This window comes from Thalassobacter sp. (assembly GCF_982993085.1).
In genome coordinates this window covers 1-41,961 of record NZ_CEZFMW010000014.1, presented here as the reverse complement: position 1 = coordinate 41,961, position 41,961 = coordinate 1, and the positions used below count along the sequence as shown (strand labels likewise).

Below are 41,961 nucleotides of genomic sequence, written 5' to 3'. Positions count from 1 at the left end.
ATAATGAACTCATCCAATGAGATCGTGAAAGAGATCAGAAGTGCCGCAATGATACCCGGCATGATTAGCGGCAACGTAATGAGGCGAAAGGTCGAGGACCGGCTCTCCCCCAGATCAACGGCGGCTTCCTCTAGGCTTGGGTCAAGGTTCTGGAAACTTGCGTTAAGGATTGCAGTGGCAAAGGGCGTGCAAATTAACACATGCGCCGCGATGACAGTGCTCATCGACAAATCCCAGCCCATTATCTGTACCACAACCACCAAAAGTGAAACGGCCACAATAATCTCAGGCAGAACGAGCGGCACCATGATCAATCCAAGGGCCGCGGCCTTGCCCGGGAACCGGTAGCGTACCGCCGCACGCGCCGCCGCAACGCCCAAAGCCGTGGAAATCACTGCCGTTACCGCCGCGATAATCAGTGAATTCACTACCGCCTCATGCAACGCCTTTGTCACGGCCAATTCCGCAAACCAGTGGAACGTGAACCCATCCAAGGGAAACGCAATCACCGTGCCGGAATTAAATGCAAAGACCGGCAGCAGCAGAATCGGCGCATACAAAAACAACAAAAATACAATGACATAGGCCCGCAACATCATAGGGCTCTCCGATGCGGTACGCGCATCATCCGGACCCGACCAGTCATCGCCCGCCCCCACGCATCCACTTGCGCGTTACGGCCAACAACAGCAACGCCATCACCGTGACCGTCGTCATGGCAATCACGGCCAAGGCCGCCCCCATGGGCGCGTTATTCAAACGTAGAAACTGTGTCTGGATCATGTTCGCAATCATCAATCCGTTCGGCCCGCCCACAAGGCGTGGCGTCACATAATCGCCCACGGTCGGGATGAACACGATCAACGTCGCGGCAACCACGCCCGGCATCGCAAGCGGAAGGGTCACGCGGACAAATGTCATAACCGCGTTCTCACCCAAATCACGCGCGGCTTCGAGCAACGAGCGGTCAATTTTCTCAAGCGCGACAAAGATCGGCAAGATCGCAAATGGCGCAAAGGCATGCGCCAACGTGATGACCACAGCGTTTGCATTATACAGAATGAACGTCAAAGGCTCATCAATGAAACCAATGCTTTGTAGGGAGGTGTTAAGAACACCGTTGAACCCAAGGATCACTTTCCACAGAAAAATACGCAGCAGATAGCTGGTCCAGAACGGGATGGTGATCAAAAACAACCAAAGCGATTTCCGCTCAGGCGCCACGTGAAAGCTGACGAAATAAGCAACTGGAAATGCCAGCACCACCGTCACCAAAGTCACCGCACCTGCAATCCTGATCGAACGGCTCAAAAGCTCGGCATACAGCGGCTCATTCCACGCTTCGCGATAATTCTTGAGCGTCATAGTGGTGTCGAGCGTCAAAAAGTCTTGGCTCCAGAAACTGAAGACAAAGATCGCGGTCAAAGGCGCCGCCATAAGCAATATCGTGTAAAGGAGCGGCACTGACACCAGCACCCAACCCCGTTTTGCCTCTTGGTTCACCCGCGCCCCCGTTTCGACTTGATCGATCAAAGCCTATTCCCGCACCCTGCGCAACGATCATATCGACGAAAAAAGGCCACGCGCGAAGCGTGGCCTTTTCCATCTGTATTTCCAAAAGCTTAACGCTTGGAGAACTGGAAGCTCCGGCGCGCCTTGCGCTTACCGTATTTCTTCCGCTCAACAACACGGCTATCGCGTGTCAGGAAGCCAGCCGCTTTGAGCGCGCCCCGAAGGGAGGGTTCATACAGCTGCAATGCCTTGGAAATGCCGTGCTTAACCGCACCAGCTTGACCGGACAAACCGCCGCCTTTGACAGTCGCCATTACGTCGAACTGGTCTTCGCGATCAGTGATCTGGAACGGCTGGCGCAGAATCATCTGCAGCACAGGGCGTGCGAAGTACGTGTTCAGTTCACGACCGTTAACAGTCACTTTACCGGAACCGGGTTTGATCCAGACGCGGGCAACCGCATCTTTACGTTTACCAGTAGCGTAGGAGCGACCCAGCTCGTCACGGACGGGCTCACGGGGGACCGAAGTGTCCAGCAGCGTTGTTTCGTCGCCCGCGGGGACGCCGGTGGCCGCAGCCAGATCTTCGAGAGTGTTGATTTGATCAGCCATCGGTATCAGCTCCGGGTGTTTTTCTTGTTCATGGCGGCCACGTCCAGAACGTCTGGTGCTTGGGCCTCATGGGGGTGCTCACCGCCTGCGTATACACGCAGGTTGGTCATCAGCTGGCGCGACAGTTTGTTGCCGGGCAGCATCCGCTTGACGGCTTGGGTCACAACCCGCTCGGGGTGCTTGCCATCCAGGATCTCTTGCGTCGTGCGCGATTTGATCCCACCGGGGTAGCCGGTGTGCCAGTAGTGTGGCTTTTCGCGTTTCTTACCGGTGATCTGGATTTTGTCAGCGTTAACAACGATAACGTTGTCACCCATATCCATGTGCGGTGTGAACGCTGCTTTGTGTTTACCACGCAGGCGCATGGCGATGATGGAGGCCAGGCGGCCCAGCACGATACCCTCGGCGTCGATCAAGATCCACTTCTTGTCGATATCACCCGGGGTCATGGAATAGGTTTTCATATCTCTAACCCTACAAACGTTAAGGCGCACCAAGGTGGCACGCCTGAAGATGCGCCGGGTATATAGCCTTTTCGGCCATCGTCAAGCACCGACCCCAGCCCCAAACCACACAAAAACAATCACTTACAAGTGGGGTTTTATTTTACCCCATCATTTTTCGGTGGAATTGCATAGGTCAGCGACGCCCGCGCCACGATCGGCCCGTTTTCACCCGATCGCAACAACACATCCCCCACCGCAAGCGTACGGCCCAGTTTTAGCACACGCCCCTCTGCCACCACCGGCACACCAGCTGCGGGCTTGCGCATAAAATCGATGCTGCAATTTGTTGTCACGGCCAATGCCACCGGCCCGATCTGCGCGAGTACCGCAAGATACATCGTGACATCTGCCAGCCCAAACATCGAAGGCCCCGAAACGGTCCCCCCAGGGCGCAAATGCCGAGCGCTTGTGTTCAATTGTACCGTGATTATCTCAGGCTCAACCTTCAGGATCGTAAATTCACCCGAAACTTCCGGAAACTCGCGTTCCAAAAAGTCCGTCAGCGCGGCCCCATCCATCGCCATTGCCATTGCACCCTCCCTTTTGCCTGTTACTCTTGGCGCGACCAATAGCGAAGGGCAAGCAAATGTCAGACATTCTTCAGCGCGAGGATACAGGCGCAATCACAACTCTTACGTTGAACGATCCAGCCACGCTTAACTCGCTCTCTGACGAAATGCTCGCAGCCCTCGGCGCGCAATTGTCAGACATCGCGCAAGGCCCGCAAAAGGCCGTCATCCTGCGCGGTGCGGGCAAAGCATTTTGCGCGGGCCATAATTTGCGCCAAATGCAGGCAATGCGCCAAGCCCCCGACGGCGGCGCCGCCGCGTTCGCAGACCTGTTTGATCGCTGCACCGCCGTTATGGCGCAAATGCGTGATCTTCCCCAACCGGTCATCGCCCAAGTCCATGGCATTGCCGCCGCTGCCGGGTGCCAGATGGTTGCCAACTGCGACATGGCCATTGCCGACACGCATACACGGTTCGCGGTGAACGGTGTAAATATCGGCCTGTTCTGCTCCACTCCCATGGTCGCCCTGTCACGCAACCTACCCCGCAAACGCGCGTTTGAGATGCTCACAACCGGTGATGCCATCTCCGCCCAAGATGCCATCGATCTGGGCCTGATCAACCGCGCGGTCGACCCCGACGCCCTCGCCCAAGAAACCACGGCCCTCGCGGAAAAAGTCGCCAGCAAGCTTTCCAGCGCGGTCCGCATCGGCAAATCCGCCTTCTATACCCAAGTCGAGCTGCCTGTTGCCGACGCCTACGCGCTCACCCGCGATGCGATGGTCCAAAACCTCGCCCAGCCGGACACCGACGAAGGCATGCAAGCCTTTATCGAAAAACGCCCCCCAAACTGGGACTAACCCCACCTCCTTTGTTCCCAAAATACTCATACGCGAGGGGCGCAGCCCTGAGCCACCGCGCTGTGCACCGCACCCCACTTCGTCTCTGGCTTTCCGCCCCCTGCTCGCCTAAGCACTACGGCAACAAAGAGGACCCCCATGCGCATTCTCATCACCAATGACGACGGCATCAACGCCCCCGGCCTGCACACGCTTGAGAAAATCGCAGCCACGCTCGCAGGCCCGGACGGAGAAGTCTGGACCGTCGCGCCCGCGTTTGAACAATCGGGTGTAGGTCACTGCATTTCTTACACTCACCCTACGATGATATCGCACTTTGGTCCGCGCCGCTTTGCGATTGAGGGGTCACCCGCGGATTGCGTTCTGGCGGGCATTCACCACGTTTTGCCGCAAAAGCCGGACCTCATTCTGTCCGGCGTTAATCGTGGCAACAACTCGGCGGAAAATGCGCTCTATTCTGGCACCCTTGGTGCCGCGATGGAGGGGGCCCTTCAAGGCGTGCGTTCCTTAGCGCTCTCGCAATATTTTGGCCCAAAGAATGTAGAGATCGCCGACCCATTTGAGGCCTCGGCGATCCATCTCGCGCCCCTCATCACGCGGCTCCTTGATACGGCACCTTGGGGCGGCGATGAATACCAGATCTTTTACAACATCAACGTGCCCCCCGTGCCCGCAGACGACGTCAAAGGTGCGGCGGCCACAGCCCAAGGCTACCGGGGCCACGGCCGGTTTAAGGTTGAACCGCACAAAGCCCCCTCGGGCCGTCAGTTCATTTGGGTCAAAGGCGGCGCGCAGCACGATCCAACCGCCCCCGGCACCGATGCCGCTGCAAACCTTGATGGGTACATCTCTGTCACGCCCATGCGCGCCGATCTGACCGATGCAGACGCCCTGACAGCCCTGAAAAACAAGCTCTGATCAATGCCAACCGCCGAGCAAGCCATGCAATTTGTGTTTCAACTCCGCTCTCGCGGGGTGATGGACAAACGCGTGCTTGCCGCAATGGAAAAAATTGACCGCGCGGCGTTTTTGACCGGCCACTTTGCGGAGCGCGCCTACGAAGATGTGCCCCTGCCAATTGCCAGCGGTCAGACCATCAGCCAACCCTCAGTGGTCGGCCTGATGACCCAAGCCCTAGAGGTCTCGGCCCGCGACAAAGTCCTAGAGGTCGGCACGGGCTCTGGCTATCAGGCTGCGATCCTGTCGCAACTGGGACGTCGGATCTACACGATTGATCGTCACCGTTCGCTGACGCGTGCGGCCAGTGCTTTGCTGACCAAACTGGACCTGCACAATATAACGGTCATCTCGGGCGACGGTTCTTTTGGGCTGCCCGAACAAGCGCCCTTTGATCGCATTCTTGTGACCGCCGCCGCCGAAGATCCGCCCGGCCCGCTCTTGGCGCAATTGCGCATGGGTGGCATTATGATCGTGCCGGTGGGCCAGTCCGACGCGGTTCAGACCCTGATCAAAGTGCGTCGCACCGAAGATGGCTTTGATTACCAAGAGCTTCAGCCGGTGCGTTTTGTCCCGCTTGTCGAAGGGCTCGCGGAGACGTAGACTACATATACCAAAGGGCGCACAACGCGTCCCGTCAGAGGCGCGCCAAGCGTCCGACCCTTGAGGCCATATATTCAAAGGATCGAGTTCGTGATCGTCATTGCCCCTTCGCCCGCCCGTACAGCGCGCCTGCGCCTTCCCCTTTTGCTCGCCTCGGTGGCGGCCCTTGCCGCCTGTGAGCCACTGAACCTCAGCGCGATTGACTTCGATTTGCGCGGAAATGCGCCGGGCACACTCGATACCTCAAGTGCCGCGCGTGAGGCCGCAACCTCGTCGCGCCCACAGCCCGACCGCAATGGGCTGATCACCTATCCAACCTATCAGGTCGCCGTTGCAAGGCGCGGCGATACCCTTAGCGATTTGGCCGACCGAGTGGGCGCCAACCCCGCCGAAGTCGCGCGCTTTAACGGCCGTAGCATCACGGATGAGTTGCGCCCCAATGAACTGATCGCGATGCCACGCCGTGTGGCGCCCCCCTCGGCCGCCGTTGACGGTGAACGCCCCGACATCGGGGCCATCGCGGGGGCCGCAATCGAACGCTCAACCCTGCCCGGCCCGGGCGAGGCGCGCCGCGTCGATGTCCAAACCGGACGCGAGCCGATCCGCCACCGCGCCGCACGTGGCGAAACCGCATTTTCCATCGCGCGTCTGTACGGCGTTTCGGTCAAATCCTTGGCGGAATGGAATGGCCTCAGCAGTGATCTTGAGGTCCGCGAAGGCCAATACCTGATCATCCCATTGATCGTCGAAGAGCCCGGAGCCGCCATTGCCGCCGCACCCGGCCAAGGTTCGGTCACCCCCCTGCCACCCTCGGCAAGTGCAGGCCTGCCCGCGCCCGTGTCCGAGGCCACCTTGCCGCAAAGCCCCGCGCTCAATGACAGCCGCGTGGCCAGCGTTGAAGCCCCAACTGAGGCTGCGCCAACCCAGCCCGGCCCGCCCCCCGGCCGCTTTGCACAGCCCGTACGGGGCCAACTCAGCAACTATTCCAGTTCTAAGCAGGGCGTCGACATCGCCGCAAACCCCGGTACGGATGTCGCCGCCGCAGCCGACGGCGAGGTCATCCTGATCACCCGCGACACCGACCAAAACCCGGTCATCGTTGTGTCCCACCCTGGTGATCTGAAGTCGGTCTACGCCAATATCTCCGACCTGACGGTCAAAAAAGGCGACCGTGTGCGCGCGGGCCAACGCATTGCAACCGTCGGACAGTCTCCCTCGGGGCTGCGGTTCTCGATCCTCAAGGGGTTTGAACCGATCGACCCAACCCCCCTGATGCAATAGGCTTTCGCCTTTTGCACCGGGCGGACGGCCTCGAATAAATGTGACGAAATCGCTTTTGATACAGCAACAAAAGCGTATTCGTCCTTTTAACTCCCGCGGAGCCGCAATACATTATGGGCGACTGACCAACACAGCCGGTGTCCCACATGTTCCATGCAAGGGCCCGCGACCTATCCAAGGGAGACCCCCATGCTCAATAATATCGGCCTGCCCGGCATTCTTCTCATTGCGATCGTCGTGCTTGTCCTGTTCGGACGCGGCAAGATCTCGTCCCTGATGGGCGAAGTCGGCAAAGGCATCACGTCCTTCAAAAAAGGCATCAAAGAAGGCACCGAAGAGCTGGAAGCCGCCAAAGACGACGAAGCGACGCCCGCTGACGTGGCCCGCGACGTGACCCCCGCCGAGACCGAAAAAGACAAAGTCTAAGCGACGCGCATGTTCGATCTTGGCTGGACAGAGCTTCTTGTCATCGGCGTTGTCGCGCTGATCGTAGTAGGCCCCAAGGACCTGCCCGTGTTGTTTCGTAACGTGGGTCGGTTCATGGGGAAAATGCGCGGAATGGCGCGTGAGTTTTCCTCTGCGATGAGCGATGCCGCCGATGAGAGCGGCGTCAAAGGCATGGCCAGCGACCTGCGCAAGATGTCCAACCCGTTGGACACCGTGGCCCAAGCCGCCAAATCCGCGACCAACTTTGACGTTGATCCCGAAACCGGCGGTAGCACAAAGGGCCCCGAGACATCCAAGCTGAGCGCGGAACGCCAGGCTGCCAAACAAAAGATCGAAGCGAAATCCGCACGAATGGCCGCAGAGCGCAAAGCGCGCGAAGCCGCCGATGCCGCGCAAAAGGCCTCTGAGCTGGAAGCCGCCCTAGAGGCCCCATCCGAGCCCACGCCCGCCGACGCCCCCGCTGCATCCGCAGATGAGACACCCAAGACATGAGCGCCACTGACGATCCCAACGACGACGAAATGCAGGGCAGCGCTGCCCCACTGATCGAACACCTGACAGAGCTGCGGACCTGTTTGATCCGCGCCGTTATGGCCTTTGTGGTCGGCATCGTCCTTGCATTCATGGTGGCAGAGCCCATCCTGCAATTTCTGATGGGGCCAATTGAGGCAACGCTACGCGCGCTCGGTGACCCCTCGCCCACACTGCAATACACGTCACCGCAGGAATACCTGTTCACGCTGTTCCGCATCTCAATGGTGTTTGGCTTCATGCTGGCGTTCCCGTTTATCGGCTACCAGCTGTGGCGGTTCGTAGCACCCGGTCTCTACAAGGCCGAAAAGAACGCCTTTGCGCCGTTCATGTTTGCCTCTCCCTTGATGTTCCTGCTGGGCGCGAGCTTTGCACATTTCGTGGTCACGCCGCTGGCCATGCAGTTCTTTCTGGGCTTCGCCGATGTGTCCTCGATCTTTGCCAACCTGATGGGCCAGTTCGTTGGCACAACCGACAGCGCACTCCCCGCTGATGGCGGCCTCGCGGTCCCCACAACGGACACAGGCGTACGCATCACCTTCTTTGGGAAGGTGAACGAAAGCCTCGATATCACGCTGAAATTCATCATGGCCTTTGGCCTTTGCTTCCAGCTGCCTGTCCTGCTGACCCTGATGGGCAAAGCGGGCCTCGTATCGGCTGAGGGCCTTGCCCATGTGCGCAAATACGCGGTGGTCGGCATCCTTGTCTTGGCCGCACTTGTGACCCCACCGGATGTTATCACCCAAGGCATCTTGTTCGTGGTGGTTTACGGCCTCTATGAGATTTCGATCCAACTGGTCCGCCGCGTTGAAAAAAGCCGCAAAGCCAAACTGCGCGCCGAAGGCCTGCTAGACGAAGACGAGGACGACGACCTGTGAACCAAGACACGTTGGAGCGTATTGCCGCCGCTTTAGAGCGTATGGCGCCCAGCCCCGCGCCTACCCCTGACCTCAGCACCGCTGAGGCGTTCTTGTGGCACACGTCGCCCGACAGGCTTGTACCGGTTCCAAACATTAGCCGCGTCGATCTGGACCTGTTGATCGGGATCGACCGCGCCCGCGACACGCTGCTCGAAAACACCCGACGCTTCGCCAACGGCCTATCCGCCAACAACGCGCTTTTGTGGGGCGCGCGCGGCATGGGCAAAAGCAGCTTGGTCAAGGCCGTCCACGGCGCGCTCACGGCCCAAGGTCTGCCGCTCAAACTGGTGGAACTCCAGCGCGAGGACCTGCCATCGGTCGGCCGCCTGCTCGATGCTCTGCGCAATAGCCCGGACCTGCGCTTTGTGCTCTATTGTGATGACCTCAGCTTCAGCCATGATGACGAACACTACAAATCCCTAAAAGCAGTCCTAGACGGCGGCATCGAAGGCCGCCCCGAAAACGTCCTGTTTTACGCCACGTCGAACCGGCGCCACTTGATGCCTCGCGACATGATCGAAAACGAACGCTCGTCGTCCATCAACCCCTCTGAGGCGGTTGAGGAAAAGGTCTCCCTCTCGGATCGCTTCGGCCTCTGGCTTGGCTTCCACACCTGTGACCAAGACAGCTACCTCAGCATGATCGAAGGCTACTGCGCCGCATATGGCGTCAACGTGCCCGCTGATGACCTCAAGGCGCAAGCCATCGAATGGCAGGCCACACGCGGCTCGCGCTCCGGACGGGTTGCGTGGCAGTTCTTCACGGACCTTGCTGGCCGTGAAGGCGTCAAGATCTAGCGGTCCTCCTAAACACCCTATCGCCAAACAAAAAGGCGGGGCACCACGCCCCGCCTCCTTTGTTCTATAAATACTCATCGGGGAGCGCGAGGGGCAGCGCCCCTCGCCTACCGCGACGCCCAAAGGGCGGCGCAATCCACAGGTCGCGCCCACCGGGGGCGCGACGCCGTTGACCTCATCTCTCCGGGATCAAGCCGCGTGGGCTAAACCGCAGAACCACCAACAGGATAATCCCCATCGTCAAAAGCCGCATATGGGCCGCAGATTCCAACAAATGCGCCTTGAGCCAGCTGCCATCTGCCATGCCCGAAGTGATCATCTCCATGGTCCAAATCCCAATCGGCTCGACCTGAATATAAAGCCAATAAATCAGGAAGCCCCCCAGAACCGAGCCCCAGTTGTTGCCAGAGCCACCAACGATAACCATCACCCAAATCAGGAACGTAAACCGCAGCGGCTGGTAGGTACCCGGCGTCAACTGACCGTCCAGCGTCACCAGCATAGCCCCCGCCATGCCGCACACAGCAGAGCCAAGGATAAAGATCTGCAAGTGCCGCTTTGTGACGTCTTTGCCCATCGCAGAGGCCGCAACCTCATTGTCGCGGATCGCGCGCATCATACGGCCCCAAGGCGAATTGAGCGCCATCTGTGTCAGCCAGATCAAGGCCACCAGAACGGCCAAGAACAAAGCCATGTAGCCTAGTTTCACCGCAATCGTCGAAGCCGTGACTGGGTCAAAGCCCCACGATGTCACGCGCTCCACAAAGCTTGGGTCGGTTTGCAGGTCGATTGCAGCAGGCATGGGCGATGGCACACCAGTTGCGTTTTTGACGCCCCGGCTCAACCAATCCTCATTCTTAAGGATCGCGATAATGATCTCCGAAATACCGAGCGTAGCGATCGCTAGATAGTCAGAGCGCAAACGCAGCGCGCTTTTGCCAATAATCCACGCAGCACCCGCCGCGAACAGACCGCCCACAGGCCAGCTGAGAACAACAGGCAAATGCAGCCCGCCCAAGTACCCGGTAGAGGCCGGGTTTACCGCCTCAACCCGCGCTACAGCCGGGTCGAACACCGCACGAAAGATGAAAAAGCCAACCAGCAGGATGCCAGCCACGGCAAAGCCCCGCGCCCGGCTCGGGGGCATCTTGCCCCACGCTACAACGGCGGCCGCTACGGTCGCAGCCCCCAGCAACAATGCGATGACAATCTGCAAGCCGCCAGCCGAGACAGCCTCGTCGGTGGGGGGCACCGACACCAGCACCGCCGCCAAGCCGCCTAGCGCCACAAAGCCCATGACACCCACGTTCAGCAGGCCCGCATAGCCCCATTGCATGTTCACACCCAACGCCATGATCGCCGAGATCAACGCAAGGTTCACCATGCCGAGAACCGTATTCCAGGACTGCACATATGCCGTGCCAATATACAGGACCGCCACAAAGGCAAACAGCAACAAATCACGCCGCGTCATGCCGCGAAACAGGGAGCCGATCATAGTGATTTCCCCTTAAATAGGCCGGTGGGTCGGAACAGAAGGACGATCAAAAGGATCGAGAAACTGACCGCGAATTTATAGTCGGTGGACAACAACTGCACGAGCCCGTCTGGCTCTAGGCTTTCGGGCATCCAATAGCCCAAAACGCGTTTCATCGGATAGGTGATCAACACCTCTGAGTACGCAATCACAAATCCCCCCGCGATGGCGCCCAATGGGTTCCCAAGGCCCCCCACAATGGCAGCCGCAAAGATCGGCAAAAGCAGTTGGAAATACACGAAGGGTTTGAACGACTTATCCAAGCCATACAGAACGCCCGCAGTCGTGGCCAAGGCCGCAACGATCAACCATGTGTACAAAACAACCCGTTCTGGGTTGATCCCCGACAGCAGCGCAAGGTCTTCGTTGTCGGAATAGGCGCGCATGGATTTCCCGGTCCGCGTACGGTTCAGGAACCAAAAGAGCGCGGCGACGACAAGGATCGCGACAACCACCGTGATGGCTTGGGTCGTCCGGATCGCCAGCCCCTCGGCCAAGCCGGTCATCGCTTTGAAGTCACGTACCGAGATCAAGAACCGCTCCCCATCGGTGAAGCGTTGGTCATCGGTGCCGATGATGAACCGCACAAGGCCGTTCAACACAAACATCACCCCCAGCGACGCAATCAAATAGATCACAGGGGCGGCCCGTTGTTTACGGTAAAACCGGTAAACCGCGCGGTCCGTGCCAACCACCAGCAATGAGGTTGCCGCGATCCCAATGGGCAGCGCGAGCAAAGCAGTTGGTAGCGGGCCAAAGCTGATCCCGAGCGATTGGAACGCCCATGTCACAAGCACGGTGATCGCCGTGCCAAACGCCATCGTGTCCCCATGCGCAAAGTTAGAGAACCGCAAAATGCCGTAAATCAGCGTCACGCCAAGCGCCCCAAGCGCCAGCTGCGCGCCGTAGGCCGTGGCGGGGATAAGGACGAAGTTCGCCAGAACAATCAGTCCGTTAAGTGCATCAACCATTCGATGATATCCTTCCTGAGGGGGCTAGAGCCCGCCCTCACATTGACCGATGTAGGTGACCGCAACCGGCCCATCGAGGTGCACGGACAACCGCGCGCCCTCAGATCCGGTCGTGAGAAAATAGTTTGCACCCGCCCCAGTCGCGAGGCCCGCAAACGTGCCGATGTCGTCGGATGACCACACCACATCAAGATCGCCAAATTCCGTCACAAACTGCAGCGTACCCGCGTCAGTCGTGATAACTTCAAAGCCAAATCCGCTTTCCATACAGCCGTCTTGCTCAAAGCACTCGGCCTCAAACGTGCAGATCATCGCCTGCGCGCTGCCCGCCATAAGTGCCATGTAGGCCGCTAGTCCTAGTCGTCTTAGCATGTCAGCCTCCCAAAAAGGATTTGCGCACTTCGGGGTCCGCAAGAAGCGCCTTGCCCGTGTCGGTATAGGCATTGCGCCCCTGAACCAGAACATACCCTTTGTCCGCGATTTCAAGCGCTTGGCGAGCGTTCTGTTCCACCATCAGGATAGAAATGCCCGTGCGCGCGACCTCAATGATGCGATCAAACAGCTCATCCATCACGATGGGGCTGACGCCCGCGGTCGGCTCATCAAGCATCAGGACCGTCGGTTGGGTCATCAACGCACGCCCCACCGCAACCTGCTGACGCTGCCCGCCAGAAAGTTCGCCCGCCGCCTGATTGCGTTTTTCGTGCAGGATCGGGAACAGTTCATAGACCTGAGCGATCGTCTGCGCGATGTCATCGCGGCGCAAAAACGCCCCCATCTCAAGGTTTTCCTCAACCGTCATCGAGGTAAAGATGTTGTTGGTTTGCGGCACGAACCCCATGCCTTTGGCCACCCGGGCCTGAGGGGTCAGTTTGGTGATATCCTCACCACCCAAACGCACGGCCCCCTTACGCACATCCAGCATGCCGAACACGGCCTTCATCGCGGTGGATTTGCCGGCGCCATTGGGGCCGACAATGACCGCAATCTCACCTTTGTCTACGGACACGGTGCAGTCGTGCAGAATATCCGGGCCAGAGCCGTAGCCCCCGGACATGGTGTCGCCAATCAAAAACGGCTCGGTCATGGATGCCTCAAGTCTTGTGCAGTGTGTGTTCGGTGCGGGGCGAGCTTTGGGCGCCCGGTCATCCCGCTGCGACCTTGTTCTTAAGCCCCGTGCCCAGATAGGCCTCGATCACCTGTTCGTTGGCTTTGATCTCGGCCAAGGTTCCCTCGGCGAGGACTTTGCCCTCAGCCATACAGATGACGGGATCACAGATTTTTCCAATGAAATCCATGTCATGTTCGATGACCACAAAGGTATAGCCGCGCTCTTTGTTCAACCGCAGGATCGCATCACCGATGGTGTTCAGCAGGGTTCGGTTCACGCCTGCCCCGACCTCATCCAAGAAGACAATCTTGGCGTCGACCATCATGGTGCGGCCCAGTTCCAGCAGCTTTTTCTGTCCGCCAGACAGGTTTCCGGCCTTCTCATCACGCAGGTGCGAGATCGTCAGAAACTCAAGCACCTCATCGGCTTTGGCCAGCAACGCGCGTTCGTCTGCCTCAATCTGGCGACGGTTGAACCATGTCTCCCAGAGGGTTTCGCCGCGCTGTGCGCCGGGCACCATCATCAGGTTTTCACGCACCGTCATGGACGAAAATTCATGCGCAATCTGGAATGTCCGCAGCAGTCCCTTGTGGAACAATTCGTGGGGCGGCAGGCCGGTGATATCTTCACCCGCCATCGTGACCTTGCCCGAAGTTGGTTTAAGAACACCCGCAATCACATTGAAAAGTGTGGTTTTTCCGGCCCCGTTGGGCCCAATCAGGCCCGTAATGGACCCGGTCTCAATCCGGAGCGAAGCGCCATCAACGGCCCGGAACCCACCAAAATGGCGATGTAGGTTTTCTACGACGATCATACGTAACTCCCGCAGGCACGCTTTACTCTCAAAAGATACGGCCCTCAGCGGATGCTAAGGGCCGTACGTTGTTGCTAGGGATCAGCTTAGCGGTAGCCGACAACCACCAGTTCGCCGTTCTCAAACGTGATCTGACGATAGTTACCGCCTGCTTCACCGGGGCCGATCAGCTCAACTGCGGACGCGCCGCTGTAGTCAACGTCGCCGCCGTCCTTGAGGATTTGGATCGCTTTGGCCAGCTCACCGGGCAGGATGACTTCGCCGGGGGCGTTTGCAACATCCATCAGCGTGTCTTTGTACTCTGCTGGGTCCGCAGAACCCGCAGCCTGCATCGCAAGCATGATCAGAGCCGCCGCATCGTAGCTTTCGGCAGAGAATGGCGAGGTGCCATCAAAGCCGCCTGCTGTTGCCATGTCTTGGTACAGCTGCGCGCCGTTGCTGTCGGTGCCGGGGTTGGCGCCGAACGAGCCATCGATTTCACCGGGGAAGTTCAGGCCCAGTTGCTCCGATACCATCCCATCGGGGAAGTAGAAGGTGTCAAACGCGCCTGTGTCCAAGGCTGCGCGCACGATGCCCGACCCGCCGGAGTCCACGTAACCAGCCACAACCAGCACTTCACCGCCAGCAGCCGCAAGCGCACCAACTTCGGCCGAGTAGTCGGCTTTGTTGTCTTCGTGTGCTGCGTTGATTGTGACAGTCCCACCGGAGGCTTCGAATGCGCTTTCGAACGCATCTGCCAAACCCTTGCCGTAGTCGTTGTTGGTGTAGGACACCGCAACGCTGGTGATGCCGTTTTCTGCAAGGATTTCCGAGATGATCACACCTTGGCGTGCATCAGAGGGAGCCGTGCGGAAAAACAAGCCGTTGTCTTCTGCGGTCGACAGACCGGGTGATGTCGCCGAGGGGGAGACCATAACGATGCCGTTAGGCACAGCCACATTGGCCAAGATCGCGCCAGTCGCACCAGAGCACATGGCCCCAACGATGCCCGCCACGCCATCAGATGTCACCAGACGCTCGGCCACGGAGGTCGCAGCAGAGGCGTCGATACATGTCGAGTCGCCCTGAACCGCTTCGAGCATGGACCCATCAAGGATCCCGCCGGCCGCATTGACTTCGCTCATCGCGAGTTCTGCGCCCGCAGCCATCGAAGGTGCGAGGCTTTCGAGCGGGCCCGTAAAGCCAAGCGAAACGCCCAGTTTGATGGCACCGTGGCCGTCAGCAAACGCGCCACCGGTCATCAGTGCAGCTGCCACGGAGGCAAGCAGTACTTTTTTCATTCCATTCACTCCCTGAATATAACGTATCAGCGATCGAGATTAGGGACCTCATTGCAAAATGCCAAGAGGGATTCAGCTATATGACGTTGGGTCTATTTGGTGATTTCACAAGCCCGTGGGTCCCGCTGGACCGACGCATCTGCGCCTCTATTTATAAATGATAGCTTCCGCCGTCGAAGGACCCTTCAAATGCGTGCCACCACCCTATTGATTGCCGGCCTCACGGCCCTTGCCATACTCAAGCCTGTTGAAGCTCGTGAAGTAACGCTTGGCACCGGAACATTCACTGTAACCGAGGTGGTATCGGACCTAGTTGAGCCTTGGGCCGTCGGCTTCCTGCCCCAAGGTGCCCTTTTGATCACTGAACGGGAAGGCCGATTGCTGCACATTGCAAGTGATGGCAACCGGGTGGCGGTCGCGGGCGTGCCGCGCGTGGCCGCTGACGGCCAAGGTGGGTTATTGGACGTCATGATCCCCCGCGATTTTACCCAAACGAGAGAGGTATTCTTGACCTTCGCCAAGCCACAGGGGCGCGGAGCGGGCACCGCACTTGCCCGAGGAGAGTTGAGCGCCGACGGAAGCCGCCTGCGCGACGTGCGCGTCCTGTTTGAAATGGTACGGGGCACCTCCGGCGGGCGGCATTTCGGCTCTCGGGTGGTCGAAGGCGCGGATGGCTATCTGTACCTCACCATCGGGGACCGGGGTGCGCGCGACACGGCCCAAGACCTAAGCATCGAGACCGGCACGGTCCTGCGCATTGCGCGCGATGGAAGCATCCCACCCGACAACCCGTTTGTGGACACCCCCGGTGCGCGCCCCGCGATTTGGTCCTACGGCCACCGTAACCCTCAAGGTGCCGCAATCAGCCCCGATGGCGCGCTATATGTAATAGAGCACGGCGCGCGCGGCGGTGATGAGGTCAACCGCATCACCGCCGGCACCAATTACGGCTGGCCCGTGATCTCTTATGGGCGACATTACTCTGGCTTCAAGATTGGTGAGGGCATGCAAAAAGAGGGCCTCGCCCAACCCGAAATGTACTGGGATCCCTCCATCGCGCCCTCTGGCGCAGTGATCCATTCGGGCACGGCGCATGCGCCTTGGGCCGGGGATCTTTTTGTCGGGTCCCTGAAATTCGACTATATTTCCCGCATCTCACTGGGTGAAAGCACCCAAGAGGTAGACCAAATCACCCTGCCCGAAACCAACCGCGTGCGGGACGTGCGCGAAGGCCCCGAGGGCGGGCTATGGTTTTTATCCGTGGGGAAAGGCGCGCTTTACAGGCTGGCGCCGGAGTAAGTCTTGGCCGGTAGAATATCGTGCAAAACGTGGTGCACCACAAAGGCCCGGTCCAGCCCCATCACGTGCAAAGCATCCGGTGACAAAAGCATCAGCCGCTCAATCTCAGCACCCCTTTTGGCCACCGTTGGATAGGGATTGCGGCGAAAATCATAGCCACACAGCACACGACACACCAGCCGTCCCGTGGTGGGCGAAAAGTTTGAATTAGAGACCTGTGCCACGGCACGAGGCCACCGCAGTCGCGGGTCGTGTCCTTGGATTTTCATCATCGCGCCTTTGGTCAAATGACCGCAAAGAGGAAGCGTCAGAGTGTTAACACCATACCATGTTTGCACCGCGAAAGAACCGTGATCAGCGGACCGCGCTCAATTGCAGCTTGCAAGCGAGTGCAGCGCCCCAGATGCCGCGGGCGGGAGCGGCCCCGGCCCACTCTCAGGCCAAGCGCACACACGCCCGTCGCTGCCAACCGCATTGAAAACGCCCGATATTCCCAGTGTCGAGGACTAGGAAACACCCGCGCACCTCGGCCCAGCCATGCTCATTTCCTATCCTACGGTTGAGCCAACCTTGAAACAAACCTCACAAAATCCCGCAATTCCCGCACAAGACCAGACGACACAGGGGCTGGCGGCCTCGCAAAAGGCGGTATAGAGCGGGGCCCATGACACGCACATTCACGATCCGCCGCCCCGACGATTGGCACTTGCACCTGCGCGATGGCGCGATGCTTCGGGCCGTTCTTCCCGAAACCAGCCGCGACTTTGCCCGCGCGATCATCATGCCCAATCTGGTGCCCCCTGTGGTCACCAGTGCAGATGCCATCGCCTACCGCGACCGCATCAATGCCGCTCTGCCCAAAGGCGCAGACTTCAAGCCGCTGATGACGCTGTACCTGACCGAAGACACGGACCCCGCCGATGTGCGCGCCGCCGCGCAAAGCCGCCTGATCACCGCGATCAAGCTTTACCCCGCGGGCGCCACCACCAATTCCGCCTCCGGCGTGAGTAACTTCGACAAAGTGCGCCCCGTGCTCGAAACCATGGCCGAAATCGGCCTGCCCCTGTGCTTTCATGGTGAGGTCACGGACCCAACCGTCGACATCTTCGACCGTGAGGCCGTCTTCCTCGAAACCAAACTGGACCCCATCCGCCGCGCGACCCCCGGCCTTAAGGTCACGCTGGAACACATCACCACCAAAGACGGCATCGACTACGTCGCAGGCGCGAGCGGCGAAATCGCAGGCACGATCACAACCCATCACCTGATGATCAACCGCAACCATCTGCTCGCAGGGGGCATCCGGCCCCATTACTACTGCCTGCCGGTCGTCAAACGCGCCACCCACCAAGAGGCGCTGCGCAAAGCCGCCACCTCCGGAAACCCGCGCTTTTTCCTCGGCACCGACAGCGCACCTCACCTTGATGGTGCCAAAGAAAGCGCATGTGGCTGCGCGGGCTGCTTTACCGCCACCAACACAATGGCCTGTCTTGCCCATGTGTTTGAGGAAGAAAACGCCCTCGACCAGCTGGAGGCGTTCACCTCGCTCAACGGCCCGGCCCACTACGGGTTGCCTGTCAATGACGCCACACTCACCTTGACCAAGGGCGACACGCCCACACCCTACCCGTCCCATATCGACACGCCCGACGGCCGCGTTACGGTGTTCGATCCCGGTCACCCGCTGCTGTGGCGCGTGACCTAACCCTCCTTTGTTCCCCCAATACTCCCGCCGGAGGCTTCCATGATCCCAACTTCCTTTCCCGACGCCCGCGAAATCGCACGCCTCACTGCACGTATGTTGCTCGAAATCGAGGCCGTTCACTTCAACGCGCGTGAACCGTTCATTCTGGCCTCTGGCCTGCCATCGCCCACCTATATCGACTGCCGCAAGCTGATCTCCTATCCGCGCATCCGCTCGACACTGATGGATTTTCTCACGGTAACGGTCATGCGCGACGCAGGGTTTGAAGCGTTCGATAACATCGCAGGTGGCGAAACCGCGGGCATCCCTTTCTCGGCATTTGTTGCCGAACGCATGGCTTTGCCGATGACCTATGTCCGCAAGAAGCCCAAAGGCTACGGCCGCAACGCCCGCATTGAGGGCGCGATGTCCGAAGGCCAGCGCGTCTTGCTGGTTGAGGATCTAACCACCGACGGTGGCTCCAAGCTGTCCTTTGTGGACGCGATCCGCGAAACCGGGGCCACCTGCGCGCACACCGCCGTGATTTTCTCCTACGGTATTTTCCCCGAGACGGAAAAAACCTTGGGCGATCACGGCGTCACGCTGCACGCGTTGTGCACATGGTGGGATGTCCTCGCAGAGGCCAAGGCGCAAGGCTCCTTCGATTCGGAGACCCTGTCAGAGGTTGAGGCTTTCCTCACCGCGCCGCGCGCGTGGCAGGATGCCAATAAGCCCGCCAGCTAAGCAGCCCGGAACACGGCGCTTTTCGCCCAAATAAATCGATCTCGCATCGGATGCCGCCCCCTTCGGGCGGCATTCACCATGTTAAGAATTATTACGGTTAAATTCGCAATATCTTGACCAAATACCCCATGATTTGTCATCATGTTGTGCATGCACATTGCCAAACATGTTATCCACAGCTTTTCCACGTTGCCCTGCGCAGGTCCGCTCCGCTATGACAGACCTCACGAGAGGCGAGGTCCACAATGAATGAAATAACGCAAATGAACGCGACGGGAATGCCCGCCGCGACACCAGAAGAACTGCCCGCCAATATTGAGGCCGAACAACAGCTTCTGGGTGCGATCCTGACCAATAACGACCTGTTTGATCAGGCCGCCTCGATCATCCGTGCCGAGCATTTCTATGACCCTGTGCACCGACGCATCTGGGAAACGGCCGCGGAGCGGATTCACAAAAATGCGCTCGCCTCTCCGGTTACGCTCAAAGCCTTTATGGAGGACGACGAAGGCCTTCAGGCGCTTGGGGGGCCGGCCTATCTGGTCAACCTCGCGGGGGCTGCGATTTCGTCTTATGCGGTGCGCGACTACGCCCAGATGATCTATGACCTCGCGATCCGGCGCGAGCTGATCGGCCTGGGCCGCAACATCGCCGCCGAAGCCTCGGACGTGCGGGTCAGCAACGATCCCCGCGATCAGATCGTCGCGGCGGAACAACACCTTTATGCCCTTGCCGAACAGGGCAAAACCGAAAGCGGATTTCAAACTTTTCTGTCCGCCGTCACAGACGCCGTCCAGATCGCTAACGCCGCCTACATGCGCGAAGGCGGCATGGCCGGGATCTCGACCGGGCTGGTCGATATGGACAAAAAGCTTGGCGGGTTGCACCGCTCTGACCTTCTGATCCTCGCGGGTCGTCCGTCGATGGGCAAAACCTCGCTTGCGACCAACATCGCGTTCAACATCGCCAAAGCCTACCAAAAGGGCATCCTGCCTGATGGCCGCGAAGGCGCGGTTGAGGGCGGCGTTGTCGGCTTTTACAGCCTTGAGATGAGCGCCGAGCAGCTGGCCGCCCGTATCCTGTCCGAAGCCTCTGAGGTGCCGTCCGAGCAAATTCGTAAAGGCGACATGACGGAATCCGAGTTCCGTCGCTTTGTGGAGGCTGCCAAGTCGCTCGAAAAATGTCCGCTCTATATTGATGACACGCCCGCACTGCCAATTTCACAGCTTGCCGCCCGTGCGCGGCGCCTGAAACGGACAAGCGGGTTGGACGTTTTGATCATCGACTATCTGCAGCTGGTGCGCCCCGCCTCGGCCAAAGACAGCCGCGTGAACGAGGTGTCTGAGATTACGCAGGGTCTAAAAGCTATCGCCAAGGAACTCGACATCCCCGTGATCGCCCTGTCGCAGCTGTCACGTCAGGTCGAAAGCCGCGAAGACAAGCGCCCCCAGCTAAGCGACCTTCGCGAATCCGGCTCGATTGAGCAGGATGCGGACGTTGTGATGTTCGTGTTCCGCGAGGAGTACTACAAAGAGCGTGAAAAACCTGGCGACCATGAGTTGGAGAAAATGGCCGCGTGGCAAGAGGCAATGGAACGGCTTCATGGCCGGGCCGAGGTCGTCATCGGCAAACAGCGTCACGGCCCCATCGGCACAGTAGAGCTGAGCTTTGAGGGACGTTTCACACGCTTTGGCAACCTCATCCAACCTTGGCAGCAAGGCCAAGAGGGTTAGGCACACAGCTTTTCGGCACGCCCTTGCCCATATGACAAAGAACGCCGCGTCGCGCCGCAAGGGCCCAAAGGGTCCTGCGCGGACGGCAGAGTGGCAGGCTTGCGCCTGCTCGAAGTCGTCCGCCCGCCTTTTCCACCTGCCCCCTTGACGTTACAGCACATTTTCCGCACCACGAGCGGTATGTCCAACGCAGAACTCTCAATCGACCTTGATGCCATCGTCGCCAATTGGCGCGCCCTCGACACCGCTTCGGGCGCAAGCACGGAAACATCTGCCGTCGTAAAGGCCAATGCCTACGGTCTCGATATCGCTCAGATCGCCCCAAAACTTGCGGCCAGCGGTGTGCGCACGTTCTTTGTCGCCACTGTGGATGAGGGCGTCGCCCTACGCCACGTCCTCGGCACTGGCCCTCGCATCTATGTTCTGGGTGGCCACAGCCCCGGCAGCTCCAAAAAACTGGTCGGTGCGGCTTTGTCCCCTGTGATCAACAGCATAGAGCAGTTGACCCATCACCTAGAGGCCGCGCCGGGCCGTGATTTCGCGATCCAACTGGACACCGGCATGAACCGCCTCGGGATGGAAATTGACGATTGGGCCGCCTGCGCCGAGCTTGCCTTGCGCGCCGGGCCTAGCCTTGTGATGTCCCATCTCGCCTGCGCCGACGAACCCAGCCACCCGATGAACGCGCAGCAACTTGCGGCCTTCCATCATATGACCGACGGCATCGCGGTGCCGCGCGCGCTAAGTGCGACGGGTGGCATTCTGCTCGGCCCTGAGTATCACTTTGACATGACCCGGCCGGGCATTGGCCTTTATGGTGGTGCCCCTTTCACTGAGGCCACGCCGGTTGTCACGCTGTCCCTGCCCGTGATCCAATGCCGCGATGTTAAAAAGGGCGAAACCGTCGGCTACGCCAACAGTTGGACCGCCCCCGGCCCCGGGCGCATCGCCACTGTTCAGGGCGGATACGCCGACGGCATCTTGCGCGCACTGTCGGGCAAGGCCATGCTGTTTGACGGTGCAATTCCCTGCCAATTGGCAGGCCGCGTGTCGATGGATTTGTTGACCGTTGACATCACGCACCTTGAACGCGACCCGTCCGAGCTGACCTTGATCGGGCCGCACCAAGGGGTTGATGCCCTCGCGGACGTCGCGGGCACCATTGGCTACGAAGTCCTGACCAGCCTTGGGGCGCGCTACACCCGCGCCTACGCCGGTGGCGTCGTATGACCGCGCTTTTGCCCCCCATCGCGGCGTTAGGCCGGGGTACATTGTCCCTGCTGGCGTTGATCGGACGGATCACGCTATTTGCGATGGACACGATCAGCCATCTTGTGCGCCCACCATTCTACATTAAGGAGTTCGGACACGCGCTTCTTTATATTGGATATTTGTCCCTTCCGGTCGTGGGTCTCACCGCACTTTTCACTGGCGGCGCGCTGGCGCTTCAGATCTATGCAGGCGGCGCACGGTTCAATGCGGAGGCGGTCGTGCCCTCCATCGTCGCGATTGGAATGGTCCGCGAATTGGGCCCGGTTTTGGGTGGCTTGATGGTCGCGGGCCGGGTTGCGGCCTCGGTCGCGGCAGAAGTCGGCACAATGAAAGTGACCGAACAGATCGACGCCCTCGTGACCCTTTCTACGCACCCTATGAAGTACCTGACCGTGCCGCGGGTTCTAGCCGCGACGCTGTCACTGCCGGTTTTGGTCGCGGTGGGTGATGTGATCGGCATCATGGGCGGATATGTCGTCGGCGTCACACGGCTCGACTTTAACGGTGCCGTTTACCTATCTAATACTGTTGACTTTCTTGAATTTTGGGATGTGGCCTCTGGCCTCGTAAAAGGCGCAGTCTTTGGCTTTATCGTCGCCCTCATGGGCTGCTATCACGGCATGAATTCAGGCCGGGGTGCACAGGGCGTGGGCCGGGCCACCACCAACGCCGTGGTATCGGCTTCGGTGATGATCCTTGCGTCGAACTACGTCCTCACAGAAGTGTTTTTCTCCGCATGAGCACGCCCATGATCACCCTCGACAACGTCCACAAAACCTTTGGCACAAACGCGGTTCTGCGCGGGGTAAACCTGTCGGTCGCCAAGGGTGAAAGCCTTGTGATCATTGGCGGATCGGGCACCGGGAAATCGATCACGATCAAATCCGTGCTCTGCCTCGTAACACCCGAACACGGCACAATCACCGTTGACGGCAAAAACATCAGCAACGGTGATCGCGATGCGTTTTTGGCCCGGTTTGGGATGCTATTCCAAGGGGGGGCGCTGTTTGACAGCCTTCCTATTTGGCAAAACGTGGCCTTTCGCCTGCTGCGTGGGTCATTGAAACGCCCCAAGGATGAGGCCCGCGACATCGCCATCGAAAAACTGCGGCGCGTGGGGCTGAAGCCGGATGTGGCAGACAGGTTTCCTGCGGAACTGTCGGGTGGCATGCAAAAGCGTGTCGGCCTCGCTCGCGCCATCGCGGCTGAGCCTGAGATCATCTTTTTTGATGAGCCCACGACCGGGCTAGACCCGATCATGTCCGGCGTGATCAATGAGCTGATCCGTGAAATCGTGGTCGAAATGGGCGCCACCGCCATGACCATCACCCACGACATGACGTCGGTTCGGGCCATCGCCGATAGCGTCGCGATGCTGCATGATGGCGTGATCCAATGGCACGGTCCCGTGTCGGAAATGGACACCGCAGACGATCCGTATTTGCAGCAGTTCATCCATGGTCGCGCTGAGGGCCCCATCGACGCGGTACGTTAATGGGTATTCTCAAGGCGTTAAATTTCACCCTCCTGATACTCTTTCCCATCGCATGGTTCGCGCCGTTGCTGCGCGCAGGCATTTTGCCATTGTTCAGCCTAAGCGAAATCTCGATCATATCCGGCCTACAGGCTTTGTGGCAAAGCGACCCGGTCCTTGCCCTGCTTGTCACCACACTTGCGATTTTTGCGCCCTACGCCAAAACAATCGCACTTGCGCTGGTACATTTCGGGCTGCTCGCAACCCGCGCGCTGCCCGCTTTGACGTGGCTCGGCAAGCTCGCCATGGCCGATATCTTCCTGATTTCGCTCTATATCGTGATTGTCAAAGGCATCGGCATTGGCAGGGTCGAAACCGCGTGGGGCCTGTGGCTTTTCACATTCTGCGTTCTTCTCAGCCTTGCGGTGTCGATTTTCACATCACGGCTTCTCAATGCCGCAAAATTGGACTAAAGCGAGAACATGGCAAAACCAATTACCTCCTATTCTTGCTCCGAATGCGGCGCGACACATAAAAAATGGTCCGGGCGCTGCGATGGATGCGGCGCATGGAACACCATCAAAGAAGACGTGCCACTCAGCCAAGGGCCGGGCAAAAAGGCTTTAGGTGGGCTTAAGGGCAGTAAAATGGCCTTAACCGATCTCGCGACCGAGGAAACCCCACCGCCCCGGCAATACTCTGGCATGGCTGAACTGGACCGTGTGTTTGGTGGGGGCCTTGTAAACGCATCGGCTACCTTGGTGGGGGGGGATCCGGGCATTGGGAAATCCACCCTTTTGCTGCAAGCCGCCGCAAGTTTCGCCCGCAAAGGGCTAAAGGTGATCTATGTCTCGGGCGAAGAAGCCACCGCACAGGTCCGCATGCGCGCGCAGCGTCTTGGGCTGGCGGATGCCTCGGTCCAACTGGCCGCTGAGACCAATTTGCGCAACATCCTTACCACGCTAGAGGCAGAAAAGCCCGACCTTGCGATCATCGACTCGGTCCAAACCGTTTGGCTCGACACCGTCGACAGCGCGCCGGGCTCTGTCAGCCAAGTGCGCGCCTCAGCCCATGAATTGACCAGTTTCGCCAAACGGTTCGGCACAGCAGTCGTGCTGGTCGGCCACGTCACCAAAGAGGGTCAAATCGCGGGTCCGCGCGTCGTTGAACACATGGTCGACACCGTCCTTTATTTTGAGGGCGAGCGCGGTCACCAATTCCGCATCCTGCGTGCTGTCAAAAACCGTTTTGGCCCCGCGGATGAGATCGGCGTATTTGAGATGACCGGCGCAGGCCTGTCCGAAGTGTCAAACCCCTCGGCCCTGTTCCTGACGGACCGCGATGCACCTGCCCCCGGATCGGTGGTCTTTGCAGGCATCGAAGGCACCCGGCCCGTCTTGGTTGAGGTCCAAGCCCTTGTGGCGCCAAGCCAATTGAGCCAACCGCGCCGCGCGGTCGTTGGGTGGGATGGGTCTCGGCTTAGCATGATCCTCGCCGTGCTAGAAGCCCGCGCCGGCATTTCCTTCGCAGGGCTTGATGTTTACCTCAACATCGCAGGCGGCATCAAAATCTCGGAACCCGCCGCGGACCTTGCCGTCGCATGTGCGCTGCTTTCTGCCCGCGAAGATGCCGCATTACCGCCCACAACTGTGGTTTTTGGGGAACTCAGCCTGTCTGGTGCGCTGCGCCCCGTCTCGCAGGCCGAAAATCGGTTGAAAGAAGCTGCAAAACTTGGTTTCACAGCCGCAATCGCACCAACGGGGTGCAAGACCGGAAATTCAGACGACCTGCAGATCAATTTGCAGCCTGATCTGATCACTCTGGTGGGCGAAGTGTTTGGCGCGGGCTAAACGCGACAGACGGAGCGGGATGCATGGACGGCTTTACCATTATTGACGCGGGCGTAGCGGCCGTAATTGTCATCTCGGCGATTTTGGCCTTTTCGCGTGGCTTGGTCCGTGAAGGCATGGCGATCGTCGGCTGGATCGCGGCGGCTTTCCTTGCGTTTACGTTTGCCGGCGCAGCCGAGCCTCTGATCCGCGAAATCCCCTATGTGGGTGATTTCATCGGCGAAAGCTGTGAATTGGCGATCATCGCGGCCTTTGCCGTGGTGTTTGCTGTGTCGCTTGTGGCCACGTCGATATTTACGCCGCTGTTTTCCTCCGCGATCCGCAATTCGGTCCTTGGGGCGACCGACAAGGGCCTCGGCTTTTTGTTCGGCGTCCTGCGCGGCGCCCTTTTGGTGACCGTGGCCTTTATCGTGGTGGACCGTGTCACAACGGATGGCGCAATCCCCATGGTGGATGACAGCCGCTCTGCTGCGATTTTTGAGCGGGTCCAACAGCAGGTTGAGGCACAGATTCCATCTGACGCTCCGGGTTGGATTTTGGAACGCTACCAACAGCTCGTCGGTGCCTGTAGTCCGACCGAAGATCCGCTGCAACCGGCCCCCACGGGTAACTAATGTCGCACAAAGCCTCTTGAAGGCGTGACAACCCCGAGGCAAAGCCCTAAACCCCCACGCAGATGACCACGCCGGATCAAGGACACCCCATGACCGACTCTCCCCTGCCCCAAACCGCCTGGCGCGAGACGCCGTTTGATGACGACAAGCTAAAAGAGGAATGCGGGATATTCGGGGTGAACGGCGTGTCCACCGCCGCGAATTTCGTGGCCCTCGGGCTACACGCGCTGCAACACCGTGGCCAAGAGGCCGGCGGCATCGTCGTGCACGATCCAGAACATGGCTTCAACTCCGCCCGTCGCTTTGGCTACGTCCGCGATAATTTCACCAGCCAAGCCGTCATGGACACGCTGCCTGGGCCTATCGCCATCGGCCACGTGCGCTACTCGACCGCCGGCTCCAAAGGGGCGACAGCAATCCGCGATGTGCAGCCCTTTTTTGGCGAATTCGCCATGGGTGGCGCCGCGATTGCTCATAATGGCAATATCACGAACGCCGAAGAGCTACGCCGCGAACTGATTGAGCGTGGCTCGATCTTCCAAAGCTCAAGCGACAGCGAGTGCATCATCCACCTGATGGCGCGCTCTCTTCAGAAAAACATCCCCGAGCGGATGAAAGACGCCCTGCGCCGGGTTGAAGGCGCGTTTTCCGTCGTGGCCATGACTCGCACCAAACTGATCGGCGTGCGCGACGCGCTTGGTGTCCGCCCGCTGGTTCTGGGCCGCATCGGTGATGGTTACGCTCTGGCATCTGAAACCTGTGCCCTCGATATCATCGGCGCTGAGTTTGTACGCGAAATCGACCCCGGTGAAATGGTCGTGATCTCCTCCACGGGTGAGGTCACATCACACCGTCCGTTCGAACAAAAGCCCTCCCGCTTTTGCATCTTTGAACATGTCTATTTCTCGCGCCCCGACAGCATTCTGGGCGGCCGGTCCGTCTATGAAACCCGCGAAAACATTGGCCGGGAATTGGCCAAAGAAGCCCCGGTTGAGGCCGATCTGGTCTGCCCCGTACCTGACAGCGGCACACCGGCGGCAATCGGCTTTAGCTTGCAAAGCGGCATTCCCTACGCGATGGGGATTATCCGCAACCAGTACATGGGTCGCACGTTTATTGAGCCCAGCGAACAGGTCCGCAACCTCGGCGTTCGTCTCAAGCTAAACGTGAACCGTGCCCTGATCCGGGGCAAACGCGTCATCCTCGTAGACGACAGCGTGGTGCGCGGCACAACCTCCCGCAAGATCAAGGAAATGATCCTCGATGCCGGCGCAGCTGAAGTTCACTTCCGCATCGCCAGCCCGCCGACGGCATGGCCATGCTTCTACGGCGTTGATACGCCCCAGCGCGAAAAACTCCTCGCCGCGACAATGTCCGAAGAAGAAATGCGCACGCACCTCGGCGTCGACAGCCTCAAATTCATCTCTCTCGACGGTCTCTACCGCGCAGTGGGTGAAGCAAAAGGCCGGGACGCCAACGCCCCCCAATACTGCGACGCCTGTTTCTCCGGCGAATACCCGGTCGCCCCGCGCGACAAACTCGCCCAAGGCTTCCAACTCAAAACAGCGGCTGAATAAACGCCCTCTTTGGTTTTCAAATATCCTGGGGGCGTCCGAAGGACGGGGGCAAAGCCCCAGTGACCTCAGAAATCACAAACCATACATATCCAATCCAATAAAAAAGCCGCCTCAAAGGGCGGCTTTTTCTAAATCAAGTTATGCCTAGCGCATTAGGCAGATTTCTTGCCCAACGCTGTCCACGCACCAGACACGATCAGTGCTGCGATAACAGCTTTCAGCGCGTCACCAGCAAGAAACGGCAGCATGAACCAACCCAGCAGGTTTTCCATCGTGGGGGCGACCCAACCGGCCTCAATACCCAAACCGCCAGCAACCAGCGCAGGCCACGCTAGACCGGGCACATACAGCAGAGCCGATGCAACTAGTGTCGCGGCCGACAGACCCAGCACCGATTTGACACCGCGCTCAGCAACAAAACCCGCGAACCATGCCATGGCCACGAACCCCAAGAGGAAGCCCGCCGACGGGCCGACAAACGCTGCAAGGCCCGGTGCCGTTGTCAGTGTGAACATTGGCAGGCCAGCAGCGCCCTGCGCCAGATAGGCCACAAGTGTGATCGCACCAAGGCGTGAGCCGAAGGTCAATCCAACGACCAAAATGGCCAGTGTTTGCAGCGTCATGGAGGTCGCGCCCAAAGGCACCGACACTTTGGCGGCGATCGCAATGATAGCGGAGCCCGCCAGCACCAAAAGCGCCTGTTTCAGAAGTGTGTTTTGGCCCAGTGTGGCTTGGGTAAGGGTCATGCGTGGCTCTCCGTTCACATATTTCTCAAACGTAATGCCAAGCTCGCACCACAGAAGTCAAGCGACGCTGACCGCGCATGCCCTTGCACGACGTCGCAGGGCGTGCCACATGCTCCGCCATGAAACAAAACACTCCTCCTTCCCTCGCGCTGATCACCGGCGCATCCCGCGGTCTTGGGGCGGGCATTGCTATCGCTCTTGCGGCTCGCGGCACGCACATCATGGCTGTCGCCCGGACAACTGGCGCGCTCGAAGAACTGGATGACAAGATCAAGGCAGTAGGTGGCGACGCCACGCTCGCGCCGATGGACATTACGAATGACGGCGCGATGCAGCACCTGTGCCGCTCGGTGCATGATCGGTGGGGGGCCCTGCCTTTGTGGGTGCATACCGCAATCCACACACCTCCCCTCGCCCCGGTCACCCAGATCGACGCAAAGGCCATGGACAAAAGCATCGCCAACAACATCAAGGCTGTCTCGACCCTGATGACATACGTGAACCCGCTGTTGCAGGCAGCCGCCCCCAACGCCCATGCGGTGTTCCTGGATGATACGTCAGATGCCGCGTTTTCGGGGGCCTATGCCGCGACCAAAGCCGCCACACGCACCCTCGTGCGCCATTGGCAGCGTGAGGCCACGACCCCATCGGCCCCATCGGTGCATTTGTTGGAGCCCGCGCCAACCGCCACGGCTTCGCGCGCACGGTTCTATCCCGGTGAAGATCGCAGCGTGCTCGCAAGTCCCGCTGACGAAGGCGAACGGCTTGTAGCCGCCTTGTTTGGGCCGCGCCCCTAACCTATCGGCGCGCCCGTGGATTACCGCGGGCCGCACCAACCTAAGCCAGACGCTCTAGACGACGCCTTCGGCTTTCTCGGCCAAGGCCTCAGCCCGACCTGCAAAATCCTCAAGCCGCTGTTGCAGCCCCGTGTCGATCGCGGGGGCTGGTACAGCCACATTTTGCGGCGTCTGAAGCTCTTCGATCACGCCTTGCTGCGTGGCCAACTGCGCCTCTAACTTTTTGACGTCTTCTTGCAGCGAGATCGACTTATCCGCCAACATCAGACCCGCCATCAACAACATACGATCTTGGGTGAGCCGCGCCCCAGCCGCCGACAGCTTTTGGGCTTCGGTGTCCAACAGGCCCGAGGCCGATTGCAAATAGGGTTCTTCGCCGGGCTGACAGGCCACGATGAACGACCGCCCGCCAATGTTAATTGTGACGTCAGGCATTGGCGCTCTCCTCAAGCATGGGTTCCAGCTCGGCCAACAGGGTCCGCATCTCGGCCAGATCCGCATGACGCGCGACGCGCAGCGCTTCAACCTCTGCCTCAAGGGCGCGGTTGATCAAACCCGCATCCGTAGCCCCTTGCGCCGCACTTGCGCGCAAGGCGGCGACCACTTCGGTCAACTCTGCGAGGGCAGCCAAATCACCGGGGTCAGCAGCCATCGGTGCCGCAGCGGCCCCCATCGCATCAGCTTGAACGTGAATACGGTCGATTTCCGCATCTTTGGCGGCCAATTCAGCCGCGTGACTGACACGCAGGGCCTCCATATCGGCGCTCACACCGTTTTGCGCTTCGGCCAATGTTGCCCGCAGGTTAGACAATTCGATGTCACGCTCTGCCACAACATGGCTCAGGTCCTGGGTTGGGGCCGCGATCTCCGTTGCGGCGGCCTGCACCTCAGACAATTCATCCTTGAGCGCGGTGATCCGCTCACTCAACTGAGAGGTAACAGTCTGCTCTTCGGCCAGCCTAGCGGCCAAAGCTGCGGCCGACTGTGGCCCGCTCAAGGCGGCCTCCAGACGGTCCAGCGCGCCGGTCAACCGCCGCTCTGCGTCCGTGGTCATATCATTTTCACTCATGGTCCATCCATTCAAACGTGAGAAAAACCTGAGCCCTATGGAATCGCACGCGAGCCCAATTGTCAAAGCGATAGACCGCGAACAGGCCGATTTTGGCCCTATATCTTGTGGCTAACTCACAAAACGGGCCTTTGGGGGCCGTTTCACCCGGCCCGCACCCAAGAGTGGCTTGCAACGGGGGCCATCCCTGCTATCACGCGCGCAAACATCCCATACCCTTCAAAAAGGACGCCTCATGGACCTCAACGCCCTGCGCACCGCAAACCCCGGCCACTGGCGCCGCGCAACCGCCATTCGCGCGCTGACCCTTGATGCGGTAGCTGCCGCCAACTCGGGGCACTCCGGGATGCCTATGGGCATGGCCGACGTGGCCACGGTTTTGTTTGAGCGTCACATGAAGTTTGATGCCGCCAACCCAGCATGGCCCGACCGGGACCGGTTCGTGCTGTCCGCAGGCCACGGCTCGATGCTGCTGTATTCGCTGCTGCACCTCACGGGTTACCCCGAGATGACGCTGGAGCAGATCAAGAATTTCCGCCAGTTGGGCGCGATCACCGCAGGTCACCCCGAATACGGCCACGCCCCCGGTATCGAAACCACAACCGGCCCCTTGGGTCAGGGCATCGCAACAGCCGTCGGCATGGCCATCGCCGAGGAAATCCAGCGCGCGCGCTACACCAAAAAGATCGTTGATCACTATACATACGTGATCGCCGGCGACGGGTGCCTGATGGAAGGCGTCAGCCAAGAGGCCATCGGCCTTGCAGGTAAGCTGGAGCTGTCGCACCTGATCGTGCTTTGGGATGACAATGGCATCACCATCGACGGCAAGGTCGAGCTTTCGGACGTAACGGACCAAAAACAGCGTTTCTTGGCCTCTGGCTGGGATGTTCTGGAAGTGGATGGCCACGACCCCGAAGCGATTGATGCGGCTATTGCTAAGGCGAAGGGTGGCAAAAAGCCCACCATGATCGCCTGCAAAACCCATATCGCACTGGGTCACGCAGCGCAGGACACCTCTAAAGGTCACGGCGCGCTGACGAATGCCGAACAACTGCTGGCTGCCAAGGCCGCCTATGGTTGGGATCACGGCGCCTTTGAAATCCCTGCTGACGTCAAATCCGAGTGGGAAGCCATTGGCGCCCGCGGTGCCGCCGAGCGTGCCGAATGGGAAGCCCGTCTGGCCGCCCTTGGTGCCAGCAAGCGCGCTGAATTTGAACGCGCTCTAGCTGGTGATGCGCCCAAGCGCCTGTCCGCGACAATCAAACGCCTCAAGCGTGAGATCTCCGAAGGTCAGCCGTCGATGGCGACGCGCAAATCCTCAGAGACGGTGCTCAAGGCGATCAACCCGATCATGGCAGAAACCATCGGCGGATCCGCGGACCTGACCGGGTCGAACAACACGCTGACCGGTGACATGGGCGTGTTTGAGCCGGGCAACCGCAAGGGCCGCTATATCTATTACGGCATCCGTGAGCACGGCATGGCCGCGGCGATGAACGGTATGGCGTTGCACGGTGGTGCAAGGGCTTATGGCGGAACGTTCATGTGCTTTACCGATTATGCGCGCCCCGCGATGCGCCTGTCCGCCCTGATGGGTGTGCCCACGACATACGTTATGACACACGACAGCATCGGTTTGGGCGAAGACGGCCCTACGCACCAACCTGTTGAGCATCTGGCCATGATGCGCGCGACGCCAAACTTCAACGTGTTCCGCCCCGCGGACACCGTTGAAACCGCAGAAGCATGGGAATTGGCGCTGACGTCCAAATCCACGCCTGCGATGCTGTCGCTGACACGTCAAAACGTGCCGACCTTGCGCACGACGCACACTAACAAGAACCAGGTTGCCCAAGGTGGCTACGTTCTGGCCGACGCCGAAGGCAAGCGCATGGCGATCCTGATGGCGACCGGCTCGGAAGTCGCTATCGCAATGGAAGCTCGTGAGTTGCTGCAACAAGACGGCATCGGCACACGTGTGGTTTCCATGCCCTGCTGGGAACTGTTTGAGGAAACCGACGAAGCCTACCGTCGTCGTGTTCTGCCCGGTGGCCCTGTGCGGGTCGCGGTTGAGGCCGGTATTCGGTTCGGCTGGGATCGCTGGTTGTTCGGGGAGCGCGGCAAGCGTGAAAAGTCCGGCTTTGTGGGCATGCACGATTTCGGCGCCTCCGCCCCTGCCGAAGTCCTTTATGAGCACTTCGGGATCACGCCACAGGCGATCGCCGACAAGGTCAAATCCCTGCTGTAATTCTCAAAAGGCGCTCCCAACGGAGCGCCTTTTTTCCAATGAAGTATCCTGCACTCAGGCCAGCATTCCTGCGCCCTGATGCCTCAGGGTCCAGTAAACCCCTTGCTCGATTTAAGTTTTTACCGCCCCATAAGGCTTTAACCAAAACTTTGCGAGTAACGATGAAACACCTTATTTTAACGACCGCCCTTGCCCTCTCTTTTTTCGCAGAGGACGCACAGGCGGGGACGGTTACCTATAATAGCAGGGGATTTGAAACCGTATCTGTCCCCATGTTTGACCCCGCCATGGGGTTCCTTACGGCCGTTGACTACCGCATGACCGGTGCCATTGGCGGGACAGATACCGATAATTCATACACATTGCTGACGGCAAGCGCCTACGCAGACATCAGGATTTCTTTTCGAGGACAATCCATGACGGCTACGGATCGCAACACGACAGTTTGCGGCGACGTCATAATCGACCCCAAGTGGGGAACAGAGTGCCGCAGTGCACTATCGGCAAGTGCCTATGCGATGGCCGAAATCGTCAGATCGCTGTCTCTTGAAAACGGGGACAACTTGCCGCTCCAATTTAACGGAACACGTAGTCTGGTGGGCAAAGCCACAGGTTGGTCAGGTCCGCGCAGCTACATCGGCGATGCACTCTCTACGACCCTGTCCATCACATACACGTTCGCCGACGCACCGCCTGATCCACTACCTGCGGCCTATGCGGCCCTGCCTCTCCCGGCGTCAGCCCCATTGTTACTAGCCGGACTTGGCGGCATTGCCGTCCTGCGCAGGCGCAGGGCGCACCAGCAAAAGACCACTCATTAACCAGTTAGCCGACCAAAAACGGGGCGTGCTCTAGTGCGCGCGCCCCATCGATGTCATCGTTTTTTCCACCACAGGGATCAGCGCGAACCCAAGGACGATGCCGAGCACGCCGTCCATAATCGCCTTCGCCGTCCATTCCAGCCCGCCGCTGCCTGCGGCAATTGCGTGGGCGGCATCTTCGATCAGCTGCTCAGGCCCGTGCCATCCCATCTCGGCCCAAGCGTGCACAATAATTGACCCACCAACCCAGAGCATTGCGGCAGTGCCAACCACCAACAACAGCTTCATAAAGGTGGGCATTCCCTTGACGATCCCACGCCCGATGGCCGCCGAAACACCGCCACGCGCGGACATGTGTAGCCCTACGTCATCCGCCTTTACGATGATCGCAACTGCGCCGTAGACCAACGCCGTGATCCCGATGGCAACCACCACCAATGCGGCCCCCTTGAACACCAGGCCCGATTCCGCAGGCAACGCCGACAGCGCGATGGTCATGATCTCAGCCGAAAGGATAAAGTCCGTCTTGATCGCGCCCTTCACCTTTTGCTCTTCTAAATGCGCGGGGTCACCTTTGACCCCTTTGGCGTCCAGATCAACGTGCCCCGGTCGGAGCCACTTGAGGATTTTCTCAGCCCCCTCAAAGCAAAGATAGGCGCCGCCAAGCATCAACAAAGGGGCGATCAGCCACGGCGCAAAAACTGACAAAATCAGGGCCGCCGGCGTCAGGATCAAAAGCTTGTTCAGGATTGAGCCGCGCGCGATTTTCCACACGATAGGCAATTCCCGCTCTGCGGAGAAACCAGTCACGTATTTCGGCGTCACGGCCGCATCATCAATCACAGCACCCGCAGCCTTGGCGCCAGCCTTGCTCGCTTGCGCAATGACGTCATCCACCGAAGCCGCTGCGATCTTTGCAATTCCGGCCACATCATCCAATAGCGCCAACAGGCCCGACATTTGCGAATCTCCCTTTAAGGTTACCGCAGGGTAACGCACGAAATTCCTTACGCAATCCGCACCGGTTAACCACGACTTCCGCACAGTTCCGCGATGATAGCGATATCAGTTTCCGCTAACGGCAACATTTACCGCTAACACCCGAAAACTGCGACCGTTTCCCCCTTTGTCAAAGGCGCTTGCTCCCGTATATCGGACCCACGGGCACGGGGCTTGCACGGCTAAGAATTGGAGCGAAAGATGACCATCACTGTCGGGATCAACGGATTTGGACGCATCGGACGGTGCACGCTGTCGCACATCATTGAATCGGGGCGTAATGACATTGCCGTGGTCAAGATGAACGCCACAGGGCCGATCGAAACCAATGCACACCTGCTGAAGTACGACAGTGTCCATGGCCGTTTCGCCGGTGATATCCGGGTTGAAGGGAACACAATGGATTTGGGCCGTGGTCCGATCGAAGTGATGTCGACCTATGACCCGACCGAGCTGGACTGGTCCGGCGTTGATGTTGTTTTGGAATGCTCCGGCCAGTTCAACGCCCGTGACAAAGCCGCCGTCCACATGGATCACGGCGCCAAGCGTGTTTTGGTATCCGCCCCCGCCACGAACGCCGACAAAACCATCGTTTACGGTGTGAACCACCGCGAATTGGACAGCGCGCATCACGTGGTGTCGAACGCATCGTGCACAACGAACTGCCTCGCGCCCCTTGCCAAGGTGTTGAATGACGCCATCGGCATCGAAAGCGGCATCATGACAACCGTCCACTCCTACACCGGGGACCAGCCAACGCTGGACCGCCGCCACAAGGACCTGTATCGCGCCCGCGCCGCTGCTATGGCGATGATCCCAACATCCACCGGTGCGGCCAAGGCCATCGGCGAAGTCATCCCTGCCCTGAATGGCAAGCTCGACGGCACCGCATTGCGCGTGCCAACGCCAAACGTCTCGGCCGTCGATCTGACCTTTGTCGCGTCCAAGGACGTGACTGTTGCGGATGTAAATGCCGTCGTCGCGGAGGCGGCCGCCGGTCACATGGGCCACGTGCTGTCCTACGACCCTGAGCCCAAGGTCTCGATCGACTTTAACCACACAACGCATTCGTCGATCTTTGCGCCCGACCAGACCAAGGTCATCGGACGCCAAGTCCGCGTGCTGGCATGGTACGATAACGAGTGGGGCTTTTCGTGCCGGATGGCCGATGTCGCCACGGCAATGGGCCGCCTGATCTAACCTAAGCATCCCATAAGATACTCCAAAGCCCCGCCCCAACCGGCGGGGTTTTGCGTTGTACCTTGCCCTGCGTGGTACATGCGCACTTTCCCCGGGATGCTCGCTCTGGCAAGCTGCCGCTATGTCAAACCGCTTTGCCCTGTTTTTCTTCGCCCTACTCTGCGGCTTGCTGGCATTTGACTGGCTCCGAAACGACGCCCAAGTGGTTATTTTCCTAGGTCAACGGCTTTTGGAGCTCATCGCATGGATCGCATTCTGGCGATAAGCGACCAGTCGAAACGCCCAGACTTGCGCGTTCGGCCTCAACATGTTAGCGCTACCATAAATTAACTGAAATTCAGAACGGAGACCGGGTATGACCGTGCGCGTGGCAATCAATGGCTTTGGCCGCATCGGACGCAATGTCTTGCGGGCGTTAGTGGAACAGGGTCGGACCGACCTAGAGGTCGTGGCCATCAATGACCTTGGGCCCGTGGAAACGAACGCCCACTTGCTGCGTTTTGACTCTGTCCATGGTCGCTTTCCGGGGACCGTCACAACCACGGACGACACGATTGACGTGGGCCGCGGCCCGATCAAGGTCACTGCCATCCGCAACCCTGCGGACCTGCCCTGGGGCGATGTTGATATCGTGTTAGAATGTACTGGCATCTTCACTTCTCGCGAAGCGTGCCAAGCACATCTGGACACCGGCGCGCGCCGCGTCCTGATCTCTGCACCCGGCAAAGACACAGACAAAACAATTGTCTACGGCGTGAACCACGCCAGCCTAACGGCCCAAGACATCGTGGTGTCCAACGCGTCTTGCACCACAAACTGCCTCGCCCCTGTGGCACATGTGCTGCACCAAGCTATCGGGATCAAACGCGGCTTTATGACCACGATCCACAGCTACACCGGCGATCAACCAACGCTCGACACCATGCACTCGGATCTCTACCGCGCGCGCGCCGCGGCCATGTCGATGATCCCAACCTCCACTGGCGCTGCCCGTGCCGTGGGCCTTGTGCTGCCCGAGCTGGCAGGCAAACTCGACGGTGTCGCGATCCGCGTGCCCACCCCCAATGTCTCGGCCGTTGATCTGACGTTCGAAGCAACCCGTGAAACATCCGTTGAGGAAATCAACGAAGCCCTCAAAGCGGCCGCAGCAAACGGCCCGCTCCAAGGCATCCTTGCGGCCACCGACGACAAACTCGTGTCGATGGATTTCAACCACGACCCACATTCCTCCATTTTCGCAACCGACCAGACCAAGGTCATGGACGGCACAATGGTCCGCATCCTCAGCTGGTATGACAACGAATGGGGCTTCTCGAACCGGATGCTCGACACGGCTGCCGCCATGGGAAAACTGCTTTAACGGCCCAACCGCGCAAAAAGAAATGGCAAAGGGGCAAATCGCCCCCTTGCTCCTCCTTTGTTCCAAAAATACTCATCCACCAGACGCAACTGGCGGCAACAGAACTGGCGGAGAGACCTAATGAGCTGGAAAACACTCGACGACATGGATTTGACGGGCAAGCTGGTCTTGACCCGCGTGGATATCAACGTGCCGATGGAAAACGGGCGCGTTACTGACGACACCCGTATTCAACGTATCCTTCCGACCTTGCGCGATATCCTTGCCGCAGGCGGGCGTCCCGTGACGCTTGCGCACTTTGGTCGCCCCAAGGGCCAGCCCAATCCCGACATGTCCCTACGGCTTGTCGCCCCCGCGCTAGAAGCCGCGTTGGGCCACCCCATCACCTTCTTTGAGAAGCCTTCGCGTGCCGATCTAGACGCGCTGCCCGAGGGTGCCGTTGCCCTGATCGAGAACACGCGATTTTCTCCGCTGGAAACAGAAAACGCCCCCGAAATGGCGGCCTTTCTGGCCTCCTTAGGCGACATCTATTGCAATGATGCCTTCTCGGCCGCGCACCGTGCCCATGCATCTACCGAAGGTGTGGCCAAGCTGCTGCCCTCCTGTGCCGGGCGCTTGATGCAGGCTGAGCTCAGCGCGCTTGAGGCCGCTCTGGGCGCGCCCAAGCGCCCTGTCACGGCAGTTGTCGGCGGGGCCAAAGTCTCAACCAAGTTGGAACTTCTGGGTAACCTTGTGCACCGGGTCGATACGCTTGTGATCGGCGGCGGCATGGCCAACACATTTCTGGCCGCCCAAGGCATCGACGTCGGCAAATCCCTTGCTGAGCATGAGATGACCGACACCGCCATTCAAATCCTGGAAACGGCCCGCGTTGCCGGATGCCGCATCCTGCTGCCCTCGGATGTTGTGGTCGCGCGCGCGTTTGAGGCCAATGCAGAATGTGAGGTTGTTCCTGCAGATGCCTGCCCCGCCGACGCCATGATCCTAGATGCAGGGCCCGACGCCACCGCACAAATCATCGCGGCCTTTGAAGCCTCCAAGACCTTGATCTGGAACGGCCCGCTCGGTGCCTTTGAAATCCCGCCCTTTGACACAGCAACCAACGCCGCGGCCCAAGCCGCAGCGCGCCTGACCCGCGATGGCGGCCTGATTTCCGTGGCCGGCGGCGGCGATACGGTGGCGGCCCTCAACACCTCGGGCGCGGGTGCGGACTTTACCTACATCTCCACCGCAGGTGGCGCATTCCTTGAATGGATGGAGGGCAAAACTCTCCCCGGGGTTGCAGCACTGCAAAGCTGATGCGCGACCGTTAGCGCGATCATAATTGCGGTCCCTTTCTGAGGCAGCTAAGCCAGTGTTAACACATTCAGAAAGGCCGCTTCTATGAACGAGACACAAGCCAACCAAGTCCGGACCGGTAAAGGATTTATTGCCGCCCTCGACCAATCTGGCGGCTCGACGCCCAAGGCCCTACGCCTGTATGGCATCGAAGAGGATGCCTATTCCAGCGAGGCGGAGATGTTCGACCTTATCCACGCCATGCGCGCGCGCATCGTGGACGCACCCGCTTTTTCTGGCGAAAAAGTCGTTGGCGCGATCTTGTTTGAGATGACCATGGACCGCGAAATGGGCGGCAAGCCAAGCCCCGCAGCCCTGTGGGACGACAACGGCGTTGTTCCGTTCCTCAAAATCGACAAGGGACTCGCGGATGAGGCCGACGGCGCGCAAATGCTCAAGCCCATGCCCGATCTGGACGCGCTTTTGACCCGCGCGGCAGCCAAGGGGATCTTTGGGACCAAAGAACGGTCGGTCATTCACGCGGCAAACCCCGTCGGCATCGCCGCAGTTGTCGCCCAACAGTTTGAGGTCGCGCGCCAAGTGCTGGCCCATGGCCTGATCCCGATCATCGAACCCGAGGTCACGATCTCCATCGCCGACAAAGCAGCAGCTGAGGATATCTTGCTGGCGGAAATCGCCAAACACCTGGACACGGTACCTGCGGGCCAAGAGGTTATGCTAAAACTGACCCTGCCCGAAAAGGCGAACCTGTATCAGCCCCTGGTCGATCATCCCGCCGTCATGCGTGTCGTGGCCCTTTCGGGCGGGTATTCCCGCGAGGAAGCCAACACACGCCTGTCGCAGAACACGGGCGTCATCGCCTCGTTCTCTCGCGCGTTGACCGAGGGCCTTTCGGCGCAGCAATCCGATGAGGCTTTCAACAGCACAATCGCCGCTACAATCGACAGCATCTACGTAGCCTCCGTCGCGGGCTAAGCGCGAAGGCCCGCAAATACCGGCCACGGGGGATTCACAAATCCCCCGGGCTCTGCCATACTGCACCAAAGGCCCATCCAGAGGCCGCACTTCGAGGCGCACCATGGCACGACCCCATCGAACCCGTTCCCTGTTTTCGTTGTTCTTCATCGTTGGCGTTTTGACGCTTGCGGGGTACTTCACCTTTGCCGCGGTACAGGGTGAATACGGCTTGTTTGAGCGGATCGAGCTAGAGGCGCAGCGCAGCGAGTTGCAGCAAGAGTTCGACCAGCTTGAGGCCGACGTTGTTGCAATGGAAAACCTGACCAAGCGAATGTCAGACGAGTATCTAGACGTGGATCTGTTGGACGAACGCGCCCGCAAGGTGCTGGGCCTTGTGCGCGCGGATGAGATTGTCATCCAATAAAACCATCCCCTAAGCGCCCTTTACGCGGGTTTCCGAGCAGATTGTCGCGGCATTAACTGTGCTGTAGACAGCCGCGCCGTTGCCGATTACAAGATAGTTCAATACTAAACTATCCGCGATTGCTCGCCCGGAGGAACCCTTACATGGCCACCAAAAGCGCTAAGAGTGCGAAGAAACCGAACGTTTCATCAGAAGAATTGATGGAGCACTACCGTCAAATGCTTCTGATCCGCCGCTTTGAAGAAAAAGCAGGCCAGTTGTATGGCATGGGTTTGATCGGGGGGTTCTGCCACCTCTACATTGGTCAAGAAGCCGTTGTGGTTGGCCTAGAGGCCGCCGCAGAGGAAGGCGACAAGCGCGTCACGTCCTACCGTGATCACGGCCACATGTTGGCCTGCGGCATGGACCCAAACGGCGTTATGGCCGAACTGACGGGCCGCGAAGGTGGCTATTCCAAGGGCAAAGGCGGCTCCATGCATATGTTCTCGAAAGAGAAACATTTCTATGGTGGCCACGGTATCGTGGGGGCGCAGGTGCCCATCGGTGCGGGCCTCGCTTTCGCGGACAAGTACCTTGGGAATGACCGCGTATCGTTCGCCTATTTTGGCGATGGAGCCGCGAACCAAGGTCAGGTCTATGAGACCTTCAACATGGCTTCCCTCTGGGAGCTGCCCGTCATTTTCGTAATTGAAAACAACCAGTACGCCATGGGTACATCGGTGCAGCGGGCCTCCAAGACGCCAGACATCTACACACGTGGTCTTGGCTTTGGCATTCCTGGCGAAGCGGTTGACGGGATGGATGTCCTTGCGGTCAAAGCCGCTGGAGAAAAGGCCGTCGCGCACTGCCGCGCAGGCAAAGGCCCCTATATTCTTGAGATGAAAACATACCGCTATCGCGGCCACTCCATGTCGGATCCCGCCAAATACCGGACCCGTGATGAGGTGCAAAAGATGCGCGAAGAGCGCGACTGCATCGAGCAAGTTCGTGACATGTTGCTGACCGGCAAGCACGCCAACGAAGACGAGCTAAAGGCAATCGACAAAGACATCAAAGCCATCGTGAACGAGAGCGCAGAATTCGCCAAGACGAGCCCCGAGCCCGCTTTGGAAGAACTCTGGACCGACATCTACGCCGATTGAGCCGACAGAATTTGAGGAGAACTACCAATGGCAACTGAAATTCTGATGCCGGCTCTCTCGCCGACCATGGAAGAGGGCACACTGGCCAAATGGCTGGTAAAAGAGGGCGACACCGTTGCCTCGGGCGATATTATCGCCGAGATCGAAACCGACAAAGCCACGATGGAATTTGAAGCCATCGACGAAGGTGTTGTAGGCAAACTGCTGATTGCTGAGGGCACCGAGGGCGTCAAAGTGAACACCCCCATCGCCATCATCGGTGAAGCCGGTGAGGACATGTCCGCCCCCGCCGAACCCGCCGCCGCAGCGCCCGCAGCAGCCGAGGCCCCTGTCGCATCCGCGCCGGCCACCGCCGCCGCACCAGTGGCCCCCGTTGTGGACAGCAGCCCCGATTACCCCGAGGGCACGCCAATGAAAACGCAGACCGTGCGCGAAGCGATCCGCGACGCAATGGCCGAAGAAATGCGCCGCGACGACACCGTCTATTTGATGGGCGAAGAGGTTGCGGAATACCAAGGCGCCTACAAGGTCAGCCAAGGTATGCTGGACGAATTCGGCGCGCGCCGCGTTATCGACACACCGATCACCGAGCACGGCTTTGCCGGGATCGCGACGGGCTCGTCCTTTGCAGGTCTGCGCCCCATCGTCGAGTTCATGACGTTTAACTTCGCCATGCAAGCCATTGACCACATTATCAACTCTGCAGCCAAGACACTGTATATGTCTGGCGGTCAGATGGGGGCACCCATGGTGTTCCGTGGCCCCAATGGCGCGGCCGCCCGCGTCGGTGCACAGCACTCACAGGATTACGCGGCATGGTACGCCTCGATCCCCGGCCTCAAGGTTGTGATGCCCTACTCAGCCGCGGACGCCAAAGGCCTGATGAAGACCGCCATTCGCGATAACAATCCGGTCATCTTCCTTGAGAACGAGATCCTCTACGGGAAATCGTCCGAAGTACCGGACATGGATGACTTCACCATCCCCTTCGGCAAAGCCCGCACATGGCGCACCGGCTCGGACGCCACGATCGTCAGCTGGGGCATCGGAATGACCTACGCGCTTGAAGCCGCTGAAAAGCTGGCCGAAGAGGGTATCGAATGTGACGTGATCGACCTGCGGACCCTGCGTCCCATCGATTATGACGCGGTCATCGCCTCGGTGCAAAAAACCAACCGCTGCGTGATTGTGGAAGAAGGCTTCCCAGTCGGCTCGCTCGCCAACCATATGGCCAGCGTCATCATGGAGCGCGCGTTTGACTACCTCGACGCGCCGGTCCTGAGCCTGACGGGCAAGGATGTGCCGATGCCATACGCGGCCAACCTTGAGAAATTCGCGCTGATCACCACCGATGAGGTCGTGGCCGGTGTTAAACAAATTGCTTACCGTTAAGGAGCGCGCG

Annotated in this window: 45 protein-coding genes; 29 read left to right on the top strand and 16 right to left on the bottom strand. The window is 59.5% G+C overall.

What is annotated here, in order from left to right:
- The 5 genes from AC4GMC_RS04155 to AC4GMC_RS04135 all read right to left on the bottom strand — a co-directional run.
- Positions 1-599 (bottom strand): ABC transporter permease (locus AC4GMC_RS04155; RefSeq protein WP_487884446.1); only part of this gene is annotated, 599 nt, incomplete at its 3' end.
- 43 nt (positions 600-642) lie between these two features.
- Positions 643-1,533 carry an ABC transporter permease gene (locus tag AC4GMC_RS04150; RefSeq protein WP_487879164.1) on the bottom strand — a complete coding sequence of 297 codons (891 nt, stop codon included), beginning with the start codon at positions 1,531-1,533 and terminating at the stop codon, positions 643-645.
- Positions 1,534-1,622: 89 nt separating this feature from the next.
- On the bottom strand, positions 1,623-2,123 hold the full coding sequence (gene rpsI / locus AC4GMC_RS04145; RefSeq protein WP_487879163.1) for a 30S ribosomal protein S9: 501 nt from the start codon (positions 2,121-2,123) through the stop codon (positions 1,623-1,625).
- Positions 2,124-2,128: 5 nt separating this feature from the next.
- Complete coding sequence (gene rplM / locus AC4GMC_RS04140; protein WP_487879162.1) at positions 2,129-2,587, bottom strand: 50S ribosomal protein L13; 459 nt, start codon at positions 2,585-2,587, stop codon at positions 2,129-2,131.
- 137 nt (positions 2,588-2,724) lie between these two features.
- On the bottom strand, positions 2,725-3,159 hold the full coding sequence (locus AC4GMC_RS04135) for a PaaI family thioesterase (protein WP_487879161.1): 435 nt from the start codon (positions 3,157-3,159) through the stop codon (positions 2,725-2,727).
- Between the two features lie 56 nt (positions 3,160-3,215).
- On the opposite strand from AC4GMC_RS04135, the gene AC4GMC_RS04130 reads away from it, so the two are divergent.
- The 8 genes from AC4GMC_RS04130 to AC4GMC_RS04095 all read left to right on the top strand — a co-directional run bounded on the left by AC4GMC_RS04130 (position 3,216) and on the right by AC4GMC_RS04095 (position 9,534).
- On the top strand, positions 3,216-3,998 hold the full coding sequence (locus AC4GMC_RS04130; RefSeq protein WP_487879160.1) for an enoyl-CoA hydratase: 783 nt from the start codon (positions 3,216-3,218) through the stop codon (positions 3,996-3,998).
- 138 nt (positions 3,999-4,136) lie between these two features.
- Complete coding sequence (gene surE / locus AC4GMC_RS04125; RefSeq protein ID WP_487879159.1) at positions 4,137-4,916, top strand: 5'/3'-nucleotidase SurE; 780 nt, start codon at positions 4,137-4,139, stop codon at positions 4,914-4,916.
- 24 nt (positions 4,917-4,940) lie between these two features.
- Entirely contained in the window at positions 4,941-5,558 is a 618-nt protein-coding gene (locus AC4GMC_RS04120; protein WP_487879158.1) for a protein-L-isoaspartate(D-aspartate) O-methyltransferase, read from the top strand.
- Between the two features lie 90 nt (positions 5,559-5,648).
- Complete coding sequence (locus tag AC4GMC_RS04115; RefSeq protein WP_487877775.1) at positions 5,649-6,839, top strand: peptidoglycan DD-metalloendopeptidase family protein; 1,191 nt, start codon at positions 5,649-5,651, stop codon at positions 6,837-6,839.
- Between the two features lie 189 nt (positions 6,840-7,028).
- Positions 7,029-7,265 carry a twin-arginine translocase TatA/TatE family subunit gene (locus tag AC4GMC_RS04110; RefSeq protein WP_038002678.1) on the top strand — a complete coding sequence of 79 codons (237 nt, stop codon included), beginning with the start codon at positions 7,029-7,031 and terminating at the stop codon, positions 7,263-7,265.
- 9 nt (positions 7,266-7,274) lie between these two features.
- The gene (tatB, locus tag AC4GMC_RS04105) at positions 7,275-7,778 is read left to right on the top strand and encodes a Sec-independent protein translocase protein TatB (RefSeq protein WP_487877776.1); all 504 of its coding nucleotides are present in this window, start codon (positions 7,275-7,277) and stop codon (positions 7,776-7,778) included.
- The gene (tatC, locus tag AC4GMC_RS04100) at positions 7,775-8,695 is read left to right on the top strand and encodes a twin-arginine translocase subunit TatC (RefSeq protein WP_487877777.1); all 921 of its coding nucleotides are present in this window, start codon (positions 7,775-7,777) and stop codon (positions 8,693-8,695) included. The genes tatB and tatC overlap by 4 nt, the downstream gene beginning before the upstream one ends.
- A gap of 41 nt (positions 8,696-8,736) precedes the next feature.
- Complete coding sequence (locus tag AC4GMC_RS04095; RefSeq protein WP_487877782.1) at positions 8,737-9,534, top strand: ATP-binding protein; 798 nt, start codon at positions 8,737-8,739, stop codon at positions 9,532-9,534.
- A 175-nt stretch (positions 9,535-9,709) separates the two neighbouring features.
- Here AC4GMC_RS04095 and AC4GMC_RS04090 read toward each other — a convergent pair whose 3' ends face one another.
- The 6 genes from AC4GMC_RS04090 to AC4GMC_RS04065 form a co-directional block, all read right to left on the bottom strand.
- The gene (locus tag AC4GMC_RS04090; RefSeq protein ID WP_487877778.1) at positions 9,710-11,032 is read right to left on the bottom strand and encodes a branched-chain amino acid ABC transporter permease; all 1,323 of its coding nucleotides are present in this window, start codon (positions 11,030-11,032) and stop codon (positions 9,710-9,712) included.
- Positions 11,029-12,042: a branched-chain amino acid ABC transporter permease gene (locus tag AC4GMC_RS04085; RefSeq protein ID WP_487877779.1), complete on the bottom strand. Its 1,014-nt coding sequence runs from the start codon at positions 12,040-12,042 to the stop codon at positions 11,029-11,031. The genes AC4GMC_RS04090 and AC4GMC_RS04085 overlap by 4 nt, the downstream gene beginning before the upstream one ends.
- A gap of 24 nt (positions 12,043-12,066) precedes the next feature.
- On the bottom strand, positions 12,067-12,414 hold the full coding sequence (locus AC4GMC_RS04080; protein ID WP_487877780.1) for a hypothetical protein: 348 nt from the start codon (positions 12,412-12,414) through the stop codon (positions 12,067-12,069).
- A 1-nt stretch (position 12,415) separates the two neighbouring features.
- The gene (locus AC4GMC_RS04075) at positions 12,416-13,129 is read right to left on the bottom strand and encodes an ABC transporter ATP-binding protein (protein WP_487879157.1); all 714 of its coding nucleotides are present in this window, start codon (positions 13,127-13,129) and stop codon (positions 12,416-12,418) included.
- A 58-nt stretch (positions 13,130-13,187) separates the two neighbouring features.
- Positions 13,188-13,967 (bottom strand): ABC transporter ATP-binding protein, encoded by a 780-nt coding sequence (locus AC4GMC_RS04070; protein WP_038002665.1) that lies wholly within the window; start codon positions 13,965-13,967, stop codon positions 13,188-13,190.
- 86 nt (positions 13,968-14,053) lie between these two features.
- Positions 14,054-15,247: an ABC transporter substrate-binding protein gene (locus AC4GMC_RS04065; protein WP_487877186.1), complete on the bottom strand. Its 1,194-nt coding sequence runs from the start codon at positions 15,245-15,247 to the stop codon at positions 14,054-14,056.
- 189 nt (positions 15,248-15,436) lie between these two features.
- Between AC4GMC_RS04065 and AC4GMC_RS04060 the strand changes: the two genes are divergently transcribed.
- Positions 15,437-16,546 (top strand): PQQ-dependent sugar dehydrogenase, encoded by a 1,110-nt coding sequence (locus tag AC4GMC_RS04060; protein ID WP_487877185.1) that lies wholly within the window; start codon positions 15,437-15,439, stop codon positions 16,544-16,546.
- On the opposite strand, the gene AC4GMC_RS04055 is transcribed toward AC4GMC_RS04060, so the two are convergent.
- A complete protein-coding gene (locus AC4GMC_RS04055) occupies positions 16,525-16,815 on the bottom strand; it encodes a hypothetical protein (RefSeq protein ID WP_487879156.1) in 291 nt (96 codons plus the stop codon). The genes AC4GMC_RS04060 and AC4GMC_RS04055 overlap by 22 nt on opposite strands.
- Before the next feature lie 395 nt (positions 16,816-17,210).
- On the opposite strand from AC4GMC_RS04055, the gene pyrC reads away from it, so the two are divergent.
- From pyrC to purF, 10 genes are all read left to right on the top strand, one after another.
- Entirely contained in the window at positions 17,211-18,251 is a 1,041-nt protein-coding gene (gene pyrC / locus AC4GMC_RS04050; RefSeq protein WP_487880319.1) for a dihydroorotase, read from the top strand.
- Positions 18,252-18,290: 39 nt separating this feature from the next.
- Positions 18,291-18,974 (top strand): orotate phosphoribosyltransferase, encoded by a 684-nt coding sequence (locus tag AC4GMC_RS04045; protein WP_269081272.1) that lies wholly within the window; start codon positions 18,291-18,293, stop codon positions 18,972-18,974.
- Positions 18,975-19,219: 245 nt separating this feature from the next.
- Complete coding sequence (locus AC4GMC_RS04040) at positions 19,220-20,707, top strand: replicative DNA helicase (RefSeq protein ID WP_038002651.1); 1,488 nt, start codon at positions 19,220-19,222, stop codon at positions 20,705-20,707.
- Positions 20,708-20,887: 180 nt separating this feature from the next.
- Entirely contained in the window at positions 20,888-21,937 is a 1,050-nt protein-coding gene (alr, locus tag AC4GMC_RS04035; RefSeq protein ID WP_487877188.1) for an alanine racemase, read from the top strand.
- Positions 21,934-22,719, top strand: coding sequence for an MlaE family ABC transporter permease (locus AC4GMC_RS04030; protein ID WP_487877181.1), 786 nt, complete (start codon positions 21,934-21,936; stop codon positions 22,717-22,719). The genes alr and AC4GMC_RS04030 overlap by 4 nt, the downstream gene beginning before the upstream one ends.
- An 8-nt stretch (positions 22,720-22,727) precedes the next feature.
- Entirely contained in the window at positions 22,728-23,474 is a 747-nt protein-coding gene (locus tag AC4GMC_RS04025) for an ABC transporter ATP-binding protein (RefSeq protein WP_487877180.1), read from the top strand.
- A gap of 5 nt (positions 23,475-23,479) precedes the next feature.
- A complete protein-coding gene (locus AC4GMC_RS04020) occupies positions 23,480-23,926 on the top strand; it encodes a paraquat-inducible protein A (RefSeq protein ID WP_487877187.1) in 447 nt (148 codons plus the stop codon).
- Positions 23,927-23,935: 9 nt separating this feature from the next.
- Complete coding sequence (gene radA / locus AC4GMC_RS04015; RefSeq protein WP_487880444.1) at positions 23,936-25,303, top strand: DNA repair protein RadA; 1,368 nt, start codon at positions 23,936-23,938, stop codon at positions 25,301-25,303.
- A 23-nt stretch (positions 25,304-25,326) separates the two neighbouring features.
- A complete protein-coding gene (locus AC4GMC_RS04010; RefSeq protein ID WP_487878214.1) occupies positions 25,327-25,917 on the top strand; it encodes a CvpA family protein in 591 nt (196 codons plus the stop codon).
- Positions 25,918-26,006: 89 nt separating this feature from the next.
- Positions 26,007-27,494: an amidophosphoribosyltransferase gene (purF, locus tag AC4GMC_RS04005; RefSeq protein WP_487878213.1), complete on the top strand. Its 1,488-nt coding sequence runs from the start codon at positions 26,007-26,009 to the stop codon at positions 27,492-27,494.
- Between the two features lie 152 nt (positions 27,495-27,646).
- On the opposite strand, the gene AC4GMC_RS04000 is transcribed toward purF, so the two are convergent.
- Positions 27,647-28,240 (bottom strand): biotin transporter BioY, encoded by a 594-nt coding sequence (locus AC4GMC_RS04000; RefSeq protein WP_487878212.1) that lies wholly within the window; start codon positions 28,238-28,240, stop codon positions 27,647-27,649.
- A 119-nt stretch (positions 28,241-28,359) separates the two neighbouring features.
- On the opposite strand from AC4GMC_RS04000, the gene AC4GMC_RS03995 reads away from it, so the two are divergent.
- Positions 28,360-29,037, top strand: coding sequence for an SDR family NAD(P)-dependent oxidoreductase (locus AC4GMC_RS03995; protein WP_487878211.1), 678 nt, complete (start codon positions 28,360-28,362; stop codon positions 29,035-29,037).
- A gap of 54 nt (positions 29,038-29,091) precedes the next feature.
- Here the strand turns inward: AC4GMC_RS03995 and AC4GMC_RS03990 are convergent, their stop codons facing one another.
- Both AC4GMC_RS03990 and AC4GMC_RS03985 read right to left on the bottom strand, forming a co-directional pair.
- Positions 29,092-29,472 carry a cell division protein ZapA gene (locus tag AC4GMC_RS03990; protein WP_487878210.1) on the bottom strand — a complete coding sequence of 127 codons (381 nt, stop codon included), beginning with the start codon at positions 29,470-29,472 and terminating at the stop codon, positions 29,092-29,094.
- Positions 29,465-30,106, bottom strand: a complete 642-nt coding sequence (locus AC4GMC_RS03985) for a hypothetical protein (RefSeq protein WP_487879186.1) — start codon at positions 30,104-30,106, stop codon at positions 29,465-29,467. The genes AC4GMC_RS03990 and AC4GMC_RS03985 overlap by 8 nt, the downstream gene beginning before the upstream one ends.
- A gap of 235 nt (positions 30,107-30,341) precedes the next feature.
- On the opposite strand from AC4GMC_RS03985, the gene tkt reads away from it, so the two are divergent.
- Together tkt and AC4GMC_RS03975 are read left to right on the top strand one after the other, a co-directional pair.
- A complete protein-coding gene (gene tkt / locus AC4GMC_RS03980) occupies positions 30,342-32,357 on the top strand; it encodes a transketolase (protein ID WP_487879187.1) in 2,016 nt (671 codons plus the stop codon).
- 161 nt (positions 32,358-32,518) lie between these two features.
- Positions 32,519-33,178, top strand: a complete 660-nt coding sequence (locus AC4GMC_RS03975; RefSeq protein WP_487877385.1) for a VPLPA-CTERM sorting domain-containing protein — start codon at positions 32,519-32,521, stop codon at positions 33,176-33,178.
- Between the two features lie 30 nt (positions 33,179-33,208).
- Here AC4GMC_RS03975 and AC4GMC_RS03970 read toward each other — a convergent pair whose 3' ends face one another.
- Positions 33,209-34,138 (bottom strand): DUF808 domain-containing protein, encoded by a 930-nt coding sequence (locus AC4GMC_RS03970; RefSeq protein WP_487877386.1) that lies wholly within the window; start codon positions 34,136-34,138, stop codon positions 33,209-33,211.
- Between the two features lie 240 nt (positions 34,139-34,378).
- On the opposite strand from AC4GMC_RS03970, the gene gap (AC4GMC_RS03965) reads away from it, so the two are divergent.
- From gap (AC4GMC_RS03965) to AC4GMC_RS03935, 7 genes are all read left to right on the top strand, one after another.
- Positions 34,379-35,377 carry a type I glyceraldehyde-3-phosphate dehydrogenase gene (gene gap, locus AC4GMC_RS03965; protein ID WP_487877387.1) on the top strand — a complete coding sequence of 333 codons (999 nt, stop codon included), beginning with the start codon at positions 34,379-34,381 and terminating at the stop codon, positions 35,375-35,377.
- 355 nt (positions 35,378-35,732) lie between these two features.
- Positions 35,733-36,737 carry a type I glyceraldehyde-3-phosphate dehydrogenase gene (gene gap / locus AC4GMC_RS03960; protein ID WP_487877388.1) on the top strand — a complete coding sequence of 335 codons (1,005 nt, stop codon included), beginning with the start codon at positions 35,733-35,735 and terminating at the stop codon, positions 36,735-36,737.
- A gap of 120 nt (positions 36,738-36,857) precedes the next feature.
- Entirely contained in the window at positions 36,858-38,036 is a 1,179-nt protein-coding gene (locus tag AC4GMC_RS03955; RefSeq protein ID WP_487877389.1) for a phosphoglycerate kinase, read from the top strand.
- A gap of 84 nt (positions 38,037-38,120) precedes the next feature.
- Positions 38,121-39,011: a fructose bisphosphate aldolase gene (locus AC4GMC_RS03950; protein WP_487877390.1), complete on the top strand. Its 891-nt coding sequence runs from the start codon at positions 38,121-38,123 to the stop codon at positions 39,009-39,011.
- Positions 39,012-39,114: 103 nt separating this feature from the next.
- Entirely contained in the window at positions 39,115-39,417 is a 303-nt protein-coding gene (locus AC4GMC_RS03945) for an FtsB family cell division protein (RefSeq protein WP_487877391.1), read from the top strand.
- A 143-nt stretch (positions 39,418-39,560) separates the two neighbouring features.
- Positions 39,561-40,559, top strand: a complete 999-nt coding sequence (gene pdhA / locus AC4GMC_RS03940; protein ID WP_487879188.1) for a pyruvate dehydrogenase (acetyl-transferring) E1 component subunit alpha — start codon at positions 39,561-39,563, stop codon at positions 40,557-40,559.
- Between the two features lie 27 nt (positions 40,560-40,586).
- Positions 40,587-41,951, top strand: a complete 1,365-nt coding sequence (locus AC4GMC_RS03935) for a pyruvate dehydrogenase complex E1 component subunit beta (RefSeq protein WP_487876853.1) — start codon at positions 40,587-40,589, stop codon at positions 41,949-41,951.
- Positions 41,952-41,961: the final 10 nt, after the last annotated feature.

Excerpts from the sequence above, each read along its gene's own strand:
- AC4GMC_RS03970 (WP_487877386.1), bottom strand. The coding sequence starts at position 34,138 with ATGTCGGGCCTGTTGGCGCTATTGGATGATGTGGCCGGAATTGCAAAG.
- tkt (WP_487879187.1), top strand. The coding sequence starts at position 30,342 with ATGGACCTCAACGCCCTGCGCACCGCAAACCCCGGCCACTGGCGCCGC.
- purF (WP_487878213.1), top strand. The coding sequence starts at position 26,007 with ATGACCGACTCTCCCCTGCCCCAAACCGCCTGGCGCGAGACGCCGTTT.
- AC4GMC_RS04110 (WP_038002678.1), top strand. The coding sequence starts at position 7,029 with ATGCTCAATAATATCGGCCTGCCCGGCATTCTTCTCATTGCGATCGTC.
- AC4GMC_RS03935 (WP_487876853.1), top strand. The coding sequence starts at position 40,587 with ATGGCAACTGAAATTCTGATGCCGGCTCTCTCGCCGACCATGGAAGAG.
- rpsI (WP_487879163.1), bottom strand. The coding sequence starts at position 2,123 with ATGGCTGATCAAATCAACACTCTCGAAGATCTGGCTGCGGCCACCGGC.
- AC4GMC_RS04135 (WP_487879161.1), bottom strand. The coding sequence starts at position 3,159 with ATGGCAATGGCGATGGATGGGGCCGCGCTGACGGACTTTTTGGAACGC.
- AC4GMC_RS03995 (WP_487878211.1), top strand. The coding sequence starts at position 28,360 with ATGAAACAAAACACTCCTCCTTCCCTCGCGCTGATCACCGGCGCATCC.
- AC4GMC_RS04085 (WP_487877779.1), bottom strand. The coding sequence starts at position 12,042 with ATGGTTGATGCACTTAACGGACTGATTGTTCTGGCGAACTTCGTCCTT.
- AC4GMC_RS04120 (WP_487879158.1), top strand. The coding sequence starts at position 4,941 with ATGCAATTTGTGTTTCAACTCCGCTCTCGCGGGGTGATGGACAAACGC.
- pdhA (WP_487879188.1), top strand. The coding sequence starts at position 39,561 with ATGGCCACCAAAAGCGCTAAGAGTGCGAAGAAACCGAACGTTTCATCA.
- radA (WP_487880444.1), top strand. The coding sequence starts at position 23,936 with ATGGCAAAACCAATTACCTCCTATTCTTGCTCCGAATGCGGCGCGACA.
- gap (WP_487877388.1), top strand. The coding sequence starts at position 35,733 with ATGACCGTGCGCGTGGCAATCAATGGCTTTGGCCGCATCGGACGCAAT.
- AC4GMC_RS03950 (WP_487877390.1), top strand. The coding sequence starts at position 38,121 with ATGAACGAGACACAAGCCAACCAAGTCCGGACCGGTAAAGGATTTATT.
- AC4GMC_RS04055 (WP_487879156.1), bottom strand. The coding sequence starts at position 16,815 with ATGAAAATCCAAGGACACGACCCGCGACTGCGGTGGCCTCGTGCCGTG.
- gap (WP_487877387.1), top strand. The coding sequence starts at position 34,379 with ATGACCATCACTGTCGGGATCAACGGATTTGGACGCATCGGACGGTGC.
- alr (WP_487877188.1), top strand. The coding sequence starts at position 20,888 with ATGTCCAACGCAGAACTCTCAATCGACCTTGATGCCATCGTCGCCAAT.
- AC4GMC_RS04025 (WP_487877180.1), top strand. The coding sequence starts at position 22,728 with ATGATCACCCTCGACAACGTCCACAAAACCTTTGGCACAAACGCGGTT.
- AC4GMC_RS04090 (WP_487877778.1), bottom strand. The coding sequence starts at position 11,032 with ATGATCGGCTCCCTGTTTCGCGGCATGACGCGGCGTGATTTGTTGCTG.
- AC4GMC_RS03945 (WP_487877391.1), top strand. The coding sequence starts at position 39,115 with ATGGCACGACCCCATCGAACCCGTTCCCTGTTTTCGTTGTTCTTCATC.
- AC4GMC_RS03985 (WP_487879186.1), bottom strand. The coding sequence starts at position 30,106 with ATGAGTGAAAATGATATGACCACGGACGCAGAGCGGCGGTTGACCGGC.
- AC4GMC_RS04130 (WP_487879160.1), top strand. The coding sequence starts at position 3,216 with ATGTCAGACATTCTTCAGCGCGAGGATACAGGCGCAATCACAACTCTT.
- AC4GMC_RS04065 (WP_487877186.1), bottom strand. The coding sequence starts at position 15,247 with ATGAAAAAAGTACTGCTTGCCTCCGTGGCAGCTGCACTGATGACCGGT.
- AC4GMC_RS03955 (WP_487877389.1), top strand. The coding sequence starts at position 36,858 with ATGAGCTGGAAAACACTCGACGACATGGATTTGACGGGCAAGCTGGTC.
- AC4GMC_RS04080 (WP_487877780.1), bottom strand. The coding sequence starts at position 12,414 with ATGCTAAGACGACTAGGACTAGCGGCCTACATGGCACTTATGGCGGGC.
- AC4GMC_RS04095 (WP_487877782.1), top strand. The coding sequence starts at position 8,737 with ATGGCGCCCAGCCCCGCGCCTACCCCTGACCTCAGCACCGCTGAGGCG.
- AC4GMC_RS04040 (WP_038002651.1), top strand. The coding sequence starts at position 19,220 with ATGAATGAAATAACGCAAATGAACGCGACGGGAATGCCCGCCGCGACA.
- AC4GMC_RS04000 (WP_487878212.1), bottom strand. The coding sequence starts at position 28,240 with ATGACCCTTACCCAAGCCACACTGGGCCAAAACACACTTCTGAAACAG.
- AC4GMC_RS03975 (WP_487877385.1), top strand. The coding sequence starts at position 32,519 with ATGAAACACCTTATTTTAACGACCGCCCTTGCCCTCTCTTTTTTCGCA.
- AC4GMC_RS03990 (WP_487878210.1), bottom strand. The coding sequence starts at position 29,472 with ATGCCTGACGTCACAATTAACATTGGCGGGCGGTCGTTCATCGTGGCC.
- AC4GMC_RS04045 (WP_269081272.1), top strand. The coding sequence starts at position 18,291 with ATGATCCCAACTTCCTTTCCCGACGCCCGCGAAATCGCACGCCTCACT.
- AC4GMC_RS04070 (WP_038002665.1), bottom strand. The coding sequence starts at position 13,967 with ATGATCGTCGTAGAAAACCTACATCGCCATTTTGGTGGGTTCCGGGCC.
- rplM (WP_487879162.1), bottom strand. The coding sequence starts at position 2,587 with ATGAAAACCTATTCCATGACCCCGGGTGATATCGACAAGAAGTGGATC.
- AC4GMC_RS04010 (WP_487878214.1), top strand. The coding sequence starts at position 25,327 with ATGGACGGCTTTACCATTATTGACGCGGGCGTAGCGGCCGTAATTGTC.
- tatB (WP_487877776.1), top strand. The coding sequence starts at position 7,275 with ATGTTCGATCTTGGCTGGACAGAGCTTCTTGTCATCGGCGTTGTCGCG.
- AC4GMC_RS04030 (WP_487877181.1), top strand. The coding sequence starts at position 21,934 with ATGACCGCGCTTTTGCCCCCCATCGCGGCGTTAGGCCGGGGTACATTG.
- pyrC (WP_487880319.1), top strand. The coding sequence starts at position 17,211 with ATGACACGCACATTCACGATCCGCCGCCCCGACGATTGGCACTTGCAC.
- AC4GMC_RS04060 (WP_487877185.1), top strand. The coding sequence starts at position 15,437 with ATGCGTGCCACCACCCTATTGATTGCCGGCCTCACGGCCCTTGCCATA.
- AC4GMC_RS04075 (WP_487879157.1), bottom strand. The coding sequence starts at position 13,129 with ATGACCGAGCCGTTTTTGATTGGCGACACCATGTCCGGGGGCTACGGC.
- surE (WP_487879159.1), top strand. The coding sequence starts at position 4,137 with ATGCGCATTCTCATCACCAATGACGACGGCATCAACGCCCCCGGCCTG.
- tatC (WP_487877777.1), top strand. The coding sequence starts at position 7,775 with ATGAGCGCCACTGACGATCCCAACGACGACGAAATGCAGGGCAGCGCT.